Here is a 55,719-nt window from a genome sequence, read left to right as displayed (position 1 = left end):
CGGATGCCAGGCATGGAATTCCATGGTGGAGGAAACGGAAAGCGTTGTTAAAACTCAAGGAATGGGTTCTTCCCTTCTTACTCATAGCACAAAAGATAAACCGCTCCCTATTATCGAAGTGGAGAGCGGCAAAGAAGCACGAATTTTGACGGGAATAGGCGAATTGAATCGCGTGCTCGGGGGAGGCGTGGTGCCAGGTTCACTCGTTCTGGTGGGCGGTGATCCGGGGATTGGAAAATCTACACTTATGCTACAGACATCGAATGAGCTGGCTTTAACCGGTTTAAAGGTGCTGTACGTGTCAGGTGAGGAATCGGTCCGTCAGACGAAGCTGCGTGCAGACCGTCTCGGTGCCCTGTCCCCCAATTTATACGTATTATGTGAGACGAATTTGGAGACGATTGAAGAAGCGGTAGACAGCTTGAAACCGGAGTTTCTGGTGATTGACTCTATCCAGACTGTATATTTGCCTGAGGTGACGAGTGCGCCGGGGAGTGTAGCACAGGTACGGGAATGTACTTCACGTTTTATGCGGATTGCCAAGGGATTAGGAATTGCAACGGTGCTGGTAGGACATGTAACCAAGGAAGGGGCCATTGCAGGCCCGCGTCTGTTGGAGCATATGGTCGATTGTGTGCTTTATTTTGAAGGAGAGCGCCATCATACGTATCGGCTGTTGCGTGCGGTTAAGAATCGTTTTGGCTCTACGAATGAAATTGGTATTTTTGAAATGGCTGAAAGCGGCTTGCGTGAGGTGTCGAATCCTTCCGAGCTGTTTTTGTCCGAACGACCGCTGGGGGTGGCTGGTTCGACTGTTGTCGCCAGTATGGAAGGAACACGACCTGTATTGGTTGAGCTGCAGGCGCTGATTGCGACCACGCATTTTCCTTCTCCACGCCGAATGGGTACAGGGGTTGACCATCATCGAATGGGATTGATTATAGCCGTGTTGGAAAAGCGGATGGGCATGTTTTTGCAAAATCAGGATGCGTATCTAAATGTGGCCGGGGGCGTAAAGCTGGATGAACCAGCGGTGGACCTGGCAATAGCGGTGAGTATTGCTTCCAGTTTTCGAGATGCGCCTACCAAGCCATACGATGTGATTTTTGGCGAGGTGGGGCTGACGGGTGAGGTGCGTGCTGTATCCAGAGCGGAGCAGCGTGTGCGGGAAGCGGAGAAGCTAGGTTTTAAACGGGTGATTATGCCAGAGAAGAGCCTGAAGGGCTGGACGCATCCGAAAGGGATACAAATTGTAGGAGTAGGAACGGTGGCAGATGCATTGGCAGCCGCATTAGATTAGGGGGCAATGAGAATGAAAGAAGCGAGCCAACTGGATAAAATGAATGATTTGCTGCGGCTTGTGGCACCGGGAACTCCCTTTCGCGACGGACTGGAAAACGTGTTGCGCGCCAAAACGGGCGCTCTTCTGGTCGTTGGCTATAGCCCGGAGGTAATGGAGGTCGTGGATGGCGGCTTCTCGATTAACTGTGATTTTTCACCGAACTATTTGTATGAACTGGCTAAGATGGACGGTGCCATCATACTGAGTGAGGATTTGAAACGGATTTTATACGCAAATACGCAATTGATTCCTGATTCTTCTATCTCATCGATTGAAACGGGTATTCGTCACCGGACAGCGGAGCGGGTCGCCAAGCAAACTGGCAAGTTAGTCGTATCTATTTCGCAGCGGCGTAATATTATTACATTGTATCAGGGAACGCTGAGATATGCGCTCAAGGAAATCGGAGTTATTTTAACCAAAGCCAATCAGGCCATTCAGACGCTGGAAAAGTATAGATCCGTGTTGGGGCAAGCCTCGACGAATTTGACGGCATCCGAATTTGAAGAATTAGTGACCATGCCCGAAGTGGTAAATGTTATCCAACGGATCGAAATGGTGCTGCGCATCAAAATGGAAATCAAACGATTTATTAACGAGCTTGGGAATGAGGGCCGTTTAATTAGCATGCAGATGGATGAGCTTGTCAGTAATATCGAGGAAGAGGCTTGGCTACTGTATAAGGATTATGCCAAAGACGATAGCGATGAGAAAATTCGTGGCATTATATTGGGCCTCAAGCGTTCCACGGACGATGAGCTGCTGGATGCAAATCATATTGTGCGTTTGCTGGGATACCCGTCTTCGGCTGCGACATCAGAAGAATATATCGTGGCGCGCGGTTATCGGGTGCTGAACAAGATACCACGTCTACCGAATGTGATCATTCACAATCTGGTGGAGCGGTTTGGACGTTTTCCGCATGTTATGACAGCGACGATTGAAGAACTGGATGAAGTAGATGGCATTGGAGAAGTCCGTGCGCGTACCATTAAAGAGGGACTCAAACGATTGCAGGAACAAGTTTTCATTGACAGGCAAATGTAAATGTAATACAGTGAAAGGATTATAATGGAACAATTCATACATTGAGGTGAAGAGATGATTACCAAATCAATTCCGAACATGTGTACCTTAGGTAACTTGTTTCTCGGAATGATCGCCATTTTATTGGCCGTAGACGGAAAATACAGTCTTGCCGCTATTATGGTTATTGTCGCCATGTTGTTGGACGGACTGGATGGACGAATGGCCCGGGCGCTAAATGCCCAGAGCGAATTCGGTAAAGAACTGGACTCCTTATCAGATATGATATCTTTTGGTGTAGCTCCCGCAGTTATTATGTACATGGTTGCTTTTCATGATGCTAATTCGGCTTTGGCCTGGACGGTTACGGCTATTTTTCCGATGTGCGGAGCGTTACGTTTGGCTCGTTTTAATGTACGTCCTGGTGTACCGGGTTATTTTACAGGCTTGCCGATTCCGGCAGCAGGTGGTGTGTTAGCCACTTTGTCCTTATTCCATAACGATATTTCTCTGTTATACATGTCGATTGCGATGCTGCTTGTCTCTTATTTGATGGTCAGCTCGATGAAATATCCGAACTTAAAAAAGGTGGGCCTTCCGAAGAAAGCGATCTGGATCGCTCCATGGGTTGTAATTGCTGCCGTTGTACTGGCGGTTAAATTCCCGGATCAATTATCGAAGCTGATTTTCGTGCCGTTGGTGCTGTATGCATTGTATGGCATGAAACTCAATATCCGTAAGCTGTCACGTAGACGTGGACGCGGTCGAGGACGTTCCACTCAGGAAGAACAGGATGATCAATATCGTCATTCACAGCATTAGTATTAAGCGAGAAAACAATTAAGCATTTATTTCCTTGGATCACTTTAGGGAGATAGATGTTTTTTTTATGCATAAAAAATCAAATACATAGGGTTAGTTGAGTGAAAATTGGATCATACTGGTAAGGAAAGTGATGTATATCCAATAAATACAGGGTGTACGAACAGAAAACAAAGGAGGTATAGAGACTCGATGTGGAGAAAGGCTATTTTAACTTTTACAGGTTTGTGCGGAGCGTGGTTCGGCTATACGTTATACCATCGGGTAGGAGGTATCGTATCATGGTTGCCCCATTGGCTGAGTGATGGTTCTTTACCGGGAATGGCTGTTTGGATGATTGCGGGAGCTGTGTTGTTTATGGCTGGATGCTCGCTCGCCGGAACAGCTGTGGCTAATCGGTTACAACAGGGGATCGAAGGTTTGGTACGGATTCCGATGAACGAGATGATGGCAGGTGCGATTGGATTAGCGGTGGGCTTGATCCTTTCCTTAGCGGTTTACCCGCTCTTGTCATGGCTAGGGGCACCAGGTCAACTGATTCAAACGGCCGTTACCATCGTATGCGGATATGTGGGAGTGATGGTCGGACTGGAAAAGCGGGACGAGCTGTCCTCATTTTGGAGTTCGGGTTTTTTTGGTCGAGGTACGGGTGTGGAAGAACGCAAGCTGGAGGAACATAAAATTTTGGACACCAGTGTTATTATAGACGGACGTATTGCGGATATTTGCAAGACTGGTTTTATCGAAGGAACGATTGTTATTCCCGAATTTGTGCTGGAGGAGCTTCAGCATATTGCAGATTCGTCGGATTTACTCAAGCGTAACCGCGGGCGGCGAGGTCTGGATATTTTGAACAAGATTCAAAAAGAGTTGGATGTAAATGTATTGATTTACGAAGGCGATTTTGAGGAGATTTCAGAGGTCGACAGCAAATTGGTCAAGCTGGCAAAGGTGCTACAGGGTAAGGTGGTAACGAACGATTTTAACCTGAATAAGGTGTGTGAGCTTCAAGGTGTATCGGTGCTGAATATTAATGACCTGGCAAATGCAGTGAAGCCTGTAGTGCTGCCCGGTGAGGAAATTATGGTGCAGATTATCAAAGACGGCAAGGAGCATGGGCAAGGTGTGGCCTATCTGGATGATGGTACGATGATCGTTGTGGAAGGCGGACGTGACTACATCGGTTCGCTGATGGAGGTGCTGGTTACAAGCGTACTTCAGACCTCTGCGGGCCGTATGATTTTTGCCAAACCGAAATTATTGGAAAAAGCTCAATAAACGCGGTATGATGAAGTAGATGTGTAATCATACGGATCGTCCAAGTGCGATCAAGGCAGGAGTCATTTCAATGAACAATCGGGTAGGAGTCGTCATTGTGGCGGCTGGGCGCGGCTCCCGTATGGGAACGCCGGAAAGCAAGCAATTTTTGCTTTTGCGGGACAAGCCCATCTTCATACATACACTTGAGATATTCGCAGCCATGCCCGAAGTGGATGAAATGGTGATGGTGACGGGGGCAGAAGATGTCGAGCGCTGTCAAGAGTGGATTAGTCAATACCGAATCGGCAAGGACGTACAGGTGGTGGCTGGAGGCAGTGAACGTCAGCATTCGGTATATCGCGGTCTGAGCCACCTGCAAGCAGATTGGGTGATGGTGCATGATGGTGTACGCCCGCTCATTCAGCCTGAGCTTATACGTTCATGTCTGGAGACAGCCCAGCGTACCGGTGCTTCTGTAGCGGCAGTACCTGTAAAGGATACAGTTAAGCAAGTGAACGGGGATGGTGTCATTACGGCAACGCCGGATCGCCGAAGTCTGTGGAGCATTCAAACGCCACAGACTTTTCGTCTTTCCGATCTGCTGCTGGCTTACGAGGAAGCGGAGCAGGCAGGATTTTTGGGGACAGACGATTCGATGCTGGTGGAGCGATTAGGTATTCCGGTCACTGTCGTTCAGGGCAGCTACAAAAATATCAAAATTACCACGCCTGAGGACTTGGATATGGCGGAGTTATGGGTAAAGACAGAGGGAGAGGATATCAGATGATCAGAGTGGGACAAGGGTTTGACGTTCACCAGCTGGTGGAAGGAAGGCCGTGCATTATCGGGGGCGTGAATATTCCTTATGAAAAGGGATTGCTGGGTCATTCCGATGCTGACGTGCTGCTGCATGCGGTTAGCGACGCCATTCTGGGCGCGCTCGGTCTGGGTGACATTGGGAAGCACTTTCCGGATAACGATCTGGAATTCAAGGATGCCGACAGTCTCAAGCTGCTGGAGCATGTATGGAGTTTGGCCAAAGAGCGGGGATACCGCTTGGGGAATATTGATTCTACGATTATTGCGCAAAAGCCCAAAATGGCATCTTACATCCCGAAGATGAATGAAGTTATCGCTCGTGCGTTGGAAGCAGAAGATCCTTCCCAAGTAAACGTTAAGGCAACTACGACGGAGCAGCTTGGCTTTGCCGGGCGGGGTGAAGGAATCGCGGCTCAATCGGTTGTCTGTCTTGTAAAGGGTATGCTATCATCTTGAGAACTTAGATTTGGAGGAGATTTTATGAGCACGGAAGTTCGTGTACGTTATGCCCCAAGCCCAACAGGGCATCTGCATATTGGAAATGCCAGAACGGCATTATTTAATTATTTGTATGCTCGGAACCAAGGTGGCAAGTTTATTATTCGTATTGAAGATACAGATGTGAAACGCAACATTGCAGGCGGGGAAGAAAGCCAGCTTAAATATCTGAAATGGTTGGGTATGGATTGGGATGAAAGCGTGGATGTCGGAGGCGAGTATGGACCTTACCGTCAGACTGAACGTTTGGATATATACAAAACCTATTGGCAGGATCTGCTGGATCGTGGCTTGGCTTACCGCTGCTACTGTACCGAAGAAGAACTGGAACGCGAACGTGAAGAACAGACGGAACGTGGGGAGACACCACGCTACTCCGGGAAACACCGTGATCTGACGGAGGAACAGTGTCAGGCATTCGAAGCGGAGGGTCGTGTACCAAGTATCCGTTTCCGCGTACCAGAAGATCGCGAATATACGTTTAATGATATGGTCAAAGGCCAAATCACGTTCAATTCGAAGGAAAGCGGCGATTTTGTTATCGTCAAAAAAGATGGTATTCCGACATATAACTTTGCAGTGGCGGTGGACGATCATTTGATGAAAATATCGCATGTGCTGCGAGGCGAGGATCATGTCTCCAATACACCGCGACAATTGATGATCTTTGAAGCGCTTGGCTGGGAGCCTCCAATCTTTGGTCATATGACACTGATCGTGGGCGATGATCACAAAAAGCTTAGCAAACGCAACGAGTCCATTATTCAGTTTATGGAGCAGTACGACAAATTAGGCTACTTACCAGAAGCTATATTCAATTTTATTGCGCTGCTGGGTTGGTCCCCGGAAGGCGAAGAAGAAATTTATGACCGGGAACAATTGATTTCGATTTTCGATCCCAACCGTTTGTCCAAAAGTCCGGCTGTCTTTGATACCAACAAGCTGGCTTACCTGAACAATCATTATATTAAAAAAGCCGATCCTGAGCGGATTGCTGGTATGGCGATTCCTCATTTGCAAGCAGCGGGGCTGTTACCGAATGAATTATCTGCGGAGCAGCAGGACTGGGCCAAGGCTCTTGTTCGCTTGTATCAGGAACAAATGAACTCTGCGTCCGACATTGTGGCTTTGTCTGAGTTGTTTTTCCGTTCGCATCTGGAGCTTGATACGGAAGCTGCGGCTGTGCTGGCTGAAGAGCAGGTTCCTGAGGTGCTTAAAGCCTTTGCTGGCAAGGTGGAAGCGAGTGAGGAATTTGCGGCTCCACAAATGGCCAAGCTGATCAAGGAAGTTCAAAAGGAAACCGGCTTTAAAGGGAAACAGTTGTTTATGCCGATTCGTGTGGCCCTTACAGGTCAAACTCATGGACGAGATTTGAATGAAACGATCTTTTTGCTCGGACGTGACAAGGTACTGGACCGTCTCAGGGCACAAATTAAAGGCTGATATTTCTTGTCAATTTGTTGTCTTTTCGCTATAATGACTCCATTGATACGGATTGATATTTACGTGTAAAGGCTGAGAACAGGAGAAGTACACTGCATAAGGGCATTTGCCAGAGAGGACGGCCGAGGGGAACCCCGGGGCTGGAAGCCGTCCAGATGACCTGCGGAGGAAATGCACCTGGGAGCCGTGCGCCCGAACCCTAATTAGCGTCAGCGTCGACTGCTGATATGGCAAGGGTGTGCCGAATCGTTCTCGTTACCGGACGCCAAAGACGGGCTTCTCTGCTTATATGCAGCAGGTTTGCCTGAAGCAGAGTGGGACCACGTTCATGCGTCTCTGCAGCTTAGGCTGCGGAGGCGCTTTTTCATTTTTATCAGACTCAAGCTCGTTAAAGGTGAAAAATGTCGAAGTGTGCTGACGAATGCGAAAATTGGCGAAACATGGAGTTGTGTGAAGATGCGGCAAGGAAATGGGGGAAATAGGAGGGCGACATGTTCAGACATATCAAATCCGACATTCAAACTGTTTTGGATAATGATCCGGCCGCCCGGAGTAAGCTGGAGGTTATTTTTACGTATTCCGGCGTTCATGCCCTTTGGGCACACCGAATCGCACATTGGTTTTATCTGCGAAAGTGGTGTACTCTAGCCCGTATTATATCTCAGGTATCGCGGTTTATGACAGGGATTGAAATCCATCCCGGCGCTCGTATTGGAGATCGGCTGTTCATTGACCATGGCATGGGAGTGGTCATCGGCGAAACCTGTGAGATCGGCGACGATGTTGTGTTATACCAGGGGGTCACTCTTGGAGGGACGGGGAAAGAGAAGGGGAAGCGCCATCCCACCATTGGGAATAATGTTGTTATAGGCTCCGGCGCAAAGATATTGGGCTCTTTTACAATTGGGGCGCAGTCCAACATTGGCTCCAACTCGGTTGTACTTAAAGAGGTTCCGCCAAACAGTACGGTGGTGGGGATCCCGGGGCGAGTGGTCAGACAAGATGGCAGACGTCCAGACCGACTTAGTCACCAACTGCCTGATCCGGTTGTGGATTCTATGCGGGAGCTTCAATTGGAAATAGAACGATTACGTGCAGAATTGTCTGATTTGAAGGATGAGCGATCTGCTCAGAAACATCAGGTGACTCAAGAGAATAAATTACAAGGATAATTTTCATGAGGGAGGAATACAACGATGCCGCTTCAAATTTATAATACAATGTCGAGGAGCCGAGAGCCTTTTGTTCCACTGGAGCCTGGAAAGGTTAAAATGTATGTATGCGGACCTACTGTGTATGATTACATTCATATTGGTAATGCACGACCTGTAATTGTGTTTGACGTGGTGCGCAGCTACCTGGAGTATCTGGGCTATGATGTGAATTATGTGGTGAATTTTACGGATGTCGATGATAAGCTGATCCGCAAAGCTCGGGAACTTGATATGGATGTTCCGGCAGTTGCCGAGAAATTTATTGCAGCCTACCATGAGGATCTGACAGGATTGAATGTTCCTGCCGCCAGTATGAATCCGCGTGTAACTGAGAGTATGGATCTGATTATTGATTTTATCAAGGAACTGGTAGATAAAGGATATGCCTATGAGAATGATGGCGATGTGTTCTATAGGACGAAAAAATTCAAATGCTACGGTCAGTTGTCGGGTCAGAATCTGGAGGAGCTTCAGTTCGGGATTCGCATTAATGTGGATGAACGTAAGGAAAATGCCGGGGATTTTGTTCTCTGGAAGGCTGCCAAGCCAGGAGAAATTTATTGGTCAAGTCCTTGGGGCGACGGCCGCCCGGGCTGGCATATCGAATGCTCTGCCATGGCCCGCCACTATCTGGGAGATACGCTGGATATTCACGGGGGCGGACAGGATTTGCAATTCCCACATCATGAATGCGAATGCGCACAATCGGAGGTGATTACGGGTAAGCCATTGGCGCGTTACTGGATGCATAACGGATATATTCGCATTGATAATGAAAAAATGTCGAAATCACTCGGTAATGGTATTTTGGTTAAAGATCTGCGTGTTCGTCACAAGCCCGAGGCTTTACGTTATTTTATGCTGTCGACGCATTACCGGAATCCGTTAAACTACAATCATGAGACGATGAGTCAGGCGGAGAACAGTGTCGAACGGATTGCCAATGCAGTGGCCAACGTGCAGCATCGTTTAGCTAATGCGTTGAAAGGTAATGAAGAAGTATCGGCCGAGCTGCAAACGAAGCTTGACGGAATTTTGCAGCAGTTTGTCGAAAAAATGGATGATGATTTCAATACGCCTGATGCGATTACTGCTGTATTTGAATGGGTTAGCGAAGCCAACCATTTGTTGCAGCGTGACGTTGTCAATCAGGCAGAATTGCAGGCGGTGCTGCATACCTTTCATTCGATGAATAATGTACTTCGCATATATTCGGAACCAAAAGAAGAACTGCTGGATGATGAAATTGAGCAATTAATTGCAGAACGTGTCGAAGCTCGTAAAACCAAGAACTGGGGCAGAGCCGATGAAATTCGCGATCTGCTCGCTGTCAAAGGAATCGTGCTTGAGGATACAGCGCAGGGTATGCGGTGGCGGCGAAAATGAGTGATAAGCCATTGAACACGGGGGCTTCGGAAGGTGCGGGAAACTGGTTCCCGTATCCTGCGTCCAAGCCAGCCCGCCTGATGCCGCCGATTGCACTGGCTTACATTGGCGATGCTGTGTATGAGGTCGCGGTGCGGCAATATTTGCTGGCGCAGCCCAATCTGCGTCCGAACCATTTACATCGGCGGGCCACAGGGCTGGTCTCTGCCAAGGCGCAGAGCCGTATGCTCGTGCTGCTGGAGACGGTGCTGACGGAGGAAGAACGTGATATTGTCAGACAAGGCAGAAATGCCAAGTCAGGAAGCCTGCCCAAAAATGCGGATGTACTTGAGTATCGTCATGCTACTGCGCTGGAGGGATTGTTTGGCTTTCTTTATTGTGACGGACGTTTGGACAGAATGAGAGAATTGATTACGTATGGTATTGCACAAATGGAAAATACAGAAAAATCTTAATTGGGAACGTCGGATCAAATGCGCCAAACATCCGCCGTTTTCCGGGAGGAAGCTAGATATGGAAGAAGAATGGATTGCCGGTAAGCATTCGGTAACGGAGGCGCTTCGCTCAGGCAGAACGATAAATAAAATATGGATTGCGGATAATGCACAAAAGCATCTGACATTGCCCATTACGGCTGAGGCTAAAAAAGCGGGGATCATTGTTTTACAGGTGGATAAGCGAAAGCTTGATCAAATGGTTCCGGGAATACAGCATCAGGGAGTGGTTGCACAGGCTGCACCTTTTGCCTACGCTGAAGTGGAAGAACTGCTTGCAACTGCACGTAGTAAGGGAGAAGAGCCGTTTTTGATCCTATTGGATGAGATTGAAGATCCACATAATCTGGGGTCTATCCTTCGGACAGCGGACTGCACAGGGGCACATGGCGTAATCGTGCCGAAAAGACGTTCAGCGGCAGTAACTGTAACGGTGTCCAAAACATCAGCGGGGGCGGTTGAGTATGTTCCGGTGGCGCGTGTAAACAATTTGGGGCAAACCATCGACCGTCTCAAAGAGGAAGGTGTATGGGTAGTTGGCACAGATGTGACAGCTACGGACCCGGTTTTTGGAAATGGTGTATTCACAGGGCCAGTTGCTATCGTCATTGGTAACGAAAATAAAGGGATGGGCCGTTTGATCCGCGAGAAATGTGACGTACTCGTTAAGCTGCCGATGGCTGGGCAAATCAATTCCCTGAATGCTTCTGTAGCCGCAGGTGTCGTGATGTACGAAGTGTTGCGCGGCCGACAGGCACGGGGCTAATGATATGGCTGACACGCGGGATGTTCTGCTTGTGGACGGTTACAATATGATTGGAGCCTGGCCCGAACTTTCCGCACTGGTACAATCTGGTATGCAGGAAGCGAGGGACAGACTGCTTGAACGACTCGCGGATCATCAGGCGTATTCCGGCAGAAGAGTCATCGTCGTTTTTGATGCTTACCGGGTGCCAGGATTGGGTAAAACGTATTCCCAGAGTAAAGTACAGATTTATTTTACCAAAGAAAAAGAGACCGCTGACGAGTGCATCGAGCGATTGGTTCGGGAGTTAAGCAGCCGGAGAAGAAGCATTTATGTGGCAACAAGTGATCAGGTGGAACAACATGTCGCTTTTGGGCAAGGAGCGCTCAGGGTGTCGGCGCGTGAGCTTCTGATCGAGATTGAGGAATCTGAAAAGGAAGTGAAAAAGCGGATAGAGCAGGATAGCGCTAAGTTGTCCCGCAATTCGCTGGATGCCAAGCTGAGCCCGGAAATTCGAAAGCTGTTTGAGCGCTGGAGAAGAGAATAGCCCAGAGAAAGAAAATCCATTAATTGGACACTTCCCCATTTTGAAACCATTGACAATTTTGTTAGCGCTCTTCTTTTTTAGGCTGTTGTGGTTGACGGTATTAGGTTACATCGCGTATACTTGTCGTATATTTGAGAGAGTAACGGGTATCTTGCGTTGCAGCCGGAGGGATTGTTAGTGAGTGTGGACCTCAAGGATATCATGTTGTCAAAGTTTGATTACAAAAATGATGAAGACATTGTCGGAGCAGTCCATGAAGGTGATGGGGAGGCACTGGAGTTTCTGATTAATAAATATCGGAACTTCGTGCGGGCCAAGGCCAGATCCTACTTCCTGATCGGCGCTGATCGCGAGGATATTATTCAGGAGGGCATGATTGGTCTCTACAAATCTATTCGTGATTTTAAGGGAGACAAGTTTGCTTCGTTCAAGGGCTTTGCCGAGCTGTGCATTACAAGACAGATTATTACGGCAATCAAGACAGCTACACGACAAAAGCACATTCCTCTGAATTCCTACGTATCTCTGGACAAGCCCATTTATGATGAAGAGTCGGATCGAACGTTACTGGACGTGATTTGCGGAACACAGGTAAGTGATCCTGAAGAGCTGATTATCAATCAGGAAGAGTTTGTGGGCCTTGAGGACAAGATGTCCGAGATTCTGAGCGAGCTGGAACGGAAGGTACTTATGCTGTATCTGGACGGACGTTCATATCAGGAAATTGCCGAGGACCTTGACCGCCACGTGAAATCTATTGATAATGCGCTGCAACGGGTCAAGCGCAAACTTGAAAAGTATTTGGAAGTAAGGGATAGCTGAAAGTAGAGGCTGGCAGGGAAAAGGCTCGAGTCTGAGTCTTTTTTTATTCGTTAAGGGCAGGATATGCAGGTTTATATGTGTTAAGAATGATTTATACTGAAAAAGACAAATAATAGATATCGCATGGATCTTGGAGAGGTTTTTCAGAGATGACTTTTAAAGGATGAACAGATGTTAAAATGCACCACAGCCGGGACTGCGAAATGTATGCAAACATTCGTTGACATGCAAAACCGCGTGTGATAAAGTGTTTTAGGTAGGCCTAAATTCGCGGTTTTTTTTAGGATCAATTATGAGACTTCCGGTGTTGGATGTCTTCGGGAGGTGCACATCATGCGGGTAATTATTACTTTGGCTTGTACAACATGCAAACAAAGAAATTACACAACGACGAAAAACAAGCGTAATCACCCCGACCGCATGGAGATGAAGAAATTCTGTAAGTCCTGTAACGAACAGACTTCTCATCGGGAAACTAGATAGTTTTTGGAGGTGTAGTCGGCGTGAAACGCAGTTTCAAGTCTCTGTTTTCCTTTTTCTCTGAAAGCTGGGCTGAACTCAAGAAGGTTCGCTGGCCCAATCGTAAAGAACTGACCAACTATACGCTGATTGTCATTGGGACGATTGCGTTTGTCACGATTTATTTTTGGGTTCTCGATATCGGCATTTCCGCTGCGATCGAAGCGATTATCTAGGAAGGGTTCCAGGTGGCTTGATATGGAAAAAAGATGGTACGTCGTTCATACCTATTCAGGGTATGAGAACAAAGTCAAAGCCAATTTGGAGAAACGCGTTGAGTCCATGGGCATGGAGGACAAGATTTTCCGCGTTCTTGTTCCAATGGAAGAAGAACTGGTAACCAAGGACGGTAAGAAAAAGACCGTTATGCGTAAAGTTTACCCTGGTTATGTCTTGGTCGAAATGGTTCAAACTGACGACTCTTGGTATGTTGTGCGCAACACACCAGGTGTTACGGGATTTGTAGGATCAACAGGCTCGGGTTCCAAACCGACAGCTTTGCTTCCAGAAGAAGTTGAACAGATTCTGAAGCATATGGGCATGGTAGAGCCGAAACCGAAGATCGAATTCGATGTTAAGGAATCCGTGCGAATTAAAGTTGGTCCTTTTGCGAATTTTGTGGGCTCCGTGGAAGAAATTTTGGTTGAGAAGAGCAAGCTTAAGGTTCACGTCAACATGTTTGGACGGGAAACCCCGCTTGAGTTGGATTATACTCAGGTGGAGAAAATATAGATTTTTCTTACAGGTTTCTTGTGGGAGGATCATTAGGTCCGTCTACCACTATTGAGTCAAGGAGGTGTCATCCGTGGCAAAAAAGGTAATCAAAATGGTAAAACTGCAGATCCCTGCAGGTAAAGCTAATCCAGCGCCTCCAGTAGGTCCAGCTTTGGGTCAAGCAGGTGTCAACATCATGGCATTCTGTAAAGAGTTCAATGCTCGTACTGCTGATCAAGCAGGCCTGATCATCCCGGTTGAAATTTCGGTGTTTGAAGATCGTTCTTTTACGTTCATCACCAAAACTCCACCGGCTGCTGTGCTGTTGAAAGTTGCTGCTAAAATCGAAAAAGGTTCCGGTGAACCGAACAAAACGAAAGTTGCAACTGTAAATCGCGCTACCGTTCGTCAAATTGCTGAGCAAAAAATGCCTGACCTTAACGCAGCTTCCGTAGAATCGGCAATGCGTATGGTTGAAGGTACTGCTCGCAGCATGGGTATCACCATCGTAGACTAATTTTTATTAGTCTTCGTGTGCCGGCAGTTTGACTGTCCGGCAAGTGTGGGAGGAATATCCGCTAATACCACATAAGGAGGAAAAGATTATGGCTAAACATGGTAAGAAGTACTTGGAAGCCGCTAAGCTGATCGACAGCGAAGCGACTTATGAGCCTTTGGAAGCCGTTGAATTGGTGAAAAAAGGCGCAACTGCTAAATTTGACGAAACTGTTGAAGCAGCAGTCCGTCTGGGCGTAGATTCCCGTAAACAAGACCAGGCTGTTCGTGGTGTTGTTGTCCTGCCGCATGGTACGGGTAAAACACAACGTGTTCTGGTATTTGCAAAAGGTGACAAAGTGAAAGAAGCCGAAGCGGCTGGCGCTGATTTTGTTGGCGATCAAGATATGATCAACAAAATTCAACAAGGCTGGTTCGAATTCGACGTCTGCGTTGCGACACCTGATATGATGAGTGAGGTTGGTAAACTGGGTCGTTTGCTCGGTGGTAAAGGCTTAATGCCAAACCCTAAAGCAGGCACAGTTACTTTCGACGTTGCCAAGGCTGTTCAAGAAATTAAAGCCGGTAAAATCGAATACCGTCTCGACAAAGCAGGTCAAATTCATGCGCCAATCGGCAAAGCTTCCTTCAGTGCTGAACAACTGAACGAGAATCTTAAAGCTTTGATCGAAGCCTTGAACCGTGCGAAGCCAGCGGCTGCTAAAGGTGTATACCTGAAAAACATCGCTATTTCTTCGACTATGGGACCAAGTGCTCGTGTGAACGCATCTGTTTACAAATAATATTTTGATTGACACGTTCAATTGATTTTGTTATTCTGTAAAAGTTGTAAGTCCGTGTGACTGACCATTAAAGTTGAATATGCTTACCGTAGACAGTAGGTGCCTTCGGGCTTAATTTCCTACCGAGGTGTTATGATAGAACGTTTCATGTGACGGGCTCGTCTCGTCCATGTAGATTTATCAAGCCTTCGTACTCTACGGAGGCTTTTTTCATGCTCATGAAGGTAGCTTTGGACGACCACCGGATAGGTTGGTCGAGCAGAGCGGATAAATTGATCAGGAGGTGTACAGTTTGGCAAATGCAAAAGTGATTCAAGCAAAACAAGAAGCTGTTGAAGTTGTAGCTGCAAAATTGCGCGAGAGCGTAACGACTGTGGTTGCTGACTATCGCGGTCTGAATGTTGCCCAAGTAACTGAGCTGCGTAAGCAGCTTCGCGAAGCAGGAATCGAATTTCAAGTGCTGAAAAACACGCTGCTTCGTCGTGCAACTGCGGCAGCAGAATTGACTGAACTGGACGCAGTATTGACAGGTCCTACTGCAATCGCGTTCGGCAAAGATGATGCAGTGTCTGCAGCTAAAATCTTGAATGATTTCGCTAAGAAAAACACTGCGCTGGAACTAAAAGGTGCAGTTGTAGAAGGCCGTGTTATCGGTGTTGAGGAAATTAAAGCGCTGGCAGAACTGCCATCCCGCGAAGGTCTCCTTTCCATGCTCCTCAGCGTGCTTCAAGCTCCTGTGCGCAACTTCGCGCTTGCAGTTAAAGCTGTTGCAGAAAAAGAAGAGCAAAGTGCATAAGTTAGGGATTAAAGCTGCTGTATAGCAGATTGAAAACAAAAAAATAAGAATTTAAATGGAGGTTCAACCATGAGTAAAGAGCAAATCTTGGAAGCGATTAAAGGTATGTCCGTATTGGAACTGAACGATCTCGTGAAAGCAATCGAAGAAGAATTCGGCGTAACTGCAGCAGCTCCAGTAGCTGTAGCAGGCGGCGCAGCAGGTGGCGCAGCAGAAGCTGAGCAATCCGAGTTCGACGTAATTTTGACAAGCGCTGGCGCTTCCAAAATCAACGTTATCAAAGCAGTTCGCGAAATCACAGGTCTTGGCCTGAAAGAAGCAAAAGAACTGGTTGACAACGCTCCAAAACCACTGAAAGAAAAAATCGCGAAAGAAGAAGCTGATTCCTTGAAAGCAAAATTGGAAGAAGCAGGCGCTTCCGTAGAAGTGAAATAATTGACTGCTATCTAGCAGACAATGCACTAAAACAAACCCCTTGAGGTGATCTTCAAGGGGTTTGTTGCTGTAAATCGGCAGTACAAGCATGTCTGGAACGTAATAGTGAAGGCTATGATGGTATTACCAACCAAAGGAGGTGGTCATGAATGTCTGATCATTATTACTCCAAACGGCCAGAAACGGCGCATGAACGGCGGAGCCTCGAAACAGAGCTGCGGGGGCGGACATACCGTTTTGCCAGCGATTCAGGCGTTTTCTCCAAGCAGGGAATTGATTACGGTAGCCGTGTGTTAATTGAGGCGATGCAGCTTCCAGCACAGGCTTCGGTGCTGGATGTAGGGTGCGGCTATGGACCGATTGGTTTGACGGCAGCGACGCTTGTACCGAATGGTCACGTTACAATGGTAGATATTAACGAGCGAGCCGTTCAACTGGCAATAGAGAATGCCGAACGGAATGGGATTACCAATGTGACCATAAAGCAAAGCGATCTGTTTGAGCAAGTGAAAGATGATCGTTTTGACGTGATTCTAACGAATCCCCCTATACGTGCGGGTAAGGAAACGGTTCATACCATTTTTGAGCTTGCTTATGAACATTTAAATGAAGGTGGAACTTTGTGGGTGGTTATTCAGAAAAAGCAGGGTGCCCCTTCGGCAAGCGCTAAAATTGAGAGCCTTTTCGGACGTGTGGAGGAAGTTACGAAGGATAAAGGTTACCGTATTTTGAAGGCGAAAAAAAGTTTTAGAAAAATGCAATAGGACCATTGACTTGAATCCTGGTCTGTGATATTATTATAAAATGTCAGTATTAGGATGCCCTCCATGGCTTTAGTTTGTTGAAATGTCAATAGATTTATGCGTAGAAGGGTATAGTATTTATACCTATTACGTATAATACAATCATTTTGGGCAAATCTACAAGTGATGAAGATCTTCCGGTAAGAGGATTCTGCAGATACGTCGCTCTTTTTTCGAATGCATTCGAGTAAGGGCTTTTCTGTATTTGTGGATTGAATCTTCTGTCTGTGTCTTATTATAAGGTCACAAACAAAGGTTCGCAATGAATTTTTAAAGTGAGTAGACATGAGGGGTGAGTTTAAGTTGGCAGGACATCTTGTTCAATATGGTCGACGCACTCGGCGCAGTTATGCACGTATTAACGAGGTACTCGAGGTTCCGAACCTGATTGAGATCCAGCAAAAATCCTATGATTGGTTTTTGGAGGAAGGATTGCGGGAAATGTTTCGGGATATTTCGCCAATTCAGGATTTCACAGGAAATCTGATTTTGGAGTTTATCGATTATTCTCTCGGAGAACCCAAATATACCGTTGACGACGCAAAGGAACGCGACGTAACGTATGCAGCACCGCTTCGGGTAAAAGTCCGGCTTATTAATAAAGAGACCGGGGAAGTGAAAGAGCAGGAAGTATTCATGGGAGACTTCCCGCTGATGACTGATACGGGTACGTTTATTATTAACGGTGCGGAACGGGTTATTGTCAGCCAGTTGGTTCGCTCTCCCAGCGTCTATTTCAGCACAAAAGTCGACAAGAATGCGAAAACAACATACACCGCAACGGTAATTCCTAACCGGGGGGCTTGGCTCGAACTGGAGATGGATGCGAAGGACATTATCTATGTCCGGATTGACCGTACCCGTAAAATTCCGGTTACGGTGTTGCTGCGTGCGCTTGGCTTTGGCACTGATGCTGAGATTCTGGATTTGCTCGGCAATGACGAATATATCCGTAATACTCTTGATAAAGACAACACGGACTCTACGGAAAAAGCGCTGATTGAGATTTATGAGCGTCTTCGTCCGGGTGAGCCACCTACACTGGATAATGCAAAGAGCTTGCTCGTTGCACGTTTCTTTGATCCAAAACGTTATGATCTGGCCAACGTAGGCCGTTACAAAATCAATAAAAAGCTTCATATCAAAAACCGACTGTTCAATCAACGGCTTGCTGAGACTTTGATTGATACGACAACCGGCGAAATCATCGCTGAAGCAGGACAAATGGTGGATCGCCGCCTGTTGGACGAGATTTTGGCCCAGCTTGAGGAATCGGTAGGACACCGTACGTATCATGTTGCTACTGGCGTGCTGGAAAGCAACGATATTCCTCTTCAAACGATCGATATATTCTCGCCGATTGAGGATGGTAAAGTTGTAAAACTGATTGCCAACGGAAATATTGATAAATCGGTTAAAAATATTACGCCTGCCGATATTATTTCCTCCATCAGTTATTTTATTAACTTACTTCACGGAATCGGAAGCACGGACGATATTGACCATTTGGGCAACCGTCGTTTGCGCTCTGTCGGTGAATTGCTCCAGAACCAGTTCCGTATCGGTTTATCCCGTATGGAACGCGTGGTGCGCGAAAGAATGTCGATTCAGGATGCTAATGTGATTACGCCACAGGCACTGATTAACATACGTCCGGTAATTGCTTCGATCAAGGAGTTCTTTGGTAGCTCCCAGCTGTCCCAGTTTATGGATCAGACGAATCCACTTGCTGAATTGACACACAAACGCCGTTTGTCCGCACTCGGACCCGGCGGTTTGACACGTGAACGCGCAGGCATGGAAGTACGTGACGTCCATCCGAGTCACTACGGTCGTATGTGTCCTATCGAGACACCAGAGGGACCAAACATTGGTTTGATCAACTCCTTGTCTACCTTCGCACGTATCAACGAGTACGGATTTATCGAAGCTCCTTATCGTTGGGTAGATCCGAAAACCGGAAAAGTTACAGACCAAATTGATTACCTGACGGCTGATGAAGAAGATAACTACATCGTAGCCCAGGCAAATGAGGAACTGACAGAGGACAGCACTTTTAAGGAAGAAGTTGTCATTGTCCGTTACAACAAGCAGTCTGATAACATCATTCCAATGGCAAGTAGCCGTGTTGACTATATGGACGTTTCGCCTAAGCAGGTCGTGTCAGTGGCAACTGCACTGATTCCGTTCTTGGAGAACGATGACTCGAACCGTGCGTTGATGGGTTCCAATATGCAACGGCAGGCCGTTCCTTTGTTGATTCCGAAGTCTCCTTTGGTCGGAACAGGAATGGAGCATAAGGCTGCGAAAGATTCCGGGGTATGTATTGTATCCAAATACGACGGTGTAATCGAACGTTCTTCAGCTAACGAAATTTGGCTGCGTCGCATCGAAACAGTAGATGGTTCTGAAGTGAAGGGCGACATAATTAAGTATAAATTACACAAATTTATGCGTTCAAACCAAGGAACATGCATTAACCAACGTCCAATCGTCAATAGAGGCGATGTGGTGAAAGCTGGCGATATTCTCGCAGATGGTCCTTCCACAGAGATGGGCGAGCTGGCATTGGGACGTAACGTTGTCGTTGCCTTCATGACTTGGGAAGGTTACAACTACGAGGATGCGATCCTGCTGAGTGAGAAGCTGGTAAAGGAAGACGTATACACCTCCATTCATATTGAGGAATACGAATCCGAAGCCCGCGACACGAAGCTTGGACCGGAAGAAATCACCCGTGATATTCCGAATGTCGGTGAAGAAGCGCTCCGTAATTTGGATGAGCGTGGAATTATCCGCATTGGTGCCGAAATCGGCGCAGGTGACATTCTCGTTGGTAAAGTAACGCCTAAGGGTGTGACGGAGCTGACAGCCGAAGAACGCCTTTTGCATGCGATCTTTGGTGAGAAGGCACGCGAGGTTCGCGACACTTCTTTGAGAGTTCCTCACGGAACAGACGGGATTGTTGTGGACGTCAAAGTATTTACACGTGAGAATGGCGACGAACTGCCACCAGGCGTGAACCAACTGGTTCGTGTATACATTGCTCAAAAACGCAAAATTTCCGAAGGCGATAAAATGGCCGGACGTCACGGTAACAAGGGTGTCGTTGCCCGTATTTTGCCTGAAGAAGATATGCCGTTCCTGCCGGACGGTACACCAGTACAAGTCGTTCTGAACCCGCTGGGGGTACCTTCACGGATGAACATCGGACAGGTGCTTGAAATTCATCTGGGTATGGCTGCAATGCGCCTTGGTATTCATGTGGCAACGCCTGTATTTGATGGTGCCAAGGAGTATGACGTGTTCGATACGATGGAAGAGGCAGGCATGCAGCGCAATGGTAAGACGGTGTTGTATGACGGACGTACCGGTGATCGTTTTGAACGTGAAGTTACTGTCGGTGTCATGCACATGATCAAACTGGCGCACATGGTTGACGATAAAATCCATGCTCGTTCTACAGGTCCTTACTCTCTCGTTACGCAACAGCCGTTGGGTGGTAAAGCTCAATTCGGTGGTCAGCGCTTCGGGGAGATGGAAGTATGGGCACTGGAAGCCTACGGCGCGGCTTACACGCTTCAGGAAATTTTGACTGTCAAATCCGATGATGTGGTTGGACGTGTTAAAACATACGAATCCATCGTCAAAGGTGAAAATGTACCTGAACCGGGTGTGCCTGAATCATTCAAGGTCTTGATCAAAGAGCTGCAAAGCTTGGGTATGGACGTGAAGATTCTGTCCGGAGACGAACAAGAGATCGAAATGAGAGAGCTTGATGATGAAGATGATACAACCAGCGACAAGCTGAGTTTGAATCTGGAAGGCTCTGAGGTTGGCGTAGAGTAGTCTGTCTGCTGACTGAATCATATCAGCTTTGTTATATGCCTCGATCCATTTTCTACAGGATGGATCGGGCTTCTTGATACCGCCCGGTGCTGCCGGGCGGTATCAAACCTAAAAACTCAGGATTTGGTTAAGGAGGGTTGCTCCTTGTTGGACGTTAACAATTTCGAATATATGAAAATCGGGCTTGCTTCCCCCGAAAAGATTCGTTCTTGGTCCCGCGGAGAAGTCAAAAAACCGGAGACGATTAACTATCGTACGCTTAAACCGGAAAAAGAAGGACTATTTTGCGAGAAAATTTTCGGACCTACGAAAGACTGGGAATGTCATTGCGGTAAGTACAAGCGCGTGCGCTATAAAGGTGTTGTCTGTGACCGTTGTGGTGTAGAGGTTACCCGCGCTAAGGTTCGTCGTGAGCGTATGGGTCACATCGAGCTGGCTGCCCCTGTATCGCATATTTGGTACTTTAAAGGCATCCCGAGCCGTATGGGTCTTGCTCTTGATATGTCTCCAAGATCTCTGGAAGAGATCATTTACTTCGCATCTTATGTTGTAACTGATCCAGGAGATACGCCATTGGAGAAAAAGCAACTCCTGTCCGAGAAAGAATACCGCAGCTACCGTGAAAAATACGGCTACGGATTCCAGGCAGGTATGGGTGCTGAAGCGGTTAAGAAGCTCCTTCAAGATTTGGATATAGACAAAGAACTGGAATTCCTGAAAGAAGAGCTGCGTACAGCTCAAGGACAACGCCGCAACCGTGCGATCAAGCGTCTTGAAGTGATTGAGGCGTTCCGTAACTCCGGCAACCAGCCGGACTGGATGATCATGGACGTGCTGCCTGTTATTCCTCCGGAGCTTCGTCCGATGGTACAGCTGGATGGTGGACGTTTTGCTACCTCTGACTTGAATGACTTGTACCGCCGTGTTATTAACCGTAACAACCGTCTGAAACGCCTGCTAGATCTGGGTGCTCCGGATATTATCGTACAAAATGAAAAACGGATGCTGCAGGAAGCTGTTGACGCCCTGATCGATAATGGTCGTCGTGGCCGCCCTGTTACAGGTCCGGGTAACCGTCCTTTGAAATCCCTCAGCCATATGCTGAAAGGTAAACAAGGACGCTTCCGTCAAAACTTGCTCGGAAAACGTGTTGACTACTCCGGTCGTTCCGTTATCGTTGTAGGTCCGTACTTGAAAATGTACCAATGCGGTTTGCCGAAAGAAATGGCATTGGAACTGTTCAAACCTTTTGTCATGAAAGAACTTGTGAACAAAGGTCTTGCACACAACATTAAGAGCGCGAAACGTAAAGTAGAGCGCGTGAGCGCAGAAGTATGGGATGTGCTCGAAGAAGTAATCAGGGAGCATCCGGTTCTTCTGAACCGTGCCCCTACGCTGCATAGACTCGGTATTCAGGCGTTTGAACCGATTTTGGTTGAAGGTCGTGCAATCCGTTTGCATCCGCTCGTATGTACGGCATATAATGCCGACTTTGACGGTGACCAAATGGCGGTTCACGTTCCATTGTCTGCGGAAGCCCAAGCAGAAGCTCGTTTGCTCATGCTGGCATCCGGTAACATTTTGAATCCGAAAGACGGCAAACCTGTTGTTACTCCTTCCCAGGATATGGTCCTTGGTTCTTTCTATCTGACTATGGATAACAAAGAAGAAGAAGGCAGCAACATGATCCTTCGCAATATGAACGAGGCTATATCGGCTTACCAGCGCGGTACAGCGGGTCTTCATGCTCGTGTAGCTATTCCGGTTAAAGCTTTGAATAAAACGAGCTTTACGGAAAAACAACAGGATGCGATGCTGATCACTACGGTTGGTAAAATTATCTTTAATGAAATTTTTCCGGCCAGCTTCCCGTACATCAATGATGCTACCCGTGCTAACCTGCTTTATGGTACTGCTGAGGAGTTCTTTGTTTACGAAAAGGGTGTAAACCTTACAGAAGCGATTCAAAATGCTCCGCAAGCTAACGGGGTAGGTAAGGATTACCTTGGTAACATTATTGCCCGTTGCTTTGAAACTTACCATACAACAGAAACAGCTGTGATTTTGGATAAAATCAAACAGCTTGGCTTTACGTATTCTACTCGTTCAGGTGTAACTGTTGCTGTGTCGGACGTTATCGTGCCGGTGGAAAAACAAGGAATTCTTAAAGGTTCTGAGGACAAAGCGCAAGTCGTAACGAATCAATACCGTCGTGGTCTGATTACGAACGAGGAACGCTATGACCGGATTATTGATATTTGGTCCAAAGCGAAAGATGATATTACCGAAGTGCTGATGAAGTCCATGGATCGCTATAACTCCATCATGATGATGGTAGACTCCAAAGCGCGGGGTAACAAATCACAGATTACCCAGCTCGGCGGTATGCGTGGTCTGATGGCGAATCCATCCGGTCGTATTATCGAGCTCCCAATTAAATCGAACTTCCGTGAAGGTTTGACAGTACTCGAGTACTTCATCTCCACTCACGGAGCGCGTAAAGGTTTGGCGGATACAGCGCTTCGTACGGCTGACTCAGGTTACCTGACTCGTCGTCTTGTCGATGTGGCGCAGGATGTTATCGTGCGTGAAGAAGATTGCGGAACGGACAAAGGCTTTACAGTAAGCCGTATTCAGGACGGTAAAGAAGTTATTGAGGATCTGTATGACCGTCTGGAAGGTCGCTATTGCTTTGAAACGGTACGTCATCCGGAGACTGGCGAGATTTTGGCTGGCCGTAACGAATTGATCGATTCCGACAAAGCGGAAGCAATTGTTAAAGCTGGTGTACAAAAGCTTCAAATTCGTTCAGTACTGAGCTGTCGTGCCAAACATGGCGTCTGCAAGAAATGCTACGGTCGCAATCTGGCTACTGGCAAACACGTTGAGATTGGTGAAGCAGTTGGTATTATCGCGGCACAATCCATCGGTGAACCAGGAACCCAGCTTACAATGCGTACATTCCACACAGGCGGTGTAGCGGGCGACGATATTACACAAGGTTTGCCGCGTATTCAGGAGCTTTTCGAAGCACGTAATCCTAAAGGTCAGGCAACCATCAGTGAAATTGACGGTACAGTTAAAGAAATTCGTGAAGGTAAAGATCGCCGTGAGATCGATATTCAGGGTGAAGCTGAAACGAAAACTTATTCGGTTACGTATGGTTCTCGTCTGCGCGTAAGCGAAGGCATGACTGTTGAAGCCGGGGATGAACTGACAGACGGTTCAATCGACCCTAAAGAAATGCTGCGCATTAAAGGTATTCGCGGGGTACAGAACTATATCCTTCAGGAAGTTCAACGCGTATATCGGAATCAGGGCGTAGAAATCAATGATAAGCACGTGGAAGTTATGATTCGTCAAATGTTGCGTAAAATCCGTATCCTTGATGCGGGGAATACCACGCTGCTTCCAGGCTCCTTTGTTGATGTGCACGAGTATGAAAATGCGAACAAGACAGCAATTCTCAGTGGCCAAGAGCCAGCGGTAGCCAAACCGGTTCTGCTTGGTATCACCAAGGCATCTCTGGAAACTGACTCCTTCTTGTCAGCAGCTTCCTTCCAAGAGACCACACGCGTGCTGACCGATGCAGCTATAAAAGGCAAAGTCGATCAGTTGCTTGGTCTGAAAGAGAACGTTATTATTGGTAAGTTGATCCCTGCAGGTACAGGAATGAACCGTTACCGCAGTGTGAAATTTGCCCAACCGGAAGGGGAGCAATCCTCGTCCGAAGAACTCGAACCGATTTCGGCCGAGTAATATAACGTTAACAAATGGCATGATGGGCCCGGAACATCGTTCTCTGGTGGAGCTTTTAGATTATGCTCTATCAGACGGTGTTCCGGCGCTTTTTCTTGAAATGAAATTTATTGTATTGCTTTGTTAAGCAAACTATAGTCGATAATTGTCTTGACATTGCTTATAGTCAATGCTAATATAGCAAAGGTGCGTGAGCAGCCTATATGCTATTGTGTCTTTTCGGAGGAATGAGATATGTCTAAAGAACAGGGACTGCAAGATGCTCATGTCAAAATCGGTACCAAACAAACCATACGTATGGTCGAATTGGGCTTCGCCTCTGAAGTATATGTGGCAGAAGACGCAGATCCACGTCTCACTTCCAACATCATTGCTTTGTGCAACAAGCAAGGAGTCAAAGTGACTCTTGTAGATACAATGAAAAATCTCGGAGCTGCATGTGGGATTGAAGTGGGAGCCGCTATGGCTGCTATCGTAAAACAATAGGGTAAGGAACGTTTTTGTCTAAGAGAATGAATTCTTGGCGGCAAAGACTTTTCATTTGTTCTTTTATGAACCGCCTGGGTCTGTGGGCTTAGAAATGGTTTGTGAAGCAACAGTAAAAATTGAGGAAGGGGGTGGCAACCACAATGCCAACTATTAACCAACTAGTTCGTAAAGGACGTCAAGCCAAAATCGAGAAATCGAAATCACCGGCTTTGCAAAAAGGTTTTAACGCCTTGAAACGTGAAGCTACCGACATCAGTGCCCCGCAAAAACGCGGAGTATGCACTCGTGTAGGTACTATGACTCCCAAAAAACCAAACTCCGCACTTCGTAAATATGCTCGTGTTCGTTTGACGAACCGTGTAGAGGTGACTGCTTACATTCCGGGTATCGGACACAACCTGCAAGAACACAGCGTAGTGCTGATTCGCGGGGGTCGTGTAAAAGACCTTCCAGGTGTACGTTACCATATCGTTCGCGGTGCTTTGGATACTGCAGGCGTAAACAACCGCATGCAAGCTCGTTCCAAATACGGCGCAAAACGCCCTAAAGCTAAAAAATCCTAATGAATATAAACCGAATAAATCGGTTTAACATGTAAGAAAGGGGGATATCCATGCCACGCAAAGGTCCAGTTACCAAAAGAGACGTGTTGCCAGATCCGGTATATAACAGCAAGTTGGTTACCCGCCTGATCAACCGCATCATGCTCGACGGAAAACGAGGCGTTGCTCAAAGCATTCTGTACAATGCGTTCAAGCTTATCCAAGAACGTACGGGGAATGACCCGATGGAAGTTTTTGAAGCAGCTATTAAGAATATCATGCCAGTCCTGGAAGTTAAAGCACGCCGTGTCGGCGGTGCCAACTACCAAGTACCAATCGAGGTAAAACCAGAAAGACGTACTTCCCTGGGTTTACGTTGGCTCGTAAACTACTCCCGCAACCGCGGCGAGAAAACTATGGAAGAGCGTTTGGCAGCTGAGATTATCGACGCTTCCAACAACACAGGCGCTTCCGTGAAGAAACGCGAAGATACGCACAAAATGGCTGAAGCGAACAAAGCGTTTGCTCACTATCGTTGGTAGGATTCAGCTCAAAAAAATAACTTCAATTTTGAAGGGAGACCCATTTCATGGCAAGAGAGTTCTCCTTGACGAATACACGTAATATCGGGATCATGGCTCATATTGACGCGGGTAAAACCACAACAACAGAGCGGATCTTGTTCTACACAGGACGTACGCACAAAATCGGTGAAGTTCACGAAGGCGCTGCGACAATGGACTGGATGGAACAAGAACAAGAGCGCGGAATCACGATTACTTCCGCTGCGACGACCGCTGCCTGGAAAGGTCACCGCGTCAATATCATCGACACCCCGGGGCACGTTGACTTCACTGTTGAAGTTGAACGTTCCCTTCGTGTATTGGACGGAGCAGTTGGTGTTTTCAGTGCGAAAGAAGGCGTTGAGCCTCAGTCCGAAACCGTATGGAGACAGGCTGATCGCTACGGCGTTCCACGGATCGCATATGTAAACAAAATGGATATCATTGGTGCCGACTTCCTGAATGTTGTCTCCGACATGCGTGATCGCCTTCAAGCGAACGCAGTTGCGATTCAATTGCCAATCGGCGCAGAAAATGATTTTACTGGTATCATCGATATCGTTGAACAAAAAGCTCATATGTACAAAGATGATCTTGGTCAAGATATCGAAGAAGTCGAAATTCCTGCGGAATTCAAAGATAAAGTTGAAGAACTCCGTAATGAATTGATTGAGAAGGTTGCTGAACTGGACGAAGATTTGACAATGAAATACCTGGAAGGCGAAGAAATTTCGGTTGCTGAAATTAAAGCCGCTCTCCGTAAAGGTGTTGTAGAAGTTAAAATCTTCCCAGTTATCTGTGGATCTTCTTACCGTAACAAAGGTGTTCAGCTGATGTTGGATGCTGTTCTCGACTATTTGCCGGCTCCTACTGACGTGCCAAGTATTCAAGGGCATTTGGAAGACGGTACGGAAGTTGAACGTCACTCTTCCGATGAAGAGCCTTTCTCCGCATTGGCCTTCAAAATCATGACGGACCCTTACGTTGGTAAGTTGACATTTTTCCGCGTATACTCCGGTGTTCTTCAATCCGGTTCATACGTATTGAATGCAACAAAAGGCAAGCGCGAACGTATCGGACGTATTCTTCAAATGCATGCGAACAGCCGTCAAGAAATCACTGTAGTTTACTCCGGTGATATTGCGGCAGCCGTAGGTTTGAAAGATACAGGTACAGGTGATACACTGTGTGATGAGAAGAATCCAGTTATTCTTGAGTCCATGAATTTCCCTGATCCGGTTATCGAAATCGCGGTTGAGCCTAAAACCAAAGCCGACCAAGATAAAATGTCTGTTGCCCTCGGTAAATTGACCGAAGAAGATCCAACTCTTCGCGCTCATACTAACGAAGAAACAGGCCAAACCATCTTGGCAGGTATGGGTGAGCTTCACCTTGATATCATCATCGACCGTATGCGTCGTGAGTTTAAGGTGGAAACCAATGTGGGTAAACCACAGGTTGCTTACCGTGAAACGTTCCGTGCTCCAGCACGTGTCGAAGGTAAATTCGTTCGTCAATCCGGTGGTCGTGGTCAATATGGTCACGTATGGGTTGAGTTCGAACCGCTTGAGCCAGGTACTGGTAGCCAATTCGAAAGTAAGGTAGTCGGCGGCTCTGTTCCTAGAGAGTACATCGCTCCTGCTCTTGCTGGTATTGAGGAACAAATGAAAAACGGCGTTATCGCAGGCTTTCCGCTTGTGGACGTTAAAGCTACAATCGTGGACGGATCATACCATGATGTCGATTCCAATGAAATGGCGTTTAAAATTGCCGGATCAATGGCGCTGAAAGCAGCGAAAGACAAATGTAAACCAGTATTGCTTGAGCCGATTATGAAAGTTGAAGTAACGGCTCCTGAGGAATACATGGGAGACGTAATGGGTATGTTGAACTCCCGTCGTGGCCGGATTGAAGGTATGGATTCCCGTAGTGGAGCTCAAATCATTCGTGCAAAGGTGCCTTTGTCCGAAATGTTCGGATACTCGACTACACTTCGTTCCGGTACACAAGGACGCGGCGTGTTCTCCATGGAGCTTTCTCATTATGAAGAAGTTCCGAAGAGCATTGCTGAAGAGATCGTTGCTAAAACCAAAGGCGGCGAGTAATACAATGTATCAGCTGACCGGTATAATCAAGGTTTTTCCAAGAGAAAGCCGGCAGCCTAAAAATAAAACAAGTTATTGAGGAGGAATTGTTCAAATGGCAAAGGCTAAGTTTGAACGTAACAAACCGCACGTTAACATCGGTACTATTGGTCACGTCGATCATGGTAAAACTACTTTGACTGCTGCAATCACAACTGTATTGTCCAAAACTTACGGTGGTGCTGCTGTAGCATTCGACCAAATCGATAAAGCTCCAGAAGAGCGCGAACGCGGTATCACAATCTCCACAGCACACGTGGAATACGAAACACCTAACCGTCACTATGCACACGTTGACTGCCCAGGTCACGCCGACTATGTTAAAAACATGATCACTGGCGCTGCACAAATGGACGGAGCGATTCTGGTTGTATCCGCAGCTGACGGCCCAATGCCGCAAACTCGCGAGCACATCCTGTTGTCCCGCCAAGTAGGCGTTCCTTACATCGTTGTATTCCTGAACAAATGTGACATGGTTGAAGACGAAGAGTTGTTGGAACTGGTTGAAATGGAAGTTCGTGACTTGCTGAGCGAATATGACTTCCCAGGCGACGACACTCCAATCATTCGCGGTTCCGCTCGTGAAGCTCTGCAAAACCCAGAGGGCGACTATGCTAAGAAAATCGTTGAAATGTTCGAAACAATCGACACTTACATCCCAACTCCAGAACGCGACACTGACAAGCCTTTCTTGATGCCTGTCGAGGACGTATTCTCCATCACAGGTCGTGGTACAGTTGCTACAGGCCGTGTAGAGCGTGGTACTGTTAAAGTGGGCGACGAAATCGAAATCATCGGTATTCAAGAAGAATCCCGTAAATCCGTAGTAACAGGCGTAGAAATGTTCCGTAAATTGCTTGACTCTGCTCAAGCTGGCGATAACATCGGCGCATTGCTTCGCGGTGTAGACCGTGCACAAATCGAGCGTGGCCAAGTATTGGCTAAACCAGGTTCTGTTAAACCTCATACAGAATTCTCTGCTCAAATCTACGTTTTGACTAAAGAAGAGGGTGGACGTCACAAACCTTTCTTCACTGGTTACCGTCCACAGTTCTACTTCCGTACAACTGACGTAACTGGTATCATCACTTTGCCAGAAGGTTCCGAAATGGTAATGCCTGGTGACAACATCACAGTTACTGTTCAACTGATCAACCCAATCGCTATCGAAGAAGGAACTAAGTTCTCTATTCGTGAAGGTGGACGTACAGTTGGCGCCGGTGCGGTAGCAACAATCTCTAAATAAGAAGGCTTTGGCTTTTAAATAAAGCAACATTGTACTGGAACGAGTAACATTGTATTGGAACGGAGCTGAAAAAAGCCCCCGCCCTAGTGCGGGGGCTTTTCTCTTGAATAAATCGCGAGCTGCGAGTGCAATTGTGTCTTTTCAAAATAAGATACATTGTTTTTTCGTTTTTGCTTGCAATAGGCAGAACTATTAGATATAATAACTAATGTTGTTTGTGACTGTGCGATGATGTGAGAGGTTACTGACACACCCGGCCCCTTTGCCATGGGAGGGATGTCGGAAAATTTTCACGGAGTATGTCCGATACCAAATTGGGCGATAGAAGGAGGGACTAAAATGGCAAAGCAAAAGATTCGTATTCGTTTGAAAGCTTACGACCACAGAATTCTTGATCAATCCGCTGAGAAAATTGTTGAAACAGCTAAACGTTCGGGCGCAGGTGTATCCGGACCAATTCCGCTGCCAACTGAAAAACAAATCATTACTATTCTCCGTGCGGTACACAAGTACAAGGATTCCCGGGAGCAGTTCGAAATGCGCACACATAAGCGTCTGATCGACATTGTTAACCCGACTCCACAAACTGTGGATGCCTTGATGCGCTTGGACCTGCCGTCCGGTGTAGATATCGAAATTAAATTGTAATTTGTGATTAGGAAAAGAAAAGAGGTGTCAACATGAAAGGTATCTTAGGAAAAAAACTCGGAATGACTCAAGTGTTTACCCCTGAAGGTAACGTACTTGCTGTTACAGTTATCGAAGCGGGCCCTTGTGTTGTTCTGCAAAAGAAAGATCTGGAAAACGATGGATACGAAGCTATTCAACTCGGTTTCTCTGATAAAAAAGAAAAAAGATCCAATAAACCTGAAGCAGGACATGCGAAAAAAGCAAATACTGCACCTAAGCGCTACGTTCGTGAACTTCGTGGCATCGACCTTGCTGCGTACGAGGTTGGCCAAGAACTGAAGGCTGATGTCTTCACAGAAGGCGAATTCGTTGACGTAACAGGTATTTCTAAAGGTAAAGGTTTTGCCGGCGTTATCAAGCGTTGGGGACAAAGCCGCGGACCAATGGCACACGGCTCGCGTTACCACAGAGGTCCAGGTTCGATGGGCTCCATTCAAGCTAACCGCGTTCCTAAAGGTAAACACCTGCCAGGACACATGGGGCATGAAACGGTAACGATCCAACGCCTTGAAGTTGTTAAGATCGATACAGAACGTAATGTATTGCTCGTGAAGGGCTCCATTCCAGGACCTAAAAACAGCTTCGTTAAAGTATTAGAAACGGTGAAAAAATAAACAACTGAAGAAAGGAGGAACACGAAATGCCAAAAGTAGCACTTTTTAATATTAGCGGCAGCCAAGTTGGCGAAATTGAATTGAACGACGCAGTATTCGGTATCGAACCGAATAAACACGTTCTTCATGACGCTGTTGTTATGCAATTGGCTTCCCTGCGTCAAGGTACTCACAAAGTAAAAGGACGTTCTGAAGTACGTGGTGGCGGACGTAAGCCTTGGAAACAAAAAGGTACTGGCCGCGCTCGTCAAGGTTCGATCCGTGCGCCGCAATGGGTTGGTGGCGGTACTGTATTTGGTCCGACTCCACGCAGCTATGCTTACAAATTGCCTAAAAAGGTTCGTCGCTTGGCGATTAAATCGGCTTTGTCTTCCAAAGTGATTGAGAATGAAATCATCGTATTGGACGCTCTTACACTGAACGGACCTAAAACGAAAGAATTCGCAGCCATTTTGAACAACCTTAAAGCTGACCGTAAAGCATTGATCGTAGCTCCTAGCTATGATGATAATGTGGCCCTGTCCGCTCGTAATATTCCTGGTGTGAAGTTTGTAGCCGCAGACGGCATTAATGTTCTTGACGTGCTTGGACACGACAAACTGATCATTACGAAGGAAGCAGTTCAGAAGGTAGAGGAGGTGCTCGCGTAATGAAGGATCCTCGTGATATTATCAAACGTCCGGTTATCACCGAACGTACGGCTGGTATGATGAATGACTTGAAATACGTTTTCGAGGTAGACATTCGTTCCAATAAAGTCGAAGTTAAAAAAGCAATCGAAGCGATCTTTAACGTGAAAGTAAGTAACGTAAACACGCTTCGTGTTCCTGCAAAACCAAAACGCTACGGACGTCATTCCGGCTATACGAGCGAGTGGAAAAAAGCGTTCGTAACGCTGAGCAAAGACAGTAAGCCGCTTGAGTTTTTTGAAACGGTATAATTGAAACTGTAAAGTAAGGAGGGAAACTCAGTGCCAATTAAAAAGTATAAACCGACGTCCCCGGCCAGACGCGCTATGTCTGTATCTACTTTCGAGGAGATCACAACTAATCAGCCCGAGAAATCGTTGCTGGCGCCTCTGAGCAAGCAAGCTGGACGTAATAACCAAGGTAAAATTACGGTTCGTCATCATGGCGGTGGACACAAACGTAAATACCGTATTATCGACTTCAAACGTAACAAAGATGGAATACCGGGCCGCGTTGCTACGATCGAATATGATCCGAACCGTACGTCCAACATCGCACTTATCCACTATGTGGATGGTGAAAAACGTTATATCATCGCTCCTAAAGGCTTGAAAGTAGGGGACGAAGTGGTTTCCGGCGTAGGTTCCGATATCAAAATCGGTAACTCTTTGCCTTTGGAGAACATTCCAGTAGGTACGGTTATCCACAACATCGAATTGAAACCGGGCAAAGGTGGTCAACTCGTTCGCGCTGCCGGTACGGAAGCCCAGCTTCTTGGTAAAGAAGAGAAGTATGTAACAATTCGTTTGACTTCTGGTGAAGTTCGTCGCGTTCTGAAAGTTTGCCGCGCTACAATCGGTTCTGTTGGTAACGAAGACCATGAATTGGTGAAGATCGGTAAAGCCGGACGTAGCCGTTGGTTGGGACAACGTCCTGAAGTTCGTGGTGTTGTTATGAACCCTAATGATCACCCACACGGTGGTGGTGAAGGTCGCGCTCCAATCGGACGTAAATCTCCAATGTCTCCATGGGGTAAACCAACCCTTGGTTACAAAACACGTAAAAAAGGCAAAGCATCTGATAAATACATCGTTCGTCGTCGTACTAAGTAATAAGACGTGCGCTTAAGTTGCACGTTAACATATTAAGGAACGACAACGTTTTAACGAAGGGAGGATTCATACATGGGTCGCAGTCTCAAAAAAGGACCATTCATTGATGGTTACTTGCTGAAAAAAGTAGAGGTTTTGAACGAATCGGACAAAAAAGTCGTGATCAAAACTTGGTCCCGTCGCTCTACAATTTTCCCGCAATTTATCGGACATACGTTTGGTGTATACGATGGTCGTAAACACGTGCCAGTATACGTAACGGAAGATATGGTCGGACACAAATTGGGCGAATTCGCTCCAACACGTACCTATAAAGGCCATTCGGATGACGATAAGAAAACAAGAAGATAATCAACACAGCGTAGTGTTTGAGAGGAGGTAAACTCAATGGAAGCAAAAGCACATGCTAAATCCGTACGGATTTCCGCTCGTAAAGTTAAACTCGTTATCGATTTGATTCGCGGCAAGCAGGTTGGTGAGGCGATCGCAATTCTTCGCCATACTCCGAAATCCGCTTCTCCAGTCGTTGAGAAGCTGTTGAACTCTGCTATTGCAAATGCAGACCACAACTACTCTTTGGACGTGAACAAGTTGGTTGTATCGCAAGTTTTTGTGAACCAAGGTCCTACAATGAAACGGTTCCGCCCGCGTGCAATGGGACGTGCAAGCCGCATCAATAAACGCACCAGTCATATTACTTTGGTGGTATCTGAAAAATAAGGAGGGAAAACGTGTGGGCCAAAAGGTAAATCCAATCGGACTCCGAATCGGTATTATCCGTGATTGGGAATCCAAATGGTATGCAGGCAAAGATTTCGGTGATCTTTTGCTAGAAGACGTTAGAATTCGTGAACATCTGAAAAAAAGATTGAAAGATTCCGCTGTATCCCGTGTTGAAATCGAGAGAGCAGCTAACCGTGTCAACGTAACGATTCACACTGCGAAGCCTGGTATGGTTATCGGTAAGGGTGGTTCCGAAGTTGAAAACTTGCGTAATGAAATTACTAAAATCGCAGGTGGTAAAAAGGTACACATCAATATTTCTGAAATTAAAAATCCTGAGCTGGATGCAATCTTGGTTGCTGAGAGCATTGCACAACAATTGGAACGTCGCGTTTCTTTCCGTCGTGCTTTGAAACAAGCAATTCAAAGAACTATGCGTTCTGGAGCAAAAGGAATTAAAACTCAAGTAGGCGGACGTCTTGGCGGTGCCGAAATCGCTCGTTCCGAAGGGTACAGCGAAGGAACAGTTCCACTGCATACGCTTCGTGCCGACATTGACTACGGTACAGCGGAAGCTCATACAACTTACGGTCGTATTGGCGTAAAGGTATGGATCTATCGTGGAGAGGTTCTTCCTCCAGCTAAGAAACAAGCTCCTCAGGAAGGAGGCAACTAATCATGTTGGTACCAAAACGCGTAAAACATCGTAAGCAACAACGTGGTCATATGAAGGGTCGTGCAAAAGGCGGCACTACACTGAACTTTGGTGAGTATGGTTTACAAGCTACTGAACCTGCATGGATTACTAACCGTCAGATCGAAGCTGCTCGTATCGCGATGACTCGTTACATCAAACGTGGTGGTAAGGTTTGGATTAAAATTTTCCCTGACAAACCAATTACTCAGAAGCCTCTTGAGGTTCGTATGGGTAGTGGTAAAGGTAACGTAGAAAAATGGGTTGCAGTAGTGAAACCAGGTAAGATCATGTTCGAACTTGCTGGTGTTCCGGAAGAGATTGCTCGTGAAGCAATGCGTCTTGCCGCTCACAAACTGCCAATCAAAACTAAGTTTGTGAAACGTGAAGAATTGGGTGGTGAAGCAAATGAAGGCTAGTGAATTTCGCAACCTAACCACTGCTGAAATTGAACAAAAGATCTCTGGGTTCAAAGAAGAACTCTTTAACCTTCGTTTTCAACTCGCTACCGGTCAGCTTGATAACCCGACTCGGATCGGCGATGTACGTAAGGAAATTGCTCGTGCTAAAACCGTGATCCGTGAAAGAGAACTTGGGATTAGCTAAGATATCAGACCGGGTGGAGATTCCGCCTGTAATTAGGAAGGAGGCCAACAATGAGCGAACGTAATGCCCGTAAAGTGTTAGTCGGTAAAGTAGTCAGCGATAAAATGGACAAAACGATTGTGATTGCTGTAGAAACTTACAAAAAACATGATCTCTACCATAAACGCATTAAAGTAACAAAGAAATTCAAAGCTCATGATGAAAACAACACCGCACAAATCGGTGATACTGTTAAAATCATGGAAACTCGTCCTTTGTCCAAAGACAAAAACTGGAGACTGGTCGAAATCGTTGAAAAAGCTGTTATAATCTAATGTAGTGTAGTTTTTCCGAAAGGAGGATAAATAAATGATTCAACCATTTACACGTTTGACTGTAGCTGACAATTCCGGCGCGAAGGAACTGATGTGTATCCGTGTGCTCGGTGGTACGGGACGTCGTACAGCTCAAATTGGTGACCTGATCGTTTGTTCCGTAAAACAAGCAACACCAGGCGGCGTTGTCAAAAAGGGTGATGTAGTAAGAGCGGTTGTCGTTCGTACTAAACGTTCTATCCGCCGTAAAGACGGTTCCTACATCGGATTTGACGAGAACGCAGCAGTGGTCGTTAAAGAAGACAAGAGCCCACGTGGTACTCGTATTTTCGGACCAGTTGCTCGCGAGCTTCGTGACAAGGACTTCATGAAAATCGTTTCCTTGGCTCCGGAAGTGATCTAAATTCACCTTAAAATGTGCCCGTAGGAGGTGTACTAAATGCCAAAAGTGAAAAAAGTTCTGGAATCCCATAACAACAAGCTGCACGTCAAAAAAGACGATACTGTTCTGGTGATTACAGGTAAAGATAAAGGTAAAAAAGGTCGCGTTATCGCTGCTTACCCTCGTCAAAACCGTGTGCTTGTGGAAGGTGTTAACATGATTAAAAAACACCAAAAGCCTAATCAGCTGAATCCACAAGGCGGCATCATCGAGAAAGAAGCTCCGATTCACGTTTCCAACGTTATGCACATTGATCCGAAGAGCGGAAAAGTAACTCGTGTTGGTTACAAAGTATTGGACAACGGAAAAAAAGTGCGCATTGCAAAACGTTCTGGCGAAGTGATCGACTAATTATTTTTTAATGAAAGGAGGTCTATGATTCATGGCAACAACAAGAATGAAAGAGCGTTTCTTGAAAGAAATCACTCCTGCCTTGATGCAGAAGTTCAGCTATACATCGGTAATGCAAGTGCCTAAAATCGAGAAGGTTGTAATCAACATGGGTGTTGGCGACGCAGTCCAAAACTCCAAAGTGCTTGATTCGGCTGTGAACGACATGCAGTTGATCGCTGGTCAAAAACCAGTAATCACTCGCGCAAAAAAATCTATTGCAGGTTTTAAATTGCGTGAAAACATGCCGATCGGTGTAAAGGTAACACTTCGTGGTGAGCGTATGTATTACTTCTTGGACAAATTGTTCAATATCACGCTTCCTCGCGTACGTGACTTCCATGGTGTTTCAACAAAAGCTTTCGATGGACGTGGTAACTACACGCTTGGTCTGAAAGAACAATTGATCTTCCCGGAAATCGAGTACGATCAAGTTGATAAAGTTCGTGGTATGGACATCGTTATCGTAACGACTGCCAAGACTGACGAAGAGTCCCGTGAGCTTCTGACTCAGCTGGGCATGCCTTTCGCAAAGTAATGTTGGCATATCGTTTCGGGCGTCTGATATAAAAGACACCCTGTTCTCCGAAACTATTTAGGAGGTGTCAGGCTAAGTGGCAAAAACTTCAATGAAAGTCAAACAACAACGCACACCAAAGTTTAAAGTTCGTGCTTATACTCGTTGCGAGCGTTGTGGTCGTCCACATTCGGTGCTGCAAAAGTTTAAGATCTGCAGAATTTGCTTCCGTGAATTAGCTTATAAAGGCCAGATTCCTGGCGTGAAAAAAGCAAGCTGGTAAAAAGTCCTGTTTGGGAAGGAGGTTTATACACAATGACTATGTCTGATCCAATTGCAGATATGCTTACTCGTATTCGTAACGCGAACACAGTTCGTCACGAAACAGTAGAAATGCCTGCATCTACAATGAAAAAACAAATTGCCGACATCCTGAAACGTGAAGGATTCATTCGTGATGCGGAATTTGTTGAAGATAGCAAACAAGGGATCATCCGTGTTTTCTTGAAATACGGTGCAAACAACGAACGTGTTATTACAGGTTTGAAAAGAATCAGTAAACCAGGTCTTCGCGTTTACACGAAGAGCAATGAGATTCCACGCGTTCTGGGTGGACTCGGAATCGCGATCATTTCGACATCCAAAGGTATCATGACCGACAAAGAAGCGCGTCAGTCTAAAGCCGGCGGAGAAGTGGTTTGCTACGTTTGGTAAGATAACGTTTAAAAGATAGGAGGTGCAACAGATATGTCCCGTATTGGTCGTAAGCCAATCACAGTACCAAGTGGTGTTGACGTAACTTTGAACAACACAGCGATCACAGTTAAAGGTCCTAAAGGAACATTGACTCGTGAGCTTCATAAAGACATGTCCGTTACTGTGGAAAACAATGAAATCAACGTAATTCGTCCTTCGGACAACAAACTTCACCGCTCTTTGCATGGAACAACCCGCAGCGTTGTCAACAACATGGTAAGTGGTGTAACTGAAGGATTTTCAAAATCTCTGGAGCTGGTTGGGGTCGGATATCGTGCAAGCAAATCCGGAGATAAAATCGTTCTGAACGTTGGATACTCTCATCCGGTTGAAATCACACCGGAAGCGGGCATCGAATTCGAAGTTCCTTCGAACACTAAAATCATCGTTCGCGGAATTGATAAAGAGCGTGTAGGTGCCTACGCTGCTAAAATTCGTTCCGTTCGTGAACCTGAGCCGTATAAAGGTAAAGGGATTAAATACGAAGGCGAGCGCATCATTCGTAAAGAAGGTAAAGCCGGTAAGAAGAAATAAGTTTCTTACCGACTTTGTGCGGTCTTTCTACCGGAAAGACTTCGTACTTCTTTTTTACCCAGTGCGTCTTAGTATAAAGCTTTAAAAGGCAAACTGAAGGGAGTGAAAACTTAAGATGATTACAAAACAAGATAAAAATAAAGCACGTGTCAGAAGACATCTGCGTGTACGTAAGAAAATCGAAGGTACGGCTGTTCGTCCTCGTCTGAACGTGTTCCGTTCTTCCAAACATATCTACGCACAATTGATTGATGATGTAGCTGGTGTAACATTGGTATCTGCATCCACTATGGATAAAGAACTGAGCAGTGAAATCAAAAGCGGCGGTAGCGTAGAAGCAGCTCGTAAGGTTGGCGAACTCGTTGCTAAACGTGCAAAAGAAAAAGGTCATGCTAACATTGTATTTGACCGTGGTGGATACTTGTATCATGGACGGATTCAGGCTTTGGCTGATGCTGCTCGCGAAGCAGGCCTTGAATTCTAAGACATTTCTCAAAAGGAGGTTAACGACTTGCGTGTAGATCCGAACACTTTGGAACTGACTGAAAGAGTAGTAAATATTAATCGCGTAGCTAAAGTTGTCAAAGGCGGACGCCGTTTCAGCTTTAGTGCTCTGGTAGTAGTAGGCGACGGTAACGGCTGGGTAGGCGCTGGAATCGGTAAAGCTGGCGAAGTACCTGATGCGATTCGCAAAGGTATTGAAGATGCTAAGAAAAACCTGGTTCACGTTCCACTCGTAGGAACAACTATTCCTCACCTTGTTACAGGTAAGTTCGGTGCTGGCCGGGTTCTGTTGAAACCGGCATCGGAAGGTACTGGAGTTATCGCTGGCGGTCCGGTTCGTGCTGTACTGGAACTTGCTGGTGTAGGTGATATCTTGACAAAATCTCTGGGTTCTTCGAATTCCATGAACATGGTCAATGCGACACTGGAAGGTTTGTCCCGCTTGAAACGCGCTGAAGAAGTTGCAAAATTGCGCGGCAAATCCATCGAAGAGCTGCTGGGCTAAGGAGGGAATGTCATGGCGAAATTAGAAATTACCCTCGTTCGTTCGTTGATCGGTCGTCCTGGTACTCAAAGAACGACTGTTAAAACGCTCGGCTTGCGTAAAATCAACCATAAAGTAATTCAACCCGACAATCCAGCGATTCGCGGGATGATTAATCAAGTTAGCCATTTGGTTTCTGTTAAAGAAATCGAGGCTTAAGAAATAAAGCATTTTAACAATAATCAAGGAGGTGCAACGAACGATGAAGTTACATGAGCTTTCCCCAGCTCCAGGCTCCCGCAAAGAACGTAAACGTTTGGGTCGTGGTCCTAGTAGCGGTACGGGTAAAACTTCTGGTCGTGGTCATAAGGGTCAAAACGCTCGTTCCGGCGGTGGTGTACGTCCGGGCTTCGAGGGTGGTCAAAACCCACTGTATCGTCGCTTGCCTAAACGCGGTTTCGTAAATCCTACTCGTAAAGAGTATGCGGTTTTGAATATCGAAGATTTGAACAGTTTTGCAGCAGGTACAGAAGTAAGCCCTGAGTTTTTGCTGAACAATGGCATTGTGAAAAACGCGAAATCCGGAATTAAAATTCTGGGTAACGGTGAAATCACTGTGAAATTGACAGTTAAAGCGAACAAGTTCTCTCAATCTGCGGTAGAGAAAATTGAAGCTGCCGGCGGTAAAACCGAGGTGATCTAATGTTCAAGACCCTGAAAAATATATGGCGGGTTGAGGATCTTAGAACCCGAATCCTGTTTACCCTGTTTATACTGTTTGTATATCGTATTGGCTCCTTCGTGCCGGTTCCCGGCGTGAATAAGCAAGTCTTTACTTCTCAGGATCAGGCAGGAAGCGAGTTGTTTGGACTCCTTAACACCTTCTCAGGGGGCGCTTTGTATCAGTTCTCGATCTTCGCCCTCGGGATTATGCCATATATTACAGCGTCCATCATTGTACAGTTGCTGTCAATGGACGTTATTCCGAAACTTGCGGAATGGGCTAAACAAGGAGAGCATGGTAAAAAGAAGTTGGCTCAACTTACACGGTATGGTACGGTAATACTGGGCTTGATTCAAGCATTCGGAACGTCGATCGGCTTTAACCGACTGTATGGTGCAGCGATGATTCCAGGAGCCACTTTTGCAGATTATCTGGTAATAGCTATTGTGCTTACAGCAGGAACTACGTTCCTTATGTGGCTAGGTGAGCAAATTACCGAAAAGGGAATCGGCAACGGTATCTCTATCGTTATCTTTGCAGGGATCGCGGCAGGTATTCCAAGACATATTCGGACGGTTGTAGAATCCCAGTTTATTCAGGCAGATCAGCTGTTTATGAATATTCTGAAGGCAATTATTATTGCCTTGGTGATTATTCTGATTATTGTGGGTGTTATCTACATCCAGCAAGGTATTCGGAAAATCCCGGTACAATACGCCAAACGTGTAGTTGGTAACAAAATGTACGGTGGCCAGAATACGCATATTCCGATGAAAATTAATGCGGCAGGCGTTATTCCGGTAATCTTTGCGGTATCATTGCTGCAATTCCCGACAATTATTGCGAGTTTTTGGGCAGATCATGCTTGGGCGAAGTGGATTACCACTTACTTGTATTATGACAAGCCGCTGGGTATGGTTTTGTATGTCGTAATGATTATCGGTTTCACATTCTTCTATACCTTTGTACAGATGAATCCGCAGCAAATGGCCGACAACATGAAGAAAAACGGCGGTTATATTCCGGGAATTCGCCCGGGTAAAGCCACGGAGAAATACCTGACACGAGTAATGTCACGTTTGACAATGACAGGAGCTTTGTTCCTGGCAGTCATATCCGTATTGCCGGTATTCTTCGGTTCGCTTTCGGGCTTGCCTCGTTCCGTGCAAATTGGCGGTACTTCATTGCTCATCATTATCGGTGTAGCATTGGATACGATGAAGCAGATTGAAAGCCAACTGATCAAACGCCATTACAAAGGCTTCATCAACAAATAGGCAACAGGTTCCGGCTTAGGATGTTCGCATACTTACCGGCACCTTTTGTGCTGTTTCTTGTGTAGGGGTCGTCTTGAGGAGTGACAGATTGTGAATATTTTAATCATGGGCCCTCCGGGGGCTGGTAAAGGTACACAAGCAGATGTCATTGTGAAGGAATTCGGCATTCCTCATATCTCGACAGGTGACGCGTTTCGCCTGGCGATGAAACAGGGAACACCTATTGGCATTAAAGCCAAGGAATATATCGACAAGGGTGAACTTGTTCCGGATGATGTAACGATTGGCATCGTTGAAGAGCGGCTGCAACAGCCGGACTGTAAGAAAGGTTTCTTGCTGGACGGTTTTCCAAGAACTTTGGCTCAGGCTGAAGCCTTGGATCAAATTTTGGGTCGTTTGGATACGAAGCTTGATGATGTCATCAACCTGAAAGTGGATCGTGACAAATTGTTGGTACGAATCACAGGACGGCGAGTTTGCAAAATCTGTGGAACTAGCTATCATGTTGTCTTTAATCCTCCGAAGGTTGAAGGCATTTGCGATAAAGATGGCGGGGAGCTCTATCAGCGCCCTGACGATAACGAGGATAGCGTAAGAACACGACTTGACGAATATAGTAATAAAACAGCACCACTCCTCACGTTTTATGAGAACCAGAATCTTCTGCGTCATATTGACGGAGAACAGGATATTGATGTGGTTTCCAAAAATATCGTGTCCTTGTTGCGGGGTTAGCTGTAATGATCATTTGCAAGTCGGGGACGGAATTAAGCTTTATGAGGAAAGCTGAGAGAGTGGATACGGAAACGAATCATTTCTTGGTGGAACACATCGAGCCCGGTATGACGACCGGTGAACTTGATCATTTAGCTGATCGGTATATTCGCAGTCAAGGAGCTGTGCCGTCTTTTAAAGGTTATAACGGTTTTCCTGCCAGCATTTGCGCTTCAGTCAACGAACAACTGGTGCACGGATTTCCCGGCAAACGCAAGTTAAACAAAGGCGATATCATCGCGAAGACTCGCCAGTTTACAATGTCGCATGCCATTCGGCAATATATTGAGAATCCAAACCGTGGTATTCCCGAGCAGGGGCCGAGGCTGAAAACCGGCATGGTGCTGGCTATTGAACTCATGGTTCATATAGGTTCTCGCCATGTGGGGGCGCTGGAAGACAACTGGACGGTCGTAACGGTGAACGTGGCCTCTCGTGCTCGTAACGAGCAAGCGGTGGCGGTCACAACGGACGGCATGGACATTTTCACGAAACTGAGTGCGTAGGTGATTTGAATGATTCAGCAAGGAAACCTGCAAATCGGTCAGCTGGTGAAGATTCTGAAAGGCAGAGATGTCGGACAGATTGCGGTTGTCGTTTCTATAGCGGACAGCAGGTTTGTATATATTGCGGATGGGGACAAACGAAAGTTTGATCAGTCGAAGAAGAAAAACGTTCTTCATCTGATGCCTCAGCCCAAGATTAGTAGCGAGGTTGTAAACAGTTTAAACGAAAGCGGTCGGGTGACAAATGGAAAGCTGCGTCATGCAGTGAAAACTTTCTTGGAGTCGTCCGAATACCAAGCTGAAGAGAAAGGAGACTGACTTTGGCCAAAGAAGATGTCATTGAGGTTGAAGGTACGGTAATCGAGCCACTGCCGAACGCTACGTTCAAGGTAGAGCTGGAGAACGGTCATCAAATTCTTGCACATGTTTCCGGAAAACTGCGGATGCACTTTATCCGTATTTTGACAGGCGACAAGGTGGTTGTACAGTTATCGCCTTACGATTTAACTAAAGGCCGTATTACGTACCGCAAGTAATTCATGCAGGTTTAATTAAACGTACGTCATTTTAAAAAAACTTGTTTTGCTCGGCAAAACGATGTGAATGTTCACGAAGCGAGTTTTACCAGGGTAAAGCTTGGAGGAGGTAATCAACATGAAGGTAAGACCTTCTGTAAAACCTATTTGCGAGAAATGCAAAGTCATTCGCCGTAAAGGGAATGTAATGGTTATTTGCGAAAATCCGAAACACAAACAAAAACAAGGTTAATAGAAGGGGGTGTAGCGTAAAATGGCTCGTATAGCTGGTGTGGATTTGCCACGTGACAAACGCGTTGAGATCGCCTTGACTTACATTTTCGGAATCGGTAAAACGACTTCTCAGAAAATTTTGAAGGAAACAGGCATCAGTGCAAACACGCGTGTTCGTGATTTGACTGAAGATGAAGTGAGCAAATTACGTGAAACGATCGACAAAGAAGTTAAAGTAGAAGGCGATCTGCGTCGTGAAATTTCCTTGAATATTAAACGTCTGACTGAGATTGGCTGCTACCGTGGTGTTCGTCACCGTCGTGGATTGCCTGTTCGCGGACAACGTACTAAAACTAATGCTCGTACCCGTAAAGGTCCTCGTCGGACTGTAGCGAACAAAAAGAAATAAGAAGGGAGGATAACATTCAATGGCTAAACCGAAAAAAGTTGTACGTACAAAACGCCGTGACCGTAAAAATATCGAGACTGGCGTGGCACACATCCGTTCCACGTTCAACAACACGATCGTTACGATCACAGATCCACACGGTAACGCAATCTCTTGGGCCAGCTCAGGCGGCATGGGATTCCGTGGTTCCCGTAAATCTACTCCATTCGCAGCTCAAATGGCCGCAGAAACAGCTGCTAAAGCTGCAATGGAACACGGCATGAAGACTGTCGAAGTCATGGTTAAAGGACCAGGCGCAGGACGCGAAGCAGCAATCCGCTCTTTGCAAGCAGCTGGACTGGAAGTTAACCTGATTAAAGACGTAACTCCGGTACCTCATAACGGATGCCGTCCTCCAAAACGTCGTCGCGTCTAATGAGATTTCTCCTCTGCGTGTAGTATAAATCCGGCACAAACTGCCAAGAATGGATGTTTAGGCATACTGCATGATAGACTATGGATAGGTGAATGTTTCATATAGGAGCGACGTTTTGAAGGAGGGATATTGCAGTGATAGAAATCGAAAAGCCGAAAATTGAGACGGTAGACGTCAATGATGATGGCACCTATGGAAAATTCGTAGTAGAACCGCTGGAACGCGGGTACGGTACGACGCTGGGAAACTCGCTTCGCCGTATTCTGTTATCCTCATTACCGGGGGCAGCAGTCACATCGGTTCAGATCGATGGAGTTTTGCACGAATTTGCAACGGTTCCCGGTGTGAAGGAAGACGTAACGGAGATCATACTGAACCTGAAAGCTTTATCGCTTAAAATCCACTCGGATGAAGAGAAGGTACTCGAAATCGATGCGGAAGGCGAAGGAGTTGTAACGGCAGGAGATATCCGTGCGGACAGTGATGTGGAAATTCTTAATCCGGATCTTCACATTGCTACGCTCGGACCGGGTTCGAGACTTCACATGCGTATTTTCGCCAATCGCGGTCGCGGTTACGTTAAGCAGGATCGGAATAAACGTGATGACCAGCCGATCGGCGTCATTCCCGTCGACTCCATCTACACTCCGATTTCACGCGTGAACTATGGCATAGAAAATACGCGTGTCGGCCAGGTTACGAATTATGACAAGCTGACACTTGAGGTTTGGACTGACGGAAGTATCCGCCCTGAGGAAGCAGTAAGCCTTGGAGCAAAAATTTTGACCGAGCATGTGATGTTGTTCGTGGGTCTAACCGACGAAGCAAAAGATGCGGAAATTATGGTCGAAAAAGAAGAAGACAAGAAAGAAAAAGTTCTTGAAATGACGATCGAAGAGCTGGATCTCTCCGTCCGTTCCTATAACTGCCTTAAGCGCGCTGGTATCAATACGGTACAAGAACTCACTACTAAATCTGAAGAAGATATGATGAAGGTCCGCAACCTGGGCCGCAAATCTTTGGAAGAAGTACAAGAGAAGCTCGAGGAACTTGGTTTAGGACTTCGTACGGAAGAATAGTACAGCAACGTTTTTGTGAAGGAGGGGAAACTACATGGCATACCAAAAATTGGGCCGTAACTCCAGTGCCCGTAAAGCTTTGTTTCGTGATTTGGTAACCGATTTGTTCTTGTACGAGCGTATCCAAACTACTGAGGCTAAAGCGAAAGAAGTTCGTTCTATTGCTGAAAAACTGATCACCAAAGCGAAAAAAGGAGATCTGCACGCACGCCGTCAAGTGGCTGCGTTCGTTCGCCGTGAAACTTTGGATGGTGAGCAGGATGCAATCCAAAAGCTGTTTAGCGAATTGGCTACACGTTACACCGAGCGTCCAGGTGGATACACTCGTATCCTGAAATTGGGACCTCGTCGTGGCGATGCCGCTCCAATGGTATATCTGGAACTGGTTGACCGCGCGTAAACAGGCGAAGATGAGGGAAGGGTGGACAGAATCAGCTTGATTCTGAACAACCCTTTTTTTCTCTTGGAGGAGTCCTTGAGGGGCTTCTCCTTTGTTATGTACGGTTATTCCTTATAAGGCCAGTGAATACCCCGCAAAGGTGTGAGAGACATGCGGAACTTGTGCATGAAGGTGAACTATGACGGAACCCGCTATGATGGCTTTCAGACGCAGCCCAGTGGTAATACCATTCAGGACTATCTTGAAAATGCTATTTACTCATTGACGGGCGAACGTCTAAAAATCACAGGCTCAGGCCGCACAGACGCAGGTGTACATGCATATGGACAGGTATTCAATTTTCATACTGAATCACCGATCCCGATACAGCGCTGGTGTCTGGCACTCAATGCCTGGCTGCCTCGTGATATCATCGTTACGGATGCGAAAGAGGTGCCGTTGTCCTTTCATGCACGCCGTATGGCGAAGCGGAAGACGTATCGGTACAGCATTAATGCGAACCGATTTCCGGACATCTTTCACCGTCGTACACAGGCACATCACCCGACGAGTTTGGATATACGAGCGATGGAGGAAGGGCTGGCCCATTTGATCGGCACTTTTGACTATACATCGTTCGCATCCCGACGTTCCCAGAAAACGAACCATGTCCGTACAATTTACGAAGCCTACATGACGGTAGACCATTCCTTTTCACGTCCGGGTTCGGATGATCAGGGAATTATTCATACGTATATTACTGGCAGCGGTTTTTTGCAGCACATGGTTCGGATCATTATGGGGACTTTGCTGGAAGTGGGAGAAGGCAAAAAATCGGCGGATGATATTCCTTCCATTTTGGAGGCTAAAAATCGCTCAAAGGCCGGTCCTACGGCTGTTGGACATGCTTTAACCCTCTGGAATGTGGAGTACGACGAAAACATCAAAAAACATTGATTTTACCCTTGCAGAATTGATGGTTATCCTGTAATATAAAAGTTGTGTTTTCTTAATGGCTTTCCCACAGCCCCAATTAAGACGATCACTTTCAAACAACATCTAATCCATCAATAATGCAGCAACTTAACGAACGAAGATAAATGATGATTTCTGTTAACGAACTTAAGGAGGAAACTTTTCATGCGTACTACGTATATGGCGAAGCCAAATGAAGTTGAGCGCAACTGGCACATCATTGATGCCGAAGGCAAAACGCTCGGCCGTCTGGCAAGCGAAGCGGCTGCGTTGATTCGCGGCAAACACAAGCCACAGTTTACACCACATGTGGACACAGGTGATTTTGTTGTTGTAATCAATGCGGAGAAAATCGTATTGACTGGTAAGAAAATGGAGAAGAAGAAATACTACCGTCACTCCCTGCATCCGGGTGGTCTGAAAGTAACGGTTGCACAAGACATGGTTAAGAACAAACCTGAGCGTATGCTGGAACTGGCTGTTCACGGTATGCTTCCTAAAACTCGTCAAGGCGAGAAAATGAAGCTGAGACTTAAAGCTTACAAAGGCGCAGAGCATCCACATGCAGCACAAAAACCTGAAGTTTACGAACTTCGCGGATAATTAAAAGGGAGGACAGTTTCATGGCACAAGTACAATACTATGGGACAGGTCGTCGTAAACATTCGGTAGCTCGTGTTCGTCTCGTACCGGGTGAAGGACGCATTGTCATCAACAAGCGTGATATTAATGAATATTTCGGTTTGGAAACACTCAAACTGATCGTAAAACAACCATTGAACCTGACTGAAACAGTGGGTAGCTATGACGTACTTGTTATCGCTCATGGTGGTGGTATCTCTGGTCAAGCGGGCGCAATCCGCCACGGCATTTCCCGTGCTCTGCTGAAAGCAGATCCGGAATTCCGTCCAGCTTTGAAAAAAGCAGGCTTCCTGACTCGTGACCCACGTATGAAAGAACGTAAAAAATATGGCCTCAAAGCCGCTCGTCGTGCTCCACAGTTCTCGAAACGTTAATATTTCGAATACAGAAGAACCTTTTCCTTATGGAAAGGGTTCTTTTTTTGCTGTTATAAATATTTTTTGAAAATATCCACATGTGGATAAGTGCTATAGCTGCCCTAACTAGAACGTTTGATTCGTCCTCAACCCTTCATGTAACCAGATAGTAAAGTGTAGGAGTGAATTATAAAGCCGTATGGGTACAAAATAACCGCCTTGATTGCAAGGAACACTCGAAGTTGTCCACGTTGTGATCAGAGGCAGTTACGTTATGCATAATTTTATTTGTTTTTTTAACTCAGTTTATCCCGTTATGTTCATAACCTGTGACTAAATACAACAAGAAGTGAATACTTAACATACTTCCGTATAATCGTCTTAGCTTAGCGCAGTTACACGTCTATAGTTCGGTTTCCACATGAGTTCACGAAGCGACTGTTCTATATGATCTGTTTGGACACTGGCTGTACCGTCCTGTATAGCTGCTTTGGCCACGGCTAAGGCTACAGCAAAGGATACCTCTTTCAGCTTGTGTACACTGGGGAGAAGGGCGCTTCCGGGTTTAGTGCTGTCCACCATCTCGGCTACAGCATTTGCAGCGGCAGTAAACATACTTCCAGTGATCGTCTTGGCCTGTACTGCAATCGCGCCAAGCCCCAATCCTGGGAACACAAATGCATTGTTCGATTGTCCAATCTCATAAACCGTCCCTTCATAGGTGACAGGCTCAAAGGGGCTTCCAGTAGCGATAAGCGCCCTACCTTGTGTCCAGCGGATCAGATCCTCTGGAATTGCCTCTGCGAGCGCTGTAGGGTTAGACATAGGCATAATGATAGGCCGTTCAACGTGGTTAGCCATTTCTTTTATAATTTTCTCTGAGAAAGCCCCGTGGACACCTGAGGTGCCGATCAGTATAGTAGGCTTAATCTGACGAATGACCTCAAGCAGAGTAATTTTACCGTCATCGGACCGTGCCCATGAACGTACTTCGTCTTCGGAACGTAGATAGGGCTTTTGAAAATCGAATATATTCTCCATCCCCTCGATTAACAGCCCTCGGTAATCATAAAGCCAAAAACGTTGGCTATTTTCTTTCTCAGATAGTCCTTGCTTCATCATAGCATCTCGAATCTGGTCGGCATTTCCAATCCCTGCAGCACCGGGGCCAATCTTTTCCTTTGAGCGGAGTAGCGAGCGAACCGTCTTCGTTGACGTAAAAAGCTTCCATTCAAGCAAACCTTCTTTCTTTGACTAATTACTTTTAGTTGCCAAGTAACTTTAGGATCATTCCCAAATGAACTGTATAAGAATATTTTATATAAAGTCAATGAACCTGGTCGGATACGAAGGATAGGGTTATAGAATGCTGACAGAACAACGATCCTGCTAATTTCAGGCTTAAAAATGGTTATCTCAGGCCCACATACTGTGGATTGACAATGAATATGAAAGTTTTATACTTTATTTATTCTTATTAGTTTAGTCGGCTTTTGGAATATGGCACTTATTTATGAATCTTCAGACGGAGGCGCATTAATAATGAACTTATTGGAGAAAGAAGCATTGATTAAGGTCAAGGCAATTGAGCTGGAAGAGGCTACGCCCGAGGAAATTATCCAGTATGCTGTTCATACATTCCCCAATCTAACCTTTGCTTGTAGCTTTGGGGCGGAGGATGTAGTGCTTGTAGATATGCTGCAAAAAATTAGTCCCTCCAGTGATGTTTTTTATTTGGACACTGACTTTCATTTTCAAGAAACTTACGATACGCGTGATCAGATGAAGGAAAAATACAACATGGATTTTGTGCGGGTATCTCCCTTAATTACTCCGGAAGAGCAAGCGGCTAAGCATGGAGAAGAGCTTTGGAAATCAGATCCCAACACATGCTGTGGTATACGTAAAGTAGAGCCGCTAACACGTATTTTATCGCAATACGATGCATGGATTACTGGCATTCGCCGAGATCAGGCTCCTACCCGTGCAAATGCAAAAAAGATTGAGTATGACGAAAAGTTCGGTCTCGTTAAATTCAATCCTTTGGCAAGCTGGACATCAGAGGACGTGTGGAACTATATTCATACGCATGAAGTGCTGTATAATCCGCTACATGATCGTAACTATCCCAGCGTCGGTTGTGAGCAGTGCACGCGTGAAGTCCTTCCGGGCGAAGATCCTCGTGCTGGACGCTGGTCAGGTAATGAGAAAACGGAGTGTGGACTCCATCAATAACGATACACAATTAGCTGTGAATGGCATTTATGAACAGAAAGGAAGTGCATTATGACTGCAATTCTCCCGCATGGTGGAACGCTTATAGATAGAATCATTACAGGTTCAGAGCAAAAAACACTTTTGCAGGCCGCCCGTGAATTGTTTCCTATCCGTGTAAATTCGTGGACTATTTCCGATCTGGATTTGATTGGAGTGGGGGCATTTTCTCCGCTGACAGGGTTTATGAACGAAGCCGACTATCGGTCAGTGGTAGCGGATATGCGTCTTGCCGATGGCACAGTCTGGAGTATCCCCATTACGCTTGCGGTTACGGAGAGCATAGCCGGGGAACTGACATTAGGGCAACAGGTCGCTCTAGTGGGCGAAACGGACGGTACCATTTATGCTGTACTTGATATTGAGAGTATATATCAGGTTGATCAGGCAGAGGAGGCCAGACGTGTATTCAAGACGAATGATCCGGCGCATCCTGGTGTCAATAAACTTTTGGAGCGACCAACTACTTATGTAGGGGGATCTGTACAGGTATTGAATCGGCCAGAACCCGCGCAATTTGGTGAGTTTTATTACACACCGGCGCAGACGCGCAATCATTTTGCTGAAAAAGGCTGGAAAACAGTAGTAGGATTCCAAACGCGTAATCCCGTACACCGGGCGCATGAGTATATCCAAAAAAGCGCGATGGAGATTGTAGATGCGTTATTTCTGAATCCGCTCGTTGGTGAAACCAAGTCAGATGACGTTCCAGCAGATGTGCGGATGAAGAGCTATCTGGTGCTGCTGGACAACTATTATCCGGCTGACCGTACTTTTCTGGGTGTGTTTCCTGCTGCCATGCGATATGCTGGTCCGAGAGAGGCCATTTTTCATGCGATTGTGCGGAAGAACTACGGTTGTACCCATTTTATTGTAGGAAGGGACCATGCGGGTGTAGGAGACTATTACGGCACATACGAAGCACAGGACATTTTCAGAAACTTCACACCTGAGGAACTGGAGATCATCCCGTTGTTCTTCGAACACAGCTTTTATTGCACCCGATGTGGAAATATGGCCTCTAGCAAAACATGCCCTCATCCCAAGGAACATCATTTGACGCTTTCAGGCACCAAAGTTCGGGAATTGTTACGTTCGGGGGTTTGTCCGCCGCCTGAATTTACACGACCGGAAGTCGCCCAAGTGTTGATTGAAGGTATGAAAGAATTTGTTCATTCCTGAGTTGTACTATTTACACGCCTCGTCCCATATAGATCATTAGTATCTGTATAGGGACGGAGGCGTTTTGTTATGCAAAAAAATAATCGTAAACACGAGGTTACACTGTGGATTCGCTATCGGACGCTGAAAAAAATACTGCTGGGCTGCTGTCTCGCCGTTCTGTTTATCACGCTGGCTCTATATGAGATACCTGCTTCGAGAGCCTGGACCCATTGGAGTCTTCCGCTTACTGGTAAAGTAATTGCCATAGATGCAGGACATGGAGGGCCCGATGGAGGGGCTGTCAGCAAAGAAGGTGTCATTGAGAAGGACATTAATCTGGCGATTGCCTTTTTTTTGCGAGATTATTTGCAACAAGCAGGAGCCGTTGTCGTCATGACTCGGGAGGCTGACCGTGATCTGGCACAGCAAGAAACCAGGGGCTATGCGAGAAGAAAAACGGAGGACCTGAAGCAGCGTGTACGCATGATTGAGGAACATAAAGCGGATCTCTTTTTAAGTATTCACATGAACAGCGTCCCGTCGAGCCGCTGGAGTGGAGCCCAAACCTTTTACGTCCCTAATCATGCGGATAACGAAAATTTGGCCTCCCTCATTCAGGAGGAGATTAAACGCAACCTGGAGAACACAAACAGAGTGGCCAAGACGGTGAATACGGTATATTTGCTCAAGGCCCTCAAAATGCCATCAGCCCTCGTAGAAGTCGGCTTTTTATCCCATCCAGAGGAAGCCAGACGACTGAGTGACGAGACCTATCAGAGACAGGTGGCGGCAGCAATATACAAGGGATTGTTGCGTTATAGCGCTGGAGAAAAGAGGTCATCGTCAGCACCTGAGGTCAGATAGTGGTATACTGTAAGTGTTTACAACTACGTAAATTCATTGAAGCAGAGGTGCTGATTATTCATGCAATCCAGAGAGCAAGTTATAGAGCTACTTCAACAGGTACGAGAGCCTCACACGGGTCATCGTTTGGTCGATCTTCATTTTATTCGGGATGTTGTTATTAAAGAGGATCGTGTATCCTTGACCGCGATTAGTCTGAACCCAGAGGAAGGGGCGAGGGTAGAGCTGGAGAGGGAAATCAGACAGACGTTGGAAGGAGCGGGGCTGAACCATATTCATATTCGTATCCGTGAAGCGTCTGAGCATGAAAGATCCGCCATTCACACGGGAGAGAATGCGGAGGAAGTGGCTGACCCGGTTTTGACCAAGGGACATGCTGTTGGTATGGAAGAACATGAGCTGCTGAATCCGGCATCTGGCGTACGATTTATTGCGATTGCCAGCGGAAAAGGGGGTGTCGGTAAATCGACGGTGGCTGTAAATTTAGCGGCTGCTTTGGCTAGACAGGGCAAACGTGTGGGTTTGATTGATGCTGACATTTATGGATTTAGCGTACCGGATATGATCGGAGTCGAGGACGTTCCTACCGTAGAAGACGGTATTATTCAGCCGGTGGAGCGATTTGGCATCAAGATTATGTCTATGGGCTTTTTTGTCAGGGAGAACAACCCCGTGATTTGGAGAGGTCCCATGCTGGGAAGAATGCTCAGACAGTTTTTTAGCGATGTGGAATGGGGCAAGCTGGATTATATGATTCTTGATTTACCACCGGGAACCGGGGATGTAGCGCTTGATGTACACCAGATGATCCCTCAGAGTGAAGAAATTATTGTGACTACCCCTCATGCCACGGCAGCCTTTGTCGCCGCACGTGCAGGAGCAATGGCGCTCCAAACGGATCATAAGGTCATTGGCGTTGTGGAGAACATGTCCTATTATGTATCCTCTACCGGAGAGAAGGACTATGTTTTCGGCCGTGGAGGTGGGGCTATGCTGGCGGACACCCTTCATACAAAGCTGCTGGCGCAAATTCCGCTGGGTATTCCAGATAACCATCCGTCAGAGGCGGATTTCTCACCATCTGTATATAAATCCGAATCGGCAACGGGAGCGATCTATAACGATATCGCCACTCAAATTACGACGCTACACGCCGAATCTGAATAAGAAAAAAAGGCTGGTTGCTGAACCAGCCTTTTTATTATTGACCTCCTTGTCCGCCGCTGCTATCACCACTACCGCCACCTTGTTTTTCACCGCTTGATCCGTCTTGACCACCACTTTTTTTCTCAACCTTGGGTTGAAGCTCTTCTTGTACGACAGTTTTGAGTAAATTCATGACCTCAAGTCGGAAAATAGGATTCTGCATCGCATCGTGCATAACCGTCATAGATTGTTTGCGGTATTCAGGGGTTTTAGTTAAATCCATATACATTTTGGTCAGTTCTGGAGATTTGAGCATCGCTTCAATAGATTTTTGATAAGAAGGGTCTTTAATAAGTTGCATATGAAGTTGCTTACTTTGGCTGTTGATGGCCTTGGCAAATTCACCGGCAAAGCGCGGATCAGTCATAATTTTTTCGATTTCCTTTTTGTATTCCGGAGAAACCAGGGTATCCTTGACTGCGATTTTCATCTGTTCTGCTGACTGTGTGGGCATAATCATTTTCATCCCCATACTGCCGCCGCCGGAACCTCCCCCAGATCCACCGCTTTCGCTGCCTTGACCGGATTGCCCTTCTTTGGAGGAGCTGCTTTCTCCCGTCAAAGCCTCCTCCACTGCTTTTTTCCCGTCATCGCTTTTTAAAATATCGACAACCATCGTTTTCATTTCTTTATAGCTGTTCTGGGGAGGTGCGGAGCTCTGGTCCGAACCACAGCCGGTCAGCGCAACGCCCAGTACGCATATCATGCTGACTAATCGCAAACGAGTCCAATTCATGGCCGTATTCCTCCTTCATCATGAATGTGGATAGTATGCGAATGGATAAGGTGAAATATGTCGCCTGACTTTTGGTTTTTTGTTGAGAACGTTGTAAAATAACTCCTTAAAGCCCCATGGCCTGATCACGAACCTCTTTGCCTTTTACTGTGCCCTGTTGAAGCAGTTCGGATACAGTTACAAATTCATAACCTTGCGCACGCAATTTGTCGATAATGACGGGCAGCGCTTCATGAGTTTGTTTACAGGAATCACTGGCATGCAGAAGAACAATGTCGCCGGGATGTGCTTTCTTCACAACACGGTCAATAATGACCTGAGTACCTGGGTTTTTCCAATCTAAAGAATCCGTGTCCCACTGGATTGTTTTGTAGCCTAAAGTGCTGGCGACCTGAAGAACCCTTTTGTCGAAATCACCATTAGGCATACGGATCAACTTCGGCGGCTGCCCGGTCAGCTCAGTCAACGTGGTGTGGGCTGTTGAAATCTGCTTACGAATGTCCTCATCACTTAGACTGCTGTAATTTTCATGTTTATGTCCATGGCTGCCGATCTCATATCCGCTGTCTTTAATCCGATTCACAAGCTCCGGATGCGTTTTACTCCATGGGGAAGAAAGAAAGAAGGTGGACTTGGTCACTTTTTTGTCCTTGAGAACCTTTAGGATGGGTTCAGTACGCTTATCTCCCCAACTAATGTCAAAGGTAAGAGCGATCAGCTTTTTGTCTGTGGGTACACTATAAATGGCCGCTGGTGCTTCCTCGGAAAAAACGGTAACATTATCGGTTTCAACATAAATAACCCCAATAGCGAAAATGGCCGCCGCTGCTACGATAAAGAACCGTTTAATTTTTTTGCCGTTCAGTACATAGAAAAAAGAATTCATGGTTAATAACGCCCCTTTCATCATAGAAGTGCTTGTTTACTTAAAGCTATGCCTGGGGTTGTCAATTATGCCATTGGACTAACAGGAGGGATTGATCTGATGGGATTAAAAGCATTTCTTCACGATTTACACACTACAAGACGGTTGATTTTAGTTTCCGCATTTCTGTTTTGCATAAGTATTCTGGTGGGTTGGTTAAGTACAGGCGCTATTCAATCCATATTGGCTCAACAAATGGCAGGGTTGGGGGAAGTGGCTCAGCGTTTACAACAGTCTGAACATCCTCAATGGAGCTTTTTTGTGTTCATCTTTTTCAATAATGCGATCAAGTGTGTGCTGGTTATATTTATCGGGTCTTTATTTGGAATCGTACCGATTGTATTTTTGATTATGAATGGGATGGTTTTGGGGTTTGTCGTACACTTACAGACGGATATGGGCAGAAGCTTGTATGAGGTTATTGTAAAAGGACTGCTTCCGCATGGTGTGATTGAATTACCTGTTTTAATTATCGCCTGTGCTTTCGGTTTGAAGTTTGGGGGGCAAGTAATGTCCTCGATCAGTGCAGGCATAGGTTTGAAACGAAAAGGGCTTGCCCAAACGTGGGAGCTCTTTATGAAACAGACGTTGAGGGTGTCTATATGGTCCGTTGTTCTGCTGCTTATTGCAGCTGCAATTGAGAGTGGAATAACATATCGTTTAATGTCACATTAAAATATTATGGTCGGTTATTTATATTTTTCCTGAAAATTGAACATAACAAAGGGGAGAGCCCAAAGAGAAAACATGGAATTAAATCCGAATAAGTTTGAAACCTTAGCAGTTGAGTTTAAAAACAGGTAAAGACTGGAACAATAGTTGGGCAAATATAAGCACTATATAATAAGCTGATAAGGGAGTATGGTCATATGCTGGGAATGCTGTTTAACGAAAAAGAATGCAAGGAACTGGATTATGTTCTTCGTAAGGAACTTGATGAAATGCTGCTTGATATGAGCGATACCCGATTGGATCAGGATATTCGTTATGCGATAGCGCTTCGGTATAAAACAGTTTTCCGCATGTACGCCCGCTTTGCACCCGCCAAGGAACTATCCAAATATGCCCGTAGAGGGCGCGTCCCGCAAACCAAACAATAAAAGATATAAGAGCCAACTTATAAATCCAGAGATATCAGGAAGTTAACTCTTAAGAAGTTTATACTTTCTGATATCAAAATAAGTATTGACTCTATTTAGGATTCATGGTAAATTAATTTTCGTTCCTTTTTGAGGAATTTGCTCGAAAAAAAGAAATTTAAAAAAACTCTTGCAAATCTCAAAAAGTAATGATATATTATAAAGGTCGCCACTGAGACGCGGTGATGAAACAAAGTAAGAACGAAAGCAAGAGAACAAGAAGGTTTGATCTTTGAAAACTGAACAACGAGTGAGTACGGATTTTGCTTGCAAAATCCAACGTTGAGATTTTGGTACATGCCGTCAGGCTGTATAAAATGGAAGCGAACAATGAGATATTTTATCTCGTCAGTTTCAAAATGAGCACATCGCTCTTTCTATAAACCGACTTCGGTTGGTCTTTAATGGAGAGTTTGATCCTGGCTCAGGACGAACGCTGGCGGCGTGCCTAATACATGCAAGTCGAGCGGGGTTGTTTTAGA

Annotated in this window: 70 protein-coding genes, 1 rRNA gene, 1 pseudogene and 1 other annotated feature (1 of these 73 only partly in view); of the genes and pseudogenes, 69 read left to right on the top strand and 3 right to left on the bottom strand. The window is 46.2% G+C overall.

All coding sequences use genetic code 11. The features are described 5' to 3' along the window. From radA to rpsI, 62 genes are all read left to right on the top strand, one after another. On the top strand, positions 1-1,300 hold the 3' portion of the coding sequence (gene radA, locus ABH897_RS26035) for a DNA repair protein RadA (RefSeq protein ID WP_134912279.1). The gene continues 74 nt to the left of window position 1, outside the view; only the last 1,300 of its 1,374 coding nucleotides appear in the window; its start codon lies off the left edge, out of view; its stop codon occupies positions 1,298-1,300. A 12-nt stretch (positions 1,301-1,312) separates the two neighbouring features. Beyond that, complete coding sequence (gene disA, locus ABH897_RS26030; protein WP_134912280.1) at positions 1,313-2,389, top strand: DNA integrity scanning diadenylate cyclase DisA; 1,077 nt, start codon at positions 1,313-1,315, stop codon at positions 2,387-2,389. 54 nt (positions 2,390-2,443) lie between these two features. After that, positions 2,444-3,190, top strand: coding sequence for a CDP-diacylglycerol--serine O-phosphatidyltransferase (gene pssA, locus ABH897_RS26025; protein WP_044647190.1), 747 nt, complete (start codon positions 2,444-2,446; stop codon positions 3,188-3,190). Positions 3,191-3,382: 192 nt separating this feature from the next. Next, on the top strand, positions 3,383-4,468 hold the full coding sequence (locus ABH897_RS26020; RefSeq protein ID WP_283653474.1) for a PIN/TRAM domain-containing protein: 1,086 nt from the start codon (positions 3,383-3,385) through the stop codon (positions 4,466-4,468). Positions 4,469-4,538: 70 nt separating this feature from the next. Continuing rightward, positions 4,539-5,237, top strand: coding sequence for a 2-C-methyl-D-erythritol 4-phosphate cytidylyltransferase (gene ispD / locus ABH897_RS26015; protein WP_283653473.1), 699 nt, complete (start codon positions 4,539-4,541; stop codon positions 5,235-5,237). Next, a complete protein-coding gene (gene ispF, locus ABH897_RS26010; protein WP_283653472.1) occupies positions 5,234-5,725 on the top strand; it encodes a 2-C-methyl-D-erythritol 2,4-cyclodiphosphate synthase in 492 nt (163 codons plus the stop codon). Before ispD ends, ispF begins: the two co-directional genes overlap by 4 nt. 24 nt (positions 5,726-5,749) lie before the next feature. Further along, complete coding sequence (gltX, locus tag ABH897_RS26005) at positions 5,750-7,210, top strand: glutamate--tRNA ligase (RefSeq protein WP_283653471.1); 1,461 nt, start codon at positions 5,750-5,752, stop codon at positions 7,208-7,210. Positions 7,211-7,701: 491 nt separating this feature from the next. Next, complete coding sequence (gene cysE, locus ABH897_RS26000) at positions 7,702-8,382, top strand: serine O-acetyltransferase (protein ID WP_283653470.1); 681 nt, start codon at positions 7,702-7,704, stop codon at positions 8,380-8,382. 24 nt (positions 8,383-8,406) lie between these two features. Beyond that, positions 8,407-9,810, top strand: a complete 1,404-nt coding sequence (gene cysS / locus ABH897_RS25995; protein ID WP_404592891.1) for a cysteine--tRNA ligase — start codon at positions 8,407-8,409, stop codon at positions 9,808-9,810. Further along, positions 9,807-10,265 (top strand): Mini-ribonuclease 3, encoded by a 459-nt coding sequence (locus ABH897_RS25990; RefSeq protein WP_014278328.1) that lies wholly within the window; start codon positions 9,807-9,809, stop codon positions 10,263-10,265. The genes cysS and ABH897_RS25990 overlap by 4 nt, the downstream gene beginning before the upstream one ends. Positions 10,266-10,323: 58 nt before the next feature. Then, positions 10,324-11,070 (top strand): 23S rRNA (guanosine(2251)-2'-O)-methyltransferase RlmB, encoded by a 747-nt coding sequence (gene rlmB / locus ABH897_RS25985; protein ID WP_404521548.1) that lies wholly within the window; start codon positions 10,324-10,326, stop codon positions 11,068-11,070. 4 nt (positions 11,071-11,074) lie between these two features. Next, positions 11,075-11,596, top strand: coding sequence for an NYN domain-containing protein (locus ABH897_RS25980; protein ID WP_044647198.1), 522 nt, complete (start codon positions 11,075-11,077; stop codon positions 11,594-11,596). Positions 11,597-11,773: 177 nt separating this feature from the next. Beyond that, a complete protein-coding gene (gene sigH / locus ABH897_RS25975; protein WP_014278325.1) occupies positions 11,774-12,418 on the top strand; it encodes an RNA polymerase sporulation sigma factor SigH in 645 nt (214 codons plus the stop codon). Between the two features lie 333 nt (positions 12,419-12,751). Then, on the top strand, positions 12,752-12,901 hold the full coding sequence (rpmG, locus tag ABH897_RS25970) for a 50S ribosomal protein L33 (RefSeq protein ID WP_023990562.1): 150 nt from the start codon (positions 12,752-12,754) through the stop codon (positions 12,899-12,901). 20 nt (positions 12,902-12,921) lie between these two features. Beyond that, entirely contained in the window at positions 12,922-13,113 is a 192-nt protein-coding gene (gene secE / locus ABH897_RS25965) for a preprotein translocase subunit SecE (RefSeq protein ID WP_044647199.1), read from the top strand. 22 nt (positions 13,114-13,135) lie between these two features. Then, positions 13,136-13,669, top strand: a complete 534-nt coding sequence (gene nusG / locus ABH897_RS25960; RefSeq protein ID WP_014278324.1) for a transcription termination/antitermination protein NusG — start codon at positions 13,136-13,138, stop codon at positions 13,667-13,669. 73 nt (positions 13,670-13,742) lie between these two features. Then, a complete protein-coding gene (rplK, locus tag ABH897_RS25955) occupies positions 13,743-14,168 on the top strand; it encodes a 50S ribosomal protein L11 (protein WP_014278323.1) in 426 nt (141 codons plus the stop codon). An 88-nt stretch (positions 14,169-14,256) separates the two neighbouring features. Beyond that, on the top strand, positions 14,257-14,949 hold the full coding sequence (gene rplA / locus ABH897_RS25950) for a 50S ribosomal protein L1 (RefSeq protein WP_014278322.1): 693 nt from the start codon (positions 14,257-14,259) through the stop codon (positions 14,947-14,949). A 68-nt stretch (positions 14,950-15,017) separates the two neighbouring features. Continuing rightward, positions 15,018-15,169: a sequence feature (ribosomal protein L10 leader region), on the top strand. Positions 15,170-15,241: 72 nt separating this feature from the next. Further along, positions 15,242-15,745, top strand: a complete 504-nt coding sequence (gene rplJ, locus ABH897_RS25945) for a 50S ribosomal protein L10 (protein ID WP_134912299.1) — start codon at positions 15,242-15,244, stop codon at positions 15,743-15,745. 69 nt (positions 15,746-15,814) lie between these two features. Next, positions 15,815-16,180, top strand: a complete 366-nt coding sequence (gene rplL, locus ABH897_RS25940; protein ID WP_025685943.1) for a 50S ribosomal protein L7/L12 — start codon at positions 15,815-15,817, stop codon at positions 16,178-16,180. Positions 16,181-16,329: 149 nt separating this feature from the next. After that, entirely contained in the window at positions 16,330-16,944 is a 615-nt protein-coding gene (locus ABH897_RS25935) for a class I SAM-dependent methyltransferase (RefSeq protein ID WP_283657362.1), read from the top strand. 342 nt (positions 16,945-17,286) lie between these two features. Continuing rightward, positions 17,287-20,832: a DNA-directed RNA polymerase subunit beta gene (gene rpoB / locus ABH897_RS25930; protein ID WP_044647202.1), complete on the top strand. Its 3,546-nt coding sequence runs from the start codon at positions 17,287-17,289 to the stop codon at positions 20,830-20,832. A gap of 144 nt (positions 20,833-20,976) precedes the next feature. Further along, positions 20,977-24,591: a DNA-directed RNA polymerase subunit beta' gene (gene rpoC, locus ABH897_RS25925; protein WP_044647203.1), complete on the top strand. Its 3,615-nt coding sequence runs from the start codon at positions 20,977-20,979 to the stop codon at positions 24,589-24,591. 234 nt (positions 24,592-24,825) lie between these two features. Further along, complete coding sequence (locus tag ABH897_RS25920; protein ID WP_014278316.1) at positions 24,826-25,077, top strand: ribosomal L7Ae/L30e/S12e/Gadd45 family protein; 252 nt, start codon at positions 24,826-24,828, stop codon at positions 25,075-25,077. Positions 25,078-25,220: 143 nt separating this feature from the next. Continuing rightward, complete coding sequence (rpsL, locus tag ABH897_RS25915) at positions 25,221-25,643, top strand: 30S ribosomal protein S12 (protein ID WP_007432587.1); 423 nt, start codon at positions 25,221-25,223, stop codon at positions 25,641-25,643. A gap of 50 nt (positions 25,644-25,693) precedes the next feature. Next, complete coding sequence (gene rpsG / locus ABH897_RS25910; RefSeq protein ID WP_007432586.1) at positions 25,694-26,164, top strand: 30S ribosomal protein S7; 471 nt, start codon at positions 25,694-25,696, stop codon at positions 26,162-26,164. Between the two features lie 47 nt (positions 26,165-26,211). Next, on the top strand, positions 26,212-28,290 hold the full coding sequence (gene fusA, locus ABH897_RS25905; RefSeq protein WP_283653466.1) for an elongation factor G: 2,079 nt from the start codon (positions 26,212-26,214) through the stop codon (positions 28,288-28,290). Positions 28,291-28,384: 94 nt separating this feature from the next. Further along, positions 28,385-29,575: an elongation factor Tu gene (gene tuf, locus ABH897_RS25900; protein ID WP_028542619.1), complete on the top strand. Its 1,191-nt coding sequence runs from the start codon at positions 28,385-28,387 to the stop codon at positions 29,573-29,575. Between the two features lie 339 nt (positions 29,576-29,914). Next, positions 29,915-30,223 (top strand): 30S ribosomal protein S10, encoded by a 309-nt coding sequence (rpsJ, locus tag ABH897_RS25895; RefSeq protein WP_005544556.1) that lies wholly within the window; start codon positions 29,915-29,917, stop codon positions 30,221-30,223. Between the two features lie 32 nt (positions 30,224-30,255). After that, positions 30,256-30,879, top strand: a complete 624-nt coding sequence (gene rplC, locus ABH897_RS25890; protein ID WP_013312161.1) for a 50S ribosomal protein L3 — start codon at positions 30,256-30,258, stop codon at positions 30,877-30,879. 26 nt (positions 30,880-30,905) lie between these two features. Continuing rightward, positions 30,906-31,529 carry a 50S ribosomal protein L4 gene (rplD, locus tag ABH897_RS25885; protein ID WP_013312160.1) on the top strand — a complete coding sequence of 208 codons (624 nt, stop codon included), beginning with the start codon at positions 30,906-30,908 and terminating at the stop codon, positions 31,527-31,529. After that, a complete protein-coding gene (gene rplW / locus ABH897_RS25880) occupies positions 31,529-31,819 on the top strand; it encodes a 50S ribosomal protein L23 (RefSeq protein ID WP_013312159.1) in 291 nt (96 codons plus the stop codon). Before rplD ends, rplW begins: the two co-directional genes overlap by 1 nt. A gap of 30 nt (positions 31,820-31,849) precedes the next feature. Next, positions 31,850-32,680 (top strand): 50S ribosomal protein L2, encoded by an 831-nt coding sequence (gene rplB / locus ABH897_RS25875; protein WP_134912313.1) that lies wholly within the window; start codon positions 31,850-31,852, stop codon positions 32,678-32,680. A gap of 72 nt (positions 32,681-32,752) precedes the next feature. Beyond that, positions 32,753-33,031: a 30S ribosomal protein S19 gene (rpsS, locus tag ABH897_RS25870; RefSeq protein ID WP_044647210.1), complete on the top strand. Its 279-nt coding sequence runs from the start codon at positions 32,753-32,755 to the stop codon at positions 33,029-33,031. A gap of 36 nt (positions 33,032-33,067) precedes the next feature. Further along, complete coding sequence (gene rplV / locus ABH897_RS25865) at positions 33,068-33,400, top strand: 50S ribosomal protein L22 (RefSeq protein ID WP_013312157.1); 333 nt, start codon at positions 33,068-33,070, stop codon at positions 33,398-33,400. 13 nt (positions 33,401-33,413) lie between these two features. Further along, on the top strand, positions 33,414-34,079 hold the full coding sequence (gene rpsC, locus ABH897_RS25860) for a 30S ribosomal protein S3 (RefSeq protein WP_044647211.1): 666 nt from the start codon (positions 33,414-33,416) through the stop codon (positions 34,077-34,079). Between the two features lie 2 nt (positions 34,080-34,081). Next, positions 34,082-34,516: a 50S ribosomal protein L16 gene (gene rplP / locus ABH897_RS25855; RefSeq protein ID WP_007432576.1), complete on the top strand. Its 435-nt coding sequence runs from the start codon at positions 34,082-34,084 to the stop codon at positions 34,514-34,516. After that, positions 34,506-34,703, top strand: coding sequence for a 50S ribosomal protein L29 (rpmC, locus tag ABH897_RS25850; RefSeq protein ID WP_014278310.1), 198 nt, complete (start codon positions 34,506-34,508; stop codon positions 34,701-34,703). The genes rplP and rpmC overlap by 11 nt, the downstream gene beginning before the upstream one ends. Before the next feature lie 50 nt (positions 34,704-34,753). Next, complete coding sequence (gene rpsQ / locus ABH897_RS25845; RefSeq protein ID WP_007432574.1) at positions 34,754-35,017, top strand: 30S ribosomal protein S17; 264 nt, start codon at positions 34,754-34,756, stop codon at positions 35,015-35,017. A gap of 34 nt (positions 35,018-35,051) precedes the next feature. Beyond that, positions 35,052-35,420: a 50S ribosomal protein L14 gene (gene rplN, locus ABH897_RS25840; protein WP_007432573.1), complete on the top strand. Its 369-nt coding sequence runs from the start codon at positions 35,052-35,054 to the stop codon at positions 35,418-35,420. Between the two features lie 36 nt (positions 35,421-35,456). Then, entirely contained in the window at positions 35,457-35,810 is a 354-nt protein-coding gene (gene rplX, locus ABH897_RS25835; protein WP_013312155.1) for a 50S ribosomal protein L24, read from the top strand. 31 nt (positions 35,811-35,841) lie between these two features. After that, the gene (gene rplE / locus ABH897_RS25830) at positions 35,842-36,387 is read left to right on the top strand and encodes a 50S ribosomal protein L5 (RefSeq protein WP_014278309.1); all 546 of its coding nucleotides are present in this window, start codon (positions 35,842-35,844) and stop codon (positions 36,385-36,387) included. A gap of 76 nt (positions 36,388-36,463) precedes the next feature. Beyond that, positions 36,464-36,649, top strand: a complete 186-nt coding sequence (locus tag ABH897_RS25825) for a type Z 30S ribosomal protein S14 (protein ID WP_013312154.1) — start codon at positions 36,464-36,466, stop codon at positions 36,647-36,649. A 32-nt stretch (positions 36,650-36,681) separates the two neighbouring features. Continuing rightward, positions 36,682-37,080 (top strand): 30S ribosomal protein S8, encoded by a 399-nt coding sequence (gene rpsH / locus ABH897_RS25820; protein ID WP_014278308.1) that lies wholly within the window; start codon positions 36,682-36,684, stop codon positions 37,078-37,080. A 33-nt stretch (positions 37,081-37,113) separates the two neighbouring features. Further along, on the top strand, positions 37,114-37,656 hold the full coding sequence (gene rplF / locus ABH897_RS25815; RefSeq protein ID WP_014278307.1) for a 50S ribosomal protein L6: 543 nt from the start codon (positions 37,114-37,116) through the stop codon (positions 37,654-37,656). Positions 37,657-37,771: 115 nt separating this feature from the next. Next, positions 37,772-38,140 (top strand): 50S ribosomal protein L18, encoded by a 369-nt coding sequence (rplR, locus tag ABH897_RS25810; RefSeq protein WP_010348806.1) that lies wholly within the window; start codon positions 37,772-37,774, stop codon positions 38,138-38,140. 27 nt (positions 38,141-38,167) lie between these two features. Next, positions 38,168-38,665: a 30S ribosomal protein S5 gene (gene rpsE / locus ABH897_RS25805; protein ID WP_013312151.1), complete on the top strand. Its 498-nt coding sequence runs from the start codon at positions 38,168-38,170 to the stop codon at positions 38,663-38,665. 12 nt (positions 38,666-38,677) lie between these two features. Then, positions 38,678-38,863 carry a 50S ribosomal protein L30 gene (gene rpmD / locus ABH897_RS25800; RefSeq protein WP_014278305.1) on the top strand — a complete coding sequence of 62 codons (186 nt, stop codon included), beginning with the start codon at positions 38,678-38,680 and terminating at the stop codon, positions 38,861-38,863. A 43-nt stretch (positions 38,864-38,906) separates the two neighbouring features. After that, complete coding sequence (rplO, locus tag ABH897_RS25795; RefSeq protein WP_013312149.1) at positions 38,907-39,347, top strand: 50S ribosomal protein L15; 441 nt, start codon at positions 38,907-38,909, stop codon at positions 39,345-39,347. Continuing rightward, positions 39,347-40,645: a preprotein translocase subunit SecY gene (gene secY, locus ABH897_RS25790; protein ID WP_025685931.1), complete on the top strand. Its 1,299-nt coding sequence runs from the start codon at positions 39,347-39,349 to the stop codon at positions 40,643-40,645. Before rplO ends, secY begins: the two co-directional genes overlap by 1 nt. Before the next feature lie 90 nt (positions 40,646-40,735). Then, positions 40,736-41,380: an adenylate kinase gene (locus ABH897_RS25785; RefSeq protein WP_134912318.1), complete on the top strand. Its 645-nt coding sequence runs from the start codon at positions 40,736-40,738 to the stop codon at positions 41,378-41,380. A 5-nt stretch (positions 41,381-41,385) separates the two neighbouring features. Continuing rightward, complete coding sequence (locus ABH897_RS25780) at positions 41,386-41,925, top strand: M24 family metallopeptidase (RefSeq protein WP_149096346.1); 540 nt, start codon at positions 41,386-41,388, stop codon at positions 41,923-41,925. A 9-nt stretch (positions 41,926-41,934) separates the two neighbouring features. Then, positions 41,935-42,243: a KOW domain-containing RNA-binding protein gene (locus ABH897_RS25775; RefSeq protein WP_134912322.1), complete on the top strand. Its 309-nt coding sequence runs from the start codon at positions 41,935-41,937 to the stop codon at positions 42,241-42,243. Between the two features lie 2 nt (positions 42,244-42,245). Further along, a complete protein-coding gene (gene infA, locus ABH897_RS25770) occupies positions 42,246-42,461 on the top strand; it encodes a translation initiation factor IF-1 (RefSeq protein WP_006212898.1) in 216 nt (71 codons plus the stop codon). A 118-nt stretch (positions 42,462-42,579) separates the two neighbouring features. Continuing rightward, positions 42,580-42,693, top strand: coding sequence for a 50S ribosomal protein L36 (rpmJ, locus tag ABH897_RS25765; RefSeq protein WP_003333770.1), 114 nt, complete (start codon positions 42,580-42,582; stop codon positions 42,691-42,693). Positions 42,694-42,714: 21 nt separating this feature from the next. Then, entirely contained in the window at positions 42,715-43,083 is a 369-nt protein-coding gene (gene rpsM / locus ABH897_RS25760; RefSeq protein ID WP_007432560.1) for a 30S ribosomal protein S13, read from the top strand. A 19-nt stretch (positions 43,084-43,102) separates the two neighbouring features. Then, complete coding sequence (rpsK, locus tag ABH897_RS25755) at positions 43,103-43,498, top strand: 30S ribosomal protein S11 (RefSeq protein WP_013312144.1); 396 nt, start codon at positions 43,103-43,105, stop codon at positions 43,496-43,498. Positions 43,499-43,632: 134 nt separating this feature from the next. Further along, positions 43,633-44,577, top strand: coding sequence for a DNA-directed RNA polymerase subunit alpha (locus tag ABH897_RS25750; protein WP_014278300.1), 945 nt, complete (start codon positions 43,633-43,635; stop codon positions 44,575-44,577). 34 nt (positions 44,578-44,611) lie between these two features. Then, the gene (gene rplQ, locus ABH897_RS25745) at positions 44,612-44,977 is read left to right on the top strand and encodes a 50S ribosomal protein L17 (RefSeq protein ID WP_013312143.1); all 366 of its coding nucleotides are present in this window, start codon (positions 44,612-44,614) and stop codon (positions 44,975-44,977) included. A gap of 150 nt (positions 44,978-45,127) precedes the next feature. Further along, entirely contained in the window at positions 45,128-45,913 is a 786-nt protein-coding gene (gene truA / locus ABH897_RS25740) for a tRNA pseudouridine(38-40) synthase TruA (protein ID WP_025685927.1), read from the top strand. A gap of 183 nt (positions 45,914-46,096) precedes the next feature. Further along, positions 46,097-46,534: a 50S ribosomal protein L13 gene (gene rplM / locus ABH897_RS25735; protein WP_014278298.1), complete on the top strand. Its 438-nt coding sequence runs from the start codon at positions 46,097-46,099 to the stop codon at positions 46,532-46,534. Positions 46,535-46,554: 20 nt separating this feature from the next. Next, a complete protein-coding gene (gene rpsI / locus ABH897_RS25730) occupies positions 46,555-46,947 on the top strand; it encodes a 30S ribosomal protein S9 (protein ID WP_013312140.1) in 393 nt (130 codons plus the stop codon). A 363-nt stretch (positions 46,948-47,310) separates the two neighbouring features. Here rpsI and maeA read toward each other — a convergent pair. After that, a pseudogene (maeA, locus tag ABH897_RS25725) lies at positions 47,311-48,099 on the bottom strand (oxaloacetate-decarboxylating malate dehydrogenase); the annotation flags it as partial. 372 nt (positions 48,100-48,471) lie between these two features. Between maeA and ABH897_RS25720 the strand changes: the two are divergent. The 4 genes from ABH897_RS25720 to ABH897_RS25705 all read left to right on the top strand — a co-directional run bounded on the left by ABH897_RS25720 (position 48,472) and on the right by ABH897_RS25705 (position 52,398). After that, the gene (locus ABH897_RS25720; RefSeq protein ID WP_044647216.1) at positions 48,472-49,164 is read left to right on the top strand and encodes a phosphoadenylyl-sulfate reductase; all 693 of its coding nucleotides are present in this window, start codon (positions 48,472-48,474) and stop codon (positions 49,162-49,164) included. A gap of 51 nt (positions 49,165-49,215) precedes the next feature. Then, a complete protein-coding gene (sat, locus tag ABH897_RS25715) occupies positions 49,216-50,385 on the top strand; it encodes a sulfate adenylyltransferase (protein ID WP_283653462.1) in 1,170 nt (389 codons plus the stop codon). A gap of 69 nt (positions 50,386-50,454) precedes the next feature. Next, positions 50,455-51,231, top strand: a complete 777-nt coding sequence (gene cwlD / locus ABH897_RS25710; protein WP_283653461.1) for an N-acetylmuramoyl-L-alanine amidase CwlD — start codon at positions 50,455-50,457, stop codon at positions 51,229-51,231. Between the two features lie 60 nt (positions 51,232-51,291). After that, complete coding sequence (locus ABH897_RS25705; protein ID WP_283653460.1) at positions 51,292-52,398, top strand: Mrp/NBP35 family ATP-binding protein; 1,107 nt, start codon at positions 51,292-51,294, stop codon at positions 52,396-52,398. Positions 52,399-52,432: 34 nt separating this feature from the next. Here ABH897_RS25705 and gerD read toward each other — a convergent pair whose 3' ends face one another. Further along, positions 52,433-53,173: a spore germination lipoprotein GerD gene (gene gerD, locus ABH897_RS25700; RefSeq protein ID WP_044647220.1), complete on the bottom strand. Its 741-nt coding sequence runs from the start codon at positions 53,171-53,173 to the stop codon at positions 52,433-52,435. Positions 53,174-53,279: 106 nt separating this feature from the next. After that, positions 53,280-54,059, bottom strand: a complete 780-nt coding sequence (gene pdaB, locus ABH897_RS25695; protein ID WP_283653459.1) for a polysaccharide deacetylase family sporulation protein PdaB — start codon at positions 54,057-54,059, stop codon at positions 53,280-53,282. 99 nt (positions 54,060-54,158) lie between these two features. Here pdaB and ABH897_RS25690 point away from each other — a divergent pair, with 99 nt between their 5' ends. The 3 genes from ABH897_RS25690 to ABH897_RS25680 form a co-directional block, all read left to right on the top strand. After that, positions 54,159-54,773 carry a stage II sporulation protein M gene (locus ABH897_RS25690; RefSeq protein ID WP_283653458.1) on the top strand — a complete coding sequence of 205 codons (615 nt, stop codon included), beginning with the start codon at positions 54,159-54,161 and terminating at the stop codon, positions 54,771-54,773. Between the two features lie 194 nt (positions 54,774-54,967). Then, on the top strand, positions 54,968-55,198 hold the full coding sequence (locus ABH897_RS25685) for a hypothetical protein (protein WP_013312131.1): 231 nt from the start codon (positions 54,968-54,970) through the stop codon (positions 55,196-55,198). Positions 55,199-55,638: 440 nt separating this feature from the next. Beyond that, positions 55,639-55,719, top strand: a 16S ribosomal RNA gene (locus ABH897_RS25680); the annotation flags it as partial.

It is taken from the genome of Paenibacillus sp. RC73 (genome assembly GCF_044908085.1).
In the GTDB taxonomy this organism is placed as follows: Bacteria; Bacillota; Bacilli; order Paenibacillales; family Paenibacillaceae; genus Paenibacillus; species Paenibacillus terrae_A.
Note: the sequence above shows the minus strand (reverse complement) of the source record. Positions and strands in the feature narration are given on the sequence as shown.

What these genes read in the sequence shown, in the direction of transcription:
- disA (WP_134912280.1), top strand. Translation starts at nt 1,313, where the DNA reads ATGAAAGAAGCGAGCCAACTGGATAAAATGAATGATTTGCTGCGGCTT.
- pssA (WP_044647190.1), top strand. Translation starts at nt 2,444, where the DNA reads ATGATTACCAAATCAATTCCGAACATGTGTACCTTAGGTAACTTGTTT.
- ABH897_RS26020 (WP_283653474.1), top strand. Translation starts at nt 3,383, where the DNA reads ATGTGGAGAAAGGCTATTTTAACTTTTACAGGTTTGTGCGGAGCGTGG.
- ispD (WP_283653473.1), top strand. Translation starts at nt 4,539, where the DNA reads ATGAACAATCGGGTAGGAGTCGTCATTGTGGCGGCTGGGCGCGGCTCC.
- ispF (WP_283653472.1), top strand. Translation starts at nt 5,234, where the DNA reads ATGATCAGAGTGGGACAAGGGTTTGACGTTCACCAGCTGGTGGAAGGA.
- gltX (WP_283653471.1), top strand. Translation starts at nt 5,750, where the DNA reads ATGAGCACGGAAGTTCGTGTACGTTATGCCCCAAGCCCAACAGGGCAT.
- cysE (WP_283653470.1), top strand. Translation starts at nt 7,702, where the DNA reads ATGTTCAGACATATCAAATCCGACATTCAAACTGTTTTGGATAATGAT.
- cysS (WP_404592891.1), top strand. Translation starts at nt 8,407, where the DNA reads ATGCCGCTTCAAATTTATAATACAATGTCGAGGAGCCGAGAGCCTTTT.
- ABH897_RS25990 (WP_014278328.1), top strand. Translation starts at nt 9,807, where the DNA reads ATGAGTGATAAGCCATTGAACACGGGGGCTTCGGAAGGTGCGGGAAAC.
- rlmB (WP_404521548.1), top strand. Translation starts at nt 10,324, where the DNA reads ATGGAAGAAGAATGGATTGCCGGTAAGCATTCGGTAACGGAGGCGCTT.
- ABH897_RS25980 (WP_044647198.1), top strand. Translation starts at nt 11,075, where the DNA reads ATGGCTGACACGCGGGATGTTCTGCTTGTGGACGGTTACAATATGATT.
- rpmG (WP_023990562.1), top strand. Translation starts at nt 12,752, where the DNA reads ATGCGGGTAATTATTACTTTGGCTTGTACAACATGCAAACAAAGAAAT.
- nusG (WP_014278324.1), top strand. Translation starts at nt 13,136, where the DNA reads ATGGAAAAAAGATGGTACGTCGTTCATACCTATTCAGGGTATGAGAAC.
- rplA (WP_014278322.1), top strand. Translation starts at nt 14,257, where the DNA reads ATGGCTAAACATGGTAAGAAGTACTTGGAAGCCGCTAAGCTGATCGAC.
- rplL (WP_025685943.1), top strand. Translation starts at nt 15,815, where the DNA reads ATGAGTAAAGAGCAAATCTTGGAAGCGATTAAAGGTATGTCCGTATTG.
- ABH897_RS25935 (WP_283657362.1), top strand. Translation starts at nt 16,330, where the DNA reads ATGTCTGATCATTATTACTCCAAACGGCCAGAAACGGCGCATGAACGG.
- ABH897_RS25920 (WP_014278316.1), top strand. Translation starts at nt 24,826, where the DNA reads ATGTCTAAAGAACAGGGACTGCAAGATGCTCATGTCAAAATCGGTACC.
- rpsL (WP_007432587.1), top strand. Translation starts at nt 25,221, where the DNA reads ATGCCAACTATTAACCAACTAGTTCGTAAAGGACGTCAAGCCAAAATC.
- rpsG (WP_007432586.1), top strand. Translation starts at nt 25,694, where the DNA reads ATGCCACGCAAAGGTCCAGTTACCAAAAGAGACGTGTTGCCAGATCCG.
- fusA (WP_283653466.1), top strand. Translation starts at nt 26,212, where the DNA reads ATGGCAAGAGAGTTCTCCTTGACGAATACACGTAATATCGGGATCATG.
- tuf (WP_028542619.1), top strand. Translation starts at nt 28,385, where the DNA reads ATGGCAAAGGCTAAGTTTGAACGTAACAAACCGCACGTTAACATCGGT.
- rpsJ (WP_005544556.1), top strand. Translation starts at nt 29,915, where the DNA reads ATGGCAAAGCAAAAGATTCGTATTCGTTTGAAAGCTTACGACCACAGA.
- rplC (WP_013312161.1), top strand. Translation starts at nt 30,256, where the DNA reads ATGAAAGGTATCTTAGGAAAAAAACTCGGAATGACTCAAGTGTTTACC.
- rplD (WP_013312160.1), top strand. Translation starts at nt 30,906, where the DNA reads ATGCCAAAAGTAGCACTTTTTAATATTAGCGGCAGCCAAGTTGGCGAA.
- rplW (WP_013312159.1), top strand. Translation starts at nt 31,529, where the DNA reads ATGAAGGATCCTCGTGATATTATCAAACGTCCGGTTATCACCGAACGT.
- rpsS (WP_044647210.1), top strand. Translation starts at nt 32,753, where the DNA reads ATGGGTCGCAGTCTCAAAAAAGGACCATTCATTGATGGTTACTTGCTG.
- rplV (WP_013312157.1), top strand. Translation starts at nt 33,068, where the DNA reads ATGGAAGCAAAAGCACATGCTAAATCCGTACGGATTTCCGCTCGTAAA.
- rplP (WP_007432576.1), top strand. Translation starts at nt 34,082, where the DNA reads ATGTTGGTACCAAAACGCGTAAAACATCGTAAGCAACAACGTGGTCAT.
- rpmC (WP_014278310.1), top strand. Translation starts at nt 34,506, where the DNA reads ATGAAGGCTAGTGAATTTCGCAACCTAACCACTGCTGAAATTGAACAA.
- rpsQ (WP_007432574.1), top strand. Translation starts at nt 34,754, where the DNA reads ATGAGCGAACGTAATGCCCGTAAAGTGTTAGTCGGTAAAGTAGTCAGC.
- rplN (WP_007432573.1), top strand. Translation starts at nt 35,052, where the DNA reads ATGATTCAACCATTTACACGTTTGACTGTAGCTGACAATTCCGGCGCG.
- rplX (WP_013312155.1), top strand. Translation starts at nt 35,457, where the DNA reads ATGCCAAAAGTGAAAAAAGTTCTGGAATCCCATAACAACAAGCTGCAC.
- rplE (WP_014278309.1), top strand. Translation starts at nt 35,842, where the DNA reads ATGGCAACAACAAGAATGAAAGAGCGTTTCTTGAAAGAAATCACTCCT.
- rpsH (WP_014278308.1), top strand. Translation starts at nt 36,682, where the DNA reads ATGACTATGTCTGATCCAATTGCAGATATGCTTACTCGTATTCGTAAC.
- rplF (WP_014278307.1), top strand. Translation starts at nt 37,114, where the DNA reads ATGTCCCGTATTGGTCGTAAGCCAATCACAGTACCAAGTGGTGTTGAC.
- rplR (WP_010348806.1), top strand. Translation starts at nt 37,772, where the DNA reads ATGATTACAAAACAAGATAAAAATAAAGCACGTGTCAGAAGACATCTG.
- rpmD (WP_014278305.1), top strand. Translation starts at nt 38,678, where the DNA reads ATGGCGAAATTAGAAATTACCCTCGTTCGTTCGTTGATCGGTCGTCCT.
- rplO (WP_013312149.1), top strand. Translation starts at nt 38,907, where the DNA reads ATGAAGTTACATGAGCTTTCCCCAGCTCCAGGCTCCCGCAAAGAACGT.
- secY (WP_025685931.1), top strand. Translation starts at nt 39,347, where the DNA reads ATGTTCAAGACCCTGAAAAATATATGGCGGGTTGAGGATCTTAGAACC.
- ABH897_RS25780 (WP_149096346.1), top strand. Translation starts at nt 41,386, where the DNA reads ATGATCATTTGCAAGTCGGGGACGGAATTAAGCTTTATGAGGAAAGCT.
- ABH897_RS25775 (WP_134912322.1), top strand. Translation starts at nt 41,935, where the DNA reads ATGATTCAGCAAGGAAACCTGCAAATCGGTCAGCTGGTGAAGATTCTG.
- rpmJ (WP_003333770.1), top strand. Translation starts at nt 42,580, where the DNA reads ATGAAGGTAAGACCTTCTGTAAAACCTATTTGCGAGAAATGCAAAGTC.
- rpsM (WP_007432560.1), top strand. Translation starts at nt 42,715, where the DNA reads ATGGCTCGTATAGCTGGTGTGGATTTGCCACGTGACAAACGCGTTGAG.
- rpsK (WP_013312144.1), top strand. Translation starts at nt 43,103, where the DNA reads ATGGCTAAACCGAAAAAAGTTGTACGTACAAAACGCCGTGACCGTAAA.
- rplQ (WP_013312143.1), top strand. Translation starts at nt 44,612, where the DNA reads ATGGCATACCAAAAATTGGGCCGTAACTCCAGTGCCCGTAAAGCTTTG.
- truA (WP_025685927.1), top strand. Translation starts at nt 45,128, where the DNA reads ATGCGGAACTTGTGCATGAAGGTGAACTATGACGGAACCCGCTATGAT.
- rplM (WP_014278298.1), top strand. Translation starts at nt 46,097, where the DNA reads ATGCGTACTACGTATATGGCGAAGCCAAATGAAGTTGAGCGCAACTGG.
- rpsI (WP_013312140.1), top strand. Translation starts at nt 46,555, where the DNA reads ATGGCACAAGTACAATACTATGGGACAGGTCGTCGTAAACATTCGGTA.
- ABH897_RS25720 (WP_044647216.1), top strand. Translation starts at nt 48,472, where the DNA reads ATGAACTTATTGGAGAAAGAAGCATTGATTAAGGTCAAGGCAATTGAG.
- sat (WP_283653462.1), top strand. Translation starts at nt 49,216, where the DNA reads ATGACTGCAATTCTCCCGCATGGTGGAACGCTTATAGATAGAATCATT.
- cwlD (WP_283653461.1), top strand. Translation starts at nt 50,455, where the DNA reads ATGCAAAAAAATAATCGTAAACACGAGGTTACACTGTGGATTCGCTAT.
- ABH897_RS25705 (WP_283653460.1), top strand. Translation starts at nt 51,292, where the DNA reads ATGCAATCCAGAGAGCAAGTTATAGAGCTACTTCAACAGGTACGAGAG.
- gerD (WP_044647220.1), bottom strand. Translation starts at nt 53,173, where the DNA reads ATGAATTGGACTCGTTTGCGATTAGTCAGCATGATATGCGTACTGGGC.
- pdaB (WP_283653459.1), bottom strand. Translation starts at nt 54,059, where the DNA reads ATGAATTCTTTTTTCTATGTACTGAACGGCAAAAAAATTAAACGGTTC.
- ABH897_RS25690 (WP_283653458.1), top strand. Translation starts at nt 54,159, where the DNA reads ATGGGATTAAAAGCATTTCTTCACGATTTACACACTACAAGACGGTTG.
- ABH897_RS25685 (WP_013312131.1), top strand. Translation starts at nt 54,968, where the DNA reads ATGCTGGGAATGCTGTTTAACGAAAAAGAATGCAAGGAACTGGATTAT.